The 57,671-nt window shown below is 40.3% G+C and carries 50 protein-coding genes and 2 other annotated features (2 of these 52 only partly in view); of the genes, 34 read left to right on the top strand and 16 right to left on the bottom strand.

The window, feature by feature from the left end; genetic code table 11:
- Nucleotides 1-8, bottom strand: partial view of a lipoteichoic acid synthase gene (ltaS, locus tag C9414_RS16680; protein ID WP_107164097.1) — the start only. The gene continues 1,978 nt to the left of window position 1, outside the view; 8 of the gene's 1,986 nt are visible here — the first part of the coding sequence; it begins with the start codon at nucleotides 6-8; the stop codon falls past the left edge of the window.
- 579 nt (nucleotides 9-587) lie between these two features.
- Between ltaS and C9414_RS16675 the strand changes: the two genes are divergently transcribed.
- The 7 genes from C9414_RS16675 to C9414_RS16645 all read left to right on the top strand — a co-directional run bounded on the left by C9414_RS16675 (nucleotide 588) and on the right by C9414_RS16645 (nucleotide 9,125).
- The gene (locus C9414_RS16675; protein ID WP_107164096.1) at nucleotides 588-2,246 is read left to right on the top strand and encodes a pyridoxal phosphate-dependent decarboxylase family protein; all 1,659 of its coding nucleotides are present in this window, start codon (nucleotides 588-590) and stop codon (nucleotides 2,244-2,246) included.
- 31 nt (nucleotides 2,247-2,277) lie between these two features.
- The gene (locus C9414_RS16670) at nucleotides 2,278-4,002 is read left to right on the top strand and encodes a methyl-accepting chemotaxis protein (protein ID WP_107164095.1); all 1,725 of its coding nucleotides are present in this window, start codon (nucleotides 2,278-2,280) and stop codon (nucleotides 4,000-4,002) included.
- A 160-nt stretch (nucleotides 4,003-4,162) separates the two neighbouring features.
- Nucleotides 4,163-4,549: a DnaJ family domain-containing protein gene (locus C9414_RS16665; RefSeq protein WP_024425857.1), complete on the top strand. Its 387-nt coding sequence runs from the start codon at nucleotides 4,163-4,165 to the stop codon at nucleotides 4,547-4,549.
- 168 nt (nucleotides 4,550-4,717) lie between these two features.
- Entirely contained in the window at nucleotides 4,718-6,154 is a 1,437-nt protein-coding gene (gene treP, locus C9414_RS16660; protein WP_107164094.1) for a PTS system trehalose-specific EIIBC component, read from the top strand.
- A 15-nt stretch (nucleotides 6,155-6,169) separates the two neighbouring features.
- Entirely contained in the window at nucleotides 6,170-7,870 is a 1,701-nt protein-coding gene (gene treC, locus C9414_RS16655) for an alpha,alpha-phosphotrehalase (protein ID WP_107164093.1), read from the top strand.
- Nucleotides 7,871-7,889: 19 nt separating this feature from the next.
- Nucleotides 7,890-8,618: a trehalose operon repressor gene (treR, locus tag C9414_RS16650; RefSeq protein ID WP_041087239.1), complete on the top strand. Its 729-nt coding sequence runs from the start codon at nucleotides 7,890-7,892 to the stop codon at nucleotides 8,616-8,618.
- Between the two features lie 72 nt (nucleotides 8,619-8,690).
- Nucleotides 8,691-9,125 (top strand): terpene synthase, encoded by a 435-nt coding sequence (locus C9414_RS16645; protein WP_107164092.1) that lies wholly within the window; start codon nucleotides 8,691-8,693, stop codon nucleotides 9,123-9,125.
- 239 nt (nucleotides 9,126-9,364) lie between these two features.
- Here C9414_RS16645 and C9414_RS16640 read toward each other — a convergent pair whose 3' ends face one another.
- On the bottom strand, nucleotides 9,365-13,657 hold the full coding sequence (locus C9414_RS16640) for a multifunctional 2',3'-cyclic-nucleotide 2'-phosphodiesterase/3'-nucleotidase/5'-nucleotidase (RefSeq protein WP_107164091.1): 4,293 nt from the start codon (nucleotides 13,655-13,657) through the stop codon (nucleotides 9,365-9,367).
- 254 nt (nucleotides 13,658-13,911) lie between these two features.
- On the opposite strand from C9414_RS16640, the gene C9414_RS16635 reads away from it, so the two are divergent.
- A complete protein-coding gene (locus C9414_RS16635) occupies nucleotides 13,912-14,430 on the top strand; it encodes a type 1 glutamine amidotransferase domain-containing protein (protein ID WP_107164090.1) in 519 nt (172 codons plus the stop codon).
- Between the two features lie 107 nt (nucleotides 14,431-14,537).
- Here C9414_RS16635 and C9414_RS16630 read toward each other — a convergent pair whose 3' ends face one another.
- Nucleotides 14,538-14,753, bottom strand: a complete 216-nt coding sequence (locus C9414_RS16630; protein ID WP_003214000.1) for a DUF1128 domain-containing protein — start codon at nucleotides 14,751-14,753, stop codon at nucleotides 14,538-14,540.
- Between the two features lie 74 nt (nucleotides 14,754-14,827).
- The gene (locus tag C9414_RS16625) at nucleotides 14,828-16,183 is read right to left on the bottom strand and encodes an alanine/glycine:cation symporter family protein (RefSeq protein WP_047203590.1); all 1,356 of its coding nucleotides are present in this window, start codon (nucleotides 16,181-16,183) and stop codon (nucleotides 14,828-14,830) included.
- Between the two features lie 173 nt (nucleotides 16,184-16,356).
- On the opposite strand from C9414_RS16625, the gene C9414_RS16620 reads away from it, so the two are divergent.
- From C9414_RS16620 to C9414_RS16610, 3 genes are read left to right on the top strand one after another with little or no spacing between them, the layout of a single operon-like run.
- Nucleotides 16,357-16,827, top strand: coding sequence for a low molecular weight protein-tyrosine-phosphatase (locus tag C9414_RS16620; protein WP_107164089.1), 471 nt, complete (start codon nucleotides 16,357-16,359; stop codon nucleotides 16,825-16,827).
- Nucleotides 16,828-16,847: 20 nt separating this feature from the next.
- Complete coding sequence (locus C9414_RS16615; protein WP_039177147.1) at nucleotides 16,848-17,171, top strand: YtxH domain-containing protein; 324 nt, start codon at nucleotides 16,848-16,850, stop codon at nucleotides 17,169-17,171.
- 27 nt (nucleotides 17,172-17,198) lie between these two features.
- Complete coding sequence (locus C9414_RS16610; protein WP_039177150.1) at nucleotides 17,199-18,017, top strand: YihY/virulence factor BrkB family protein; 819 nt, start codon at nucleotides 17,199-17,201, stop codon at nucleotides 18,015-18,017.
- A 205-nt stretch (nucleotides 18,018-18,222) separates the two neighbouring features.
- On the opposite strand, the gene C9414_RS16605 is transcribed toward C9414_RS16610, so the two are convergent.
- Both C9414_RS16605 and C9414_RS16600 read right to left on the bottom strand, forming a co-directional pair.
- Nucleotides 18,223-18,729 (bottom strand): GNAT family N-acetyltransferase, encoded by a 507-nt coding sequence (locus C9414_RS16605; RefSeq protein WP_107164088.1) that lies wholly within the window; start codon nucleotides 18,727-18,729, stop codon nucleotides 18,223-18,225.
- Nucleotides 18,730-18,744: 15 nt separating this feature from the next.
- Nucleotides 18,745-19,908, bottom strand: coding sequence for an MFS transporter (locus C9414_RS16600; RefSeq protein WP_041087254.1), 1,164 nt, complete (start codon nucleotides 19,906-19,908; stop codon nucleotides 18,745-18,747).
- 75 nt (nucleotides 19,909-19,983) lie between these two features.
- Here C9414_RS16600 and C9414_RS16595 point away from each other — a divergent pair, with 75 nt between their 5' ends.
- The 3 genes from C9414_RS16595 to C9414_RS16585 all read left to right on the top strand — a co-directional run bounded on the left by C9414_RS16595 (nucleotide 19,984) and on the right by C9414_RS16585 (nucleotide 22,344).
- Nucleotides 19,984-20,361 carry an OsmC family protein gene (locus C9414_RS16595; RefSeq protein ID WP_107164087.1) on the top strand — a complete coding sequence of 126 codons (378 nt, stop codon included), beginning with the start codon at nucleotides 19,984-19,986 and terminating at the stop codon, nucleotides 20,359-20,361.
- A 65-nt stretch (nucleotides 20,362-20,426) separates the two neighbouring features.
- Nucleotides 20,427-21,494: a calcium/proton exchanger gene (gene cax, locus C9414_RS16590; RefSeq protein WP_107164086.1), complete on the top strand. Its 1,068-nt coding sequence runs from the start codon at nucleotides 20,427-20,429 to the stop codon at nucleotides 21,492-21,494.
- A gap of 67 nt (nucleotides 21,495-21,561) precedes the next feature.
- Complete coding sequence (locus tag C9414_RS16585) at nucleotides 21,562-22,344, top strand: YfkD famly protein (RefSeq protein WP_039177159.1); 783 nt, start codon at nucleotides 21,562-21,564, stop codon at nucleotides 22,342-22,344.
- 378 nt (nucleotides 22,345-22,722) lie between these two features.
- Here the strand turns inward: C9414_RS16585 and C9414_RS16580 are convergent, their stop codons facing one another.
- The 4 genes from C9414_RS16580 to yfkAB form a co-directional block, all read right to left on the bottom strand.
- On the bottom strand, nucleotides 22,723-23,442 hold the full coding sequence (locus C9414_RS16580) for a YebC/PmpR family DNA-binding transcriptional regulator (protein WP_003218036.1): 720 nt from the start codon (nucleotides 23,440-23,442) through the stop codon (nucleotides 22,723-22,725).
- Nucleotides 23,443-23,573: 131 nt separating this feature from the next.
- On the bottom strand, nucleotides 23,574-23,975 hold the full coding sequence (locus tag C9414_RS16575; RefSeq protein WP_107164085.1) for a nuclear transport factor 2 family protein: 402 nt from the start codon (nucleotides 23,973-23,975) through the stop codon (nucleotides 23,574-23,576).
- A gap of 99 nt (nucleotides 23,976-24,074) precedes the next feature.
- Entirely contained in the window at nucleotides 24,075-24,911 is an 837-nt protein-coding gene (locus C9414_RS16570) for a mechanosensitive ion channel family protein (RefSeq protein WP_064497730.1), read from the bottom strand.
- A gap of 7 nt (nucleotides 24,912-24,918) precedes the next feature.
- Entirely contained in the window at nucleotides 24,919-26,040 is a 1,122-nt protein-coding gene (gene yfkAB / locus C9414_RS16565; protein ID WP_041106321.1) for a radical SAM/CxCxxxxC motif protein YfkAB, read from the bottom strand.
- 146 nt (nucleotides 26,041-26,186) lie between these two features.
- On the opposite strand from yfkAB, the gene C9414_RS16560 reads away from it, so the two are divergent.
- Nucleotides 26,187-26,378, top strand: coding sequence for an SE1561 family protein (locus tag C9414_RS16560; protein WP_012009274.1), 192 nt, complete (start codon nucleotides 26,187-26,189; stop codon nucleotides 26,376-26,378).
- Between the two features lie 112 nt (nucleotides 26,379-26,490).
- Nucleotides 26,491-27,270 (top strand): delta-lactam-biosynthetic de-N-acetylase, encoded by a 780-nt coding sequence (gene pdaA, locus C9414_RS16555; RefSeq protein WP_372556296.1) that lies wholly within the window; start codon nucleotides 26,491-26,493, stop codon nucleotides 27,268-27,270.
- A 34-nt stretch (nucleotides 27,271-27,304) separates the two neighbouring features.
- Here pdaA and C9414_RS16550 read toward each other — a convergent pair whose 3' ends face one another.
- From C9414_RS16550 to C9414_RS16540, 3 genes are all read right to left on the bottom strand, one after another.
- Nucleotides 27,305-27,799, bottom strand: coding sequence for a DUF2716 domain-containing protein (locus tag C9414_RS16550; protein ID WP_107164084.1), 495 nt, complete (start codon nucleotides 27,797-27,799; stop codon nucleotides 27,305-27,307).
- A 33-nt stretch (nucleotides 27,800-27,832) separates the two neighbouring features.
- Nucleotides 27,833-28,792 (bottom strand): magnesium/cobalt transporter CorA, encoded by a 960-nt coding sequence (gene corA, locus C9414_RS16545; RefSeq protein WP_048240108.1) that lies wholly within the window; start codon nucleotides 28,790-28,792, stop codon nucleotides 27,833-27,835.
- A gap of 131 nt (nucleotides 28,793-28,923) precedes the next feature.
- Nucleotides 28,924-29,436 (bottom strand): hypothetical protein, encoded by a 513-nt coding sequence (locus tag C9414_RS16540; protein ID WP_041087271.1) that lies wholly within the window; start codon nucleotides 29,434-29,436, stop codon nucleotides 28,924-28,926.
- Between the two features lie 434 nt (nucleotides 29,437-29,870).
- On the opposite strand from C9414_RS16540, the gene C9414_RS16535 reads away from it, so the two are divergent.
- The 4 genes from C9414_RS16535 (at nucleotide 29,871) to C9414_RS16520 (ending at nucleotide 33,993) form a co-directional block, all read left to right on the top strand.
- A complete protein-coding gene (locus C9414_RS16535; protein ID WP_107164083.1) occupies nucleotides 29,871-30,740 on the top strand; it encodes a DNA-3-methyladenine glycosylase family protein in 870 nt (289 codons plus the stop codon).
- Between the two features lie 102 nt (nucleotides 30,741-30,842).
- Nucleotides 30,843-32,228: a 23S rRNA (uracil(1939)-C(5))-methyltransferase RlmD gene (gene rlmD, locus C9414_RS16530; protein ID WP_107164082.1), complete on the top strand. Its 1,386-nt coding sequence runs from the start codon at nucleotides 30,843-30,845 to the stop codon at nucleotides 32,226-32,228.
- A 441-nt stretch (nucleotides 32,229-32,669) separates the two neighbouring features.
- Entirely contained in the window at nucleotides 32,670-33,431 is a 762-nt protein-coding gene (locus C9414_RS16525) for a methyltransferase domain-containing protein (RefSeq protein ID WP_483295693.1), read from the top strand.
- A 148-nt stretch (nucleotides 33,432-33,579) separates the two neighbouring features.
- Nucleotides 33,580-33,993 carry a DUF6508 domain-containing protein gene (locus tag C9414_RS16520; RefSeq protein WP_107164080.1) on the top strand — a complete coding sequence of 138 codons (414 nt, stop codon included), beginning with the start codon at nucleotides 33,580-33,582 and terminating at the stop codon, nucleotides 33,991-33,993.
- A 29-nt stretch (nucleotides 33,994-34,022) separates the two neighbouring features.
- On the opposite strand, the gene C9414_RS16515 is transcribed toward C9414_RS16520, so the two are convergent.
- Nucleotides 34,023-34,907, bottom strand: coding sequence for a LysR family transcriptional regulator (locus C9414_RS16515; RefSeq protein WP_107164079.1), 885 nt, complete (start codon nucleotides 34,905-34,907; stop codon nucleotides 34,023-34,025).
- 111 nt (nucleotides 34,908-35,018) lie between these two features.
- Here C9414_RS16515 and C9414_RS16510 point away from each other — a divergent pair, with 111 nt between their 5' ends.
- The 10 genes from C9414_RS16510 (at nucleotide 35,019) to C9414_RS16465 (ending at nucleotide 45,640) form a co-directional block, all read left to right on the top strand.
- Nucleotides 35,019-35,408: a tautomerase family protein gene (locus C9414_RS16510; protein ID WP_047203605.1), complete on the top strand. Its 390-nt coding sequence runs from the start codon at nucleotides 35,019-35,021 to the stop codon at nucleotides 35,406-35,408.
- Nucleotides 35,409-35,434: 26 nt separating this feature from the next.
- Nucleotides 35,435-35,758: a carboxymuconolactone decarboxylase family protein gene (locus tag C9414_RS16505; RefSeq protein ID WP_046526907.1), complete on the top strand. Its 324-nt coding sequence runs from the start codon at nucleotides 35,435-35,437 to the stop codon at nucleotides 35,756-35,758.
- Nucleotides 35,759-35,897: 139 nt separating this feature from the next.
- Nucleotides 35,898-36,725 (top strand): MerR family transcriptional regulator, encoded by an 828-nt coding sequence (locus C9414_RS16500; protein WP_107164078.1) that lies wholly within the window; start codon nucleotides 35,898-35,900, stop codon nucleotides 36,723-36,725.
- Between the two features lie 26 nt (nucleotides 36,726-36,751).
- Nucleotides 36,752-37,939 (top strand): MFS transporter, encoded by a 1,188-nt coding sequence (locus C9414_RS16495; protein WP_107164077.1) that lies wholly within the window; start codon nucleotides 36,752-36,754, stop codon nucleotides 37,937-37,939.
- 214 nt (nucleotides 37,940-38,153) lie between these two features.
- Nucleotides 38,154-38,984 (top strand): DNA alkylation repair protein, encoded by an 831-nt coding sequence (locus C9414_RS16490; protein ID WP_107164076.1) that lies wholly within the window; start codon nucleotides 38,154-38,156, stop codon nucleotides 38,982-38,984.
- Nucleotides 38,985-39,258: 274 nt separating this feature from the next.
- Nucleotides 39,259-40,443 carry a DUF1835 domain-containing protein gene (locus tag C9414_RS16485; RefSeq protein WP_107164075.1) on the top strand — a complete coding sequence of 395 codons (1,185 nt, stop codon included), beginning with the start codon at nucleotides 39,259-39,261 and terminating at the stop codon, nucleotides 40,441-40,443.
- A gap of 74 nt (nucleotides 40,444-40,517) precedes the next feature.
- Nucleotides 40,518-40,741: a binding site (T-box leader), on the top strand.
- Between the two features lie 37 nt (nucleotides 40,742-40,778).
- Nucleotides 40,779-41,003: a binding site (T-box leader), on the top strand.
- Nucleotides 41,004-41,055: 52 nt separating this feature from the next.
- Nucleotides 41,056-42,984, top strand: a complete 1,929-nt coding sequence (gene thrS, locus C9414_RS16480) for a threonine--tRNA ligase (RefSeq protein WP_107164074.1) — start codon at nucleotides 41,056-41,058, stop codon at nucleotides 42,982-42,984.
- Between the two features lie 152 nt (nucleotides 42,985-43,136).
- Nucleotides 43,137-43,706: a hypothetical protein gene (locus tag C9414_RS16475; protein ID WP_107164073.1), complete on the top strand. Its 570-nt coding sequence runs from the start codon at nucleotides 43,137-43,139 to the stop codon at nucleotides 43,704-43,706.
- A gap of 26 nt (nucleotides 43,707-43,732) precedes the next feature.
- The gene (locus C9414_RS16470) at nucleotides 43,733-45,016 is read left to right on the top strand and encodes a hypothetical protein (protein WP_107164072.1); all 1,284 of its coding nucleotides are present in this window, start codon (nucleotides 43,733-43,735) and stop codon (nucleotides 45,014-45,016) included.
- 342 nt (nucleotides 45,017-45,358) lie between these two features.
- A complete protein-coding gene (locus tag C9414_RS16465; RefSeq protein ID WP_039177194.1) occupies nucleotides 45,359-45,640 on the top strand; it encodes a hypothetical protein in 282 nt (93 codons plus the stop codon).
- Between the two features lie 56 nt (nucleotides 45,641-45,696).
- On the opposite strand, the gene C9414_RS16460 is transcribed toward C9414_RS16465, so the two are convergent.
- On the bottom strand, nucleotides 45,697-47,205 hold the full coding sequence (locus C9414_RS16460; RefSeq protein ID WP_047202036.1) for an AcpB/EbpR/MafR family transcriptional regulator: 1,509 nt from the start codon (nucleotides 47,203-47,205) through the stop codon (nucleotides 45,697-45,699).
- A 700-nt stretch (nucleotides 47,206-47,905) separates the two neighbouring features.
- Between C9414_RS16460 and C9414_RS16455 the strand changes: the two genes are divergently transcribed.
- The 4 genes from C9414_RS16455 (at nucleotide 47,906) to C9414_RS16440 (ending at nucleotide 56,091) form a co-directional block, all read left to right on the top strand.
- Nucleotides 47,906-54,049 carry a SpaA isopeptide-forming pilin-related protein gene (locus C9414_RS16455; RefSeq protein WP_107164071.1) on the top strand — a complete coding sequence of 2,048 codons (6,144 nt, stop codon included), beginning with the start codon at nucleotides 47,906-47,908 and terminating at the stop codon, nucleotides 54,047-54,049.
- A gap of 21 nt (nucleotides 54,050-54,070) precedes the next feature.
- On the top strand, nucleotides 54,071-54,673 hold the full coding sequence (locus tag C9414_RS16450) for a class D sortase (RefSeq protein ID WP_107164109.1): 603 nt from the start codon (nucleotides 54,071-54,073) through the stop codon (nucleotides 54,671-54,673).
- Entirely contained in the window at nucleotides 54,666-54,992 is a 327-nt protein-coding gene (locus C9414_RS16445; protein WP_107164070.1) for a hypothetical protein, read from the top strand. The genes C9414_RS16450 and C9414_RS16445 overlap by 8 nt, the downstream gene beginning before the upstream one ends.
- A gap of 286 nt (nucleotides 54,993-55,278) precedes the next feature.
- A complete protein-coding gene (locus tag C9414_RS16440) occupies nucleotides 55,279-56,091 on the top strand; it encodes a leucine-rich repeat domain-containing protein (protein ID WP_107164069.1) in 813 nt (270 codons plus the stop codon).
- Nucleotides 56,092-56,269: 178 nt separating this feature from the next.
- Here C9414_RS16440 and C9414_RS16435 read toward each other — a convergent pair whose 3' ends face one another.
- Nucleotides 56,270-57,671 carry the 3' portion of an AcpB/EbpR/MafR family transcriptional regulator gene (locus C9414_RS16435; protein ID WP_047202039.1) on the bottom strand. 101 nt of this gene lie beyond the right edge of the window, so the window shows 1,402 of its 1,503 coding nt (coding positions 102-1,503); the start codon falls outside the window, past its right edge — the gene reads right to left on this strand; the stop codon is at nucleotides 56,270-56,272.

The raw sequence follows: 57,671 nt of genomic DNA, 5'->3' as shown, positions 1-57,671 counted from the left end.
GTTTTCATATAAACACTCCTTTTCTCCGATACACGGAAGAGGCGGAACGAAAGAAAACGAACCATTAGAATATACCACGAAATGCACAAATAGAAAAGTCATAACCGGTGAGGCGCCTTTGCAAGCCTGTCCGAGCAATAAAAGGGGAGAAAATGAAAATATTCGACCGTCGAAAAACTTTTTATGAAAATTGACCCATTATTAACAGAAAATTCAGTAATTTTCCAGTTGCTATATCAATAAAACGGGTAAAAAGGCATAAGTCTAAAGAATTAATTTAGTTTCTACAATGGTAATTTAGAGAGTTTTTCCATTGTTTATTAATGTTTATGCAGGTTAAGCAAAAAAAATGAACAATGGAATGGAACAAGATGATGGATAAAAATTCCTCTCATACGATATATCAATATATTTTTGTGTTTCATCAACATAATGCTTTTAATGTGTTTTTTAAGGGTTTCATTTATTTTAATAAGTAAACAAATTATCTAGATATACTTAAGTGAACATATCGAGACTATAAACTTCTGAATTGGGGTCGATATAGACAGTGACAGGAAATCTTCCATTGAAAGGATTGATAGTATATGACTGTACGAGCAGAGAACCTCGTTCAGAACTGGTTTCCGAGTGAGGACGGAAATGCAGGAGAGCGTAAAGAACTCGTTAAATTGATGGAGCAGATCATTTCAGGGGTCGATGACCTGAAGGATCCCAACCGTGCACACCTTAAAGGTGAAAAGAATCGTGGGGAGGATTTTTACAAAAAGCTCACTGAAACAAGTCAAATTCCGATGAACGGCCAGCAAGCGGAACTTGTGAATGAAGAATTACTGAAGCTTTTACATAACCATCCATACCACACCAAGTATTTCTTCACGAACATTTTGCCAATGGCAAGTACACCAGGAATTTTAGGCATGCTGACAGCTATGCTGGTAAACGGAAACAACCTATGGGATGTTTATGGACCAGCAGGTGCGGAAGCTGAGGTCAGAGTGGTCTCAATGATGTCTAAGCTCATCGGATATGATCCAAACGTGAGCGGGGGATACACAACATGGGGAGGTCAAGGAGCGATTTTTTCAGGACTTCGTTTAGCGATTGCCAAAGCTGCGCCGGAGTCACTGCGAAAAGGAGTTCCGCAAAATCTTTATACGTTTTGTTCTGATGCCGCACATTACAGCTTATTTAAGTCAATGGAAGCAACAGGACTTGGCACAAACAACTTAATCAGAATTAAGACGAATAAAGATCATTCAATGGATATGGAAGATTTGCGTTGTCAAATGGAACGTGTTGCACAGGGTGGCGGGATTCCCGTTTATATTGTGGCAACAACCGGAACAACAGATGCCATTGCAATTGATGATGTAAAAGGGGTACGTGAAACAGCAGAAGCGATTGCTGAAAAGTATGATCTGAAGGTGCCGCATATTCATGCAGATTCGGCGCTGGGTGGATTCTTTGCTTTCTTTAATGAGTATGATGTATCAGAAAACCCGCTGCAATTCTCAGACGGTGTTCTTCGTATGCTAAAAGAAATCAAAGCGAAATTCCAGCATCTTTCTCTTGCAGACTCGATGTGCTTTGATTTTCAAAAGCTCGGCCAAACACCTTACACATCCAGTTTATTCTTAGTGAAAAACGCTGCTGACTTAAAGCGTTTGGATCTGGAAGAACAAGAGACTCCATATGTTGGCCATAGAGGCTACGGGGAATACCATACGGGTTATACACTAGAGTGCTCAAGAATGGGAAGCTCAATCAGCATGCTGAGTGTGCTGTTAACGTTTGGGATTGAAGGCTACCAGCGCTTGCTCGGTCAATTCTTAGAAGTAAACCTTGCCTTCAGAGAAGCACTTAGTAGGGAAATTCCGCAAGCAGAAGTCGTGAATGATGACAACGTCGGAATGGCTACATTATTTAGAATTTACCTAGACGGCTCACCGCGTTTTCAAGAAGAGATTTCTGGCGAAGCGACTTCAATGGAAATTGAGCGAAACAATGAATTGAACAAAATGCTGTTTGAAAAGCTTGGAGAGAAAAGAGACGAGATGTTCTTTGGCGATACAACGAAGTTTTTACTTGTTAACTCAAAAGAAGGTCAAGATTTCTATCTAAGTGTTAGTAAGTTTTTTGTCATCTCACCTTATACGTTACCAGAGCATATCCCTCATATCGTATCTTATTTAAAAGATGTGATTGCATCTGTTTGTGGACAATTTGAAAATGTACATGCTTAAACCAAATCTGAGAGTGGAGATGTAGGAAAAAATGGCGAAACAAAGGAAATTTGGAGGATACACGATATCCTCTAAAATCATGTCAGTCGTTACCGTAACATTACTCGCAACCGTTGCATTATTCGTTCTAACATTTTATCTAGTCAGCCAGGATTTATCATCCCAGTTATTAAAGCAATTTGATTATCGATTAACAACAGATATTGATACCGCCAAAAAAGAAATCGATAACATCGATGGAAACGTGCTCAGCATTAGCGGGAAGGATGATCCCATTTATGTCGATATCAAAAAGAAATTCACAGAGCTTCAAAAAGATCATACGCTTGAGAACTTATACGTGTTATCTAATAAAGGCGGTAAAGAAAGAATTATCGTATTAACTGGGGAAGACAATGATTTTGACCAGGATTATGCATTCTCAGATGAGATGAAGCAAGCTCTTTCTGAAGATAAAATGGTCAAAAGTGATATTTACCATGATTCATATGGCACACATAAATCAGTCTTTTTGCCAATCAAAGATTCAGGCGGTGAGCTGACAGGGATTTTAGGGATTGATTTAGATGCATCAATTGTTCCAGCCACAACGAAGAAGCTGACAATCTACATTACGGTTGCATCGGCTATTGTGCTTATCGGTGGATTGCTCTTCTCCTTTATCATGGGAAGAAGAATTGCGAAACCAGCACGTTCATTGATGGAATCAGCGAACCGAATTGCTGACGGTGATTTAACTGGAATGGTAGAAGTTGAGAGTAAAGATGAGATCGGCCAGCTTGCTGCATCCTTCCAAAAGATGCAGGGGCGGATCAAAGAGCTCATTTCGAAGATCTCGCACTCATCTAGTGAAGTATCAAAAATGTCTTCACAGCTTCGCACGGTGACGAACGAATCAAGTCAAAGTGCGCAGCAAGTGTCAGAAGCCATGACGAATATGAGTGAAGGAATCAATGATTCTGTCGCAAATATTACGGATTGTACGAGATCTGTTGCAGAGATCGATACTCAAATCGAAGGCGTCACAAAAGAAGTCGATGAAATGAAATCTGTTTCATCTGATGTACAGGAGCAGTCAGAATCTGGTCAAAAACTTGTGAACCATGTGCTTGATCATCTGAACTTGTTACATGACAAGATGACCAACTCGAAGCAGGCAGCAGAAGAATTACAATCCCATTCGACGGAGATTGAAAGTGTGATCTCGATTATTACGGACATTTCAGCACAAACGAATCTTCTTGCACTGAATGCTTCCATTGAAGCGGCACGTGTTGGGGAAGAAGGAAAAGGGTTTGCTGTTGTGGCAGATGAGGTACGTAAATTAGCAGAGCAATCAGCAGATGCAGCTAAAACCGTTTCAGATCTCGTTATCGGTACACAGGAAAACAGCCAGCGTGTTCTTGAAAGCGTAGAGGAAAGCAGTAAAGCAGTGGAAGAAGGACGTGAGCAAATGGAAGGCACGTCACAGAACTTCGCTGTGATTTACGACGGTGTATCTCAGTTTTCAAGAAGAACGAACAATTTGCTTGCTTCTATTAAGCAAGTTGAACGAGCATATCAAACGATTTCTACATCGATTGAGCAAATTTCTGTTGTATCGGAAGAACATGCAGCCAGCTCACAAGAAGTGGCGGCAGCAACAGAACAGCAAAGTGCAGGTATGCAGCAAATTTCAAGTGCGATTGAACAGCTCTCTGACATGTCAGAAGACTTAGCACAAATGGTCTCAACTTTCAAAATCGACAAGAAATAACGAGAAAGGGCTAAAATATTTTAGCCCTTTTTCTCTTTTCAGCGAAGAAGGGACGAGCACCGAATGCGAGGGTTTGTCTAGACGCTGATGCTGGCTCTTGTGAGAGAGCCAGCTTTTTTGCTATGCTTAATCACATACTTGCGGTGAAAGGAGAAACGCTATGGATTTTGCGCAGAGATTATCAGAAGAACGGATCAAAAAAGCGATGGATAACGGGGCTTTTGAAGGATTATCTGGCTTTGGGAAGCCTCTGCCAAAAGATGACGCTGCTCATGTACCAGAAGAACTTAGAATGGGCTACCGCATTATGAAAAATGCCGGATTTGCTGGGGAAGAAACAGCGCTGAAAAAAGAACTTATGACTGTCAAAGAATTGCTTCAATCGAGTATAGATGGAGAGGAAAGAAAGAAACTGTCTCTCATATGTGAAGAAAAACAAAAACGTCTGGATGAACTTACATCTAAGCGTCAAACTTTTGCCCGCCCAGCCTCCTCCTTTTACAAAAATAAGGTCTACGAGAAATTAACGGAGCATAAAAAAAGATAATGACACGCTGCCTCTCCCTGAGCACATTGAGGGAGCTTTTTTTATGTAAGCGCTACATTTTATTGTTGACTACATGTATATACAAATATAAAATATGAAGTAAACATGTATATACAAGTTTTTTGGTTCTTTTTTCTTATATAAAAAAACGATCTCGGAGGGGATAGTATGGCTGATTATCAGACAGCAGCAGATCAGATTGTGAAAGCCATCGGCGGCAAAGAAAATATCGATCAAGCGACACATTGTGTAACAAGGCTGCGCTTTGTGCTGAAAGATGAAGGCAAGGTGGATGAGAAAGCACTTGAACAAATTGATGAAGTGAAGGGATCTTTCTCAGCGAACGGTCAATACCAAGTTGTTATCGGCCAAGGGGTCGTCAACCGAGTATATGCCGAAATGGTCAAAAGGACGGGAATTGGGGAAGCCACAAAAGAGGACGTTAAGCGTGCCTCTGATCAAAAATTGAATCCATTGCAGCGTGCTGTGAAAACGCTTGCGGATATCTTTATACCGATTCTTCCTGCTATCGTCACAGCCGGTTTATTAATGGGGATTAATAATATTTTAACAGCTCCTGATATTTTCTTCGATCAAAAATCCATTGTGGATGTGTACCCGGCATGGGCTGATTTAGCAAATATGATCAACTTAATTGCTGGCACTGCCTTCACGTTCCTGCCAGCATTAATTGGCTGGTCAGCTGTGAAGCGGTTTGGGGGGAATCCACTTTTAGGGATGGTCCTCGGTCTGATGCTCGTGCATCCGGACTTGTTAAACGCATGGGGCTATGGAGCGGCAGAGAAGACAGGTGACATTCCTGTTTGGAACTTGTTTGGCCTTGAAGTGCAGAAGGTAGGCTATCAAGGACAGGTTCTTCCGATACTCGTTGCCTCCTATTTACTTGCAAAGCTCGAATTATTTATCACAAAACGGACACCTGAAAGTATTCAGCTGTTAGTTGTTGCACCGATTACGTTATTAGTCATTGGATTTTTATCATTCATCGTCATTGGACCTGTTACATTTGCAATCGGTAATGTTTTAACATCTGGACTTGTAGCGGTATTCCAGCAATTCGCAGCACTTGGCGGTCTATTATACGGCGGACTGTATGCAGCATTAGTCATTACGGGAATGCACCATACGTTCCTCGCTGTGGATATTCAATTGATTAACTCAAAGCTGCACGGCACGTTCCTATGGCCAATGCTTGCCTTATCCAACATTGCACAAGGATCAGCTGCCCTTGCGATGATGTTTGTCTTAAAAGATGAAAAGCAAAAAGGACTTTCGCTGACATCAAGTATTTCTGCTTATTTAGGAATTACTGAACCGGCCATGTTTGGGGTCAACCTGCGTTATCGATTCCCATTTATTTTTGCTCTGATCAGCTCAGGATTAGCCGGTATGTTTATCGCCTCTCAAGGGGTGCTGGCAAGCTCAGTTGGTGTTGGCGGCATTCCAGGAATCTTCTCCATTATCCCGAAATATTGGGGTGCATTTGCAATCGGAATGGTGATTGTACTCATCGTCCCATTCATCGGCACTCTTTTATATGCAAAACTAAAAAAGAAGAAGGATTTTTCAGACGAACTTAACTAGTGGTGGTGAAGGAAATTGAATCAGCAAACAAATGAACCGTGGTGGAAAAAAGCGGTGATCTATCAAATTTATCCGAAAAGCTTTTTAGATACAACCGGCTCTGGGACAGGTGATATCAATGGCGTGACGAAAAAGCTTGATTATATCAAAGAGCTTGGGGCGGATTGTATTTGGCTCACGCCAATGTATGAGTCCCCGCAGCATGACAACGGCTATGATATTAGTGATTATACAAAAATCCATGAGATGTACGGCACAATGACAGATTTTGAACGCATGCTGAAGGAAGCGCATGAGAGAGGAATACGAGTCATCATGGATCTAGCCGTTAACCATACATCCATTTTCCATGAGTGGTTTCAAGCCTCGCGTGAGTCAAAGGATAACCCTTATCGAGATTATTATATTTGGAAGGAGCCAAAAGCGGATGGATCTCCCCCGAATGATTGGCAGTCGAAATTTGGCGGTCCAGCCTGGGAACTGGACGAAGTAACAGGAGATTATTATCTTCATTTATATGATGTCACTCAGGCGGATCTCAATTGGGAGAAGGATGAGGTGCGCAGGAAAGTATATGACATCATGCACTTTTGGTTTGAAAAAGGAATTGATGGGTTCAGGCTGGATGTCATCAACAACATCTCAAAGGATCAGCGTTTCTTAGATGATGCCGGACAATCTGTGCAAGGCGACGGCCGTATGTACTATACCGATGGTCCGAGAATTCATGAATTTTTGCATGAAATGAACCAGGAGGTTTTTTCGAAATACGATAGCATGACAGTGGGAGAAATGTCTTCAACGAATATCGCAGACTGTATTCGGTATACAAGACCTGATCGGCAGGAGCTGGATATGACGTTTAACTTCCATCATTTAAAGGTGGATTATCCAAATGGTGAAAAGTGGGCGATCGCACCATTTGATTTTCAAGAATTGAAGTCGATTCTGTCTGAATGGCAAACGAAAATGCATGAGGGCGGCGGCTGGAATGCGCTGTTCTGGTGCAATCATGATCAGCCGCGTATCGTCTCAAGGTATGGTGATGATGACACGTATCATCAGCAATCAGCGAAGATGCTGGCGACCACGATTCATCTCATGCAGGGGACTCCTTATATTTATCAAGGTGAGGAAATAGGCATGAAGAATCCTCGCTTTGAGGACATTTCGTCTTATCGTGATATCGAATCACTCAATATGTACGAAGTCATGCTTGAAAAGGGGAAATCAAAGGAAGAAGCACTCGCCATTTTACAGGTCAAGTCAAGAGATAATGCGAGAACACCAATGCAGTGGAATTCAGAGAAGAATGCAGGTTTCTCAACAGGAACGCCTTGGATTGAGCCAGCCAATAACGACATTTCGGTCGAGGCTTCATTAAAAGATCAGACGTCCATTTTCTATCATTACCAAGCCCTTTGCAGACTGCGTAAAGAACTTGACGTGATCACATATGGCAGCTTCTCCTTACTCCTAGCAGAAGATCCAAAGATTTTTGCTTATGTTAGAGAAAGCAAGGATGAGAAGCTCCTCGTGATCAACCACTTTTATGCAGGTGAGGCGCACTTTACGCTTCCTGATGAGCTTGTGCAGGCTGCTGATGAGATGGAGTGTCAAGTGCTGTTATCCAATTATGAGGATGTGCCGGCACATATCAAGGGATTTACGTTGCGCCCATATGAGTCAATCGTTTATCATTTAACCAAACGCTAGAAAATGGGGCGGAGGGAAAATGAAAGAGAATAAGTTTCGAGTGATTTATGATCAGCTAGCAAGACGAATCGAACAAGGTGAATGGCAGGATAAAGGCATCCTCCCATCAGAGCATGAGCTTTCGATTATGTACGACACGTCCCGGGAGACGGTGAGAAAGGCATTAAATATTCTTGTGCAAAATGGCTATATCCAAAAAATCCGCGGGAAAGGCTCTGTATTGCTGAATCGGGAGAAAATGCAGTTCCCTGTATCAGGTCTTGTCAGCTTTAAAGAGCTTTCCAAAACGCTTGGCCGAAAGACAGTCACAACGGTTCATGAATTTGGTTTAATCAAACCGGATCAGTATATTCAGTCTCAGCTAAAAATTGACGAACAGACGGACGTCTGGAAAGTCATTCGCTCTCGCAATATTAGCGGGGAAGAAGTGATTTTAGACAAGGACTACTTTTTGCAAAAGCATGTTGAAGTATTGTCTAAAGACATATGCGAAGGATCAATCTACGAGTATATTGAAGGAGAACTCGGTGTATCAATCAGCTATGCTCAAAAGGAATTTGTGGTAGAGCCATGTACAGAAGAGGATGCGAAGTACCTTGATTTAAAGGGATTTGACCATGTCGTCGTGGTAAAGAATTATGTGTTCTTAGAGGATACGAGTCTATTTCAATACACAGAAAGCCGTCACAGGTTAGACCGCTTTAGATTCGTCGACTTTGCTAGAAGAGAAAAAATGGACAGAGCATAGGCTCTGTCCATTTCAGATTTTGGAGAAACGGGGATATACACAACGACAAAATTTTGATTTACAGGAGGAAAAATGATTAGACTGAATCGACCACTAAAATTACGGGATTTGGAAATTTTTAGCGTGATGAAAGATCATCGAATATTATGTTACGTCATCATTGAAGATACTCGAAAACCGTTTACTGAAGAAGATAGAAAACTAGATCCATTATGTTATATGGATGAAGAAGATATACAAGCGATTTTGAATGTGTTTCATATTTCAATTATTAATGATGAAAAGTTGAGTGAAGAGGATTTAACTCTTGTCCAATCGTATTTTGCTGATTTTGTAAATAATACGAACTTAACGAATTTTATTACGAGAGATTATGTTCAAGAGGATTTATATGCCATCGATGATGAAGATGACATCACGTTCTTCAATAGAATGCTGCGTCATATAGGATCAGATGATGTAAAACAATTTGATAAGCGCAATTGGATTTATTTATCCCAAGATTGAGATGAAAAAAGGACAGAGCATACGCTCTGTCCTTCAGCGTGTAGACAAACCCTCGCATTCGGTGTCAGGTCTGCGCTCCGGTGCTCACGAATGTCAAATTCGCTCCGCTCCAGTGCTCGTCTTTCCTAGACTGCAAAGGTTTTCTATCACGCTGAAAAGAAGACAAAGGGCTAAAATCAAGAGCATTTTAGCCCTTTGTCAACAATATGAGGACAGAGCATACGCTCTGTCCTTTTCTTTTAAGATGATACATTTTTTCTTGTACGCTTACGCTGGTAGTAATATAGGATACCGCCTGAGGCAAGCATGAGTACGCCAATCAATACAGCTGTATACATCATCGTTGCTGTATTCGGCAGTGTGCCACCTGGAAGTCCGGTTCCATCTTGGTTTGGATCTGTACCTGTACCTCCGTCTGGCGCTGAACTTCCGCCGTCTCCGCCAGTTTGATCTGGCGTTGTTCCAGCTGCCCCGCTTTGGTTGAGTACGGTGTATTCGCTGAAGTGCTCAGTTTGACCTGAAACGACCCCATTTTCGAATGATCCATTACTTGTTTTGGCATAACGATTTTTCTTGCGGTCTACATAATATACACCAGGTTTCTTTGCCTTTTGAGGCTCATCTAATGTAAAGGATAGTGTAACAGGATCTTTAAAGGTAGAAACCTTTTTCTGATCTTGTTTGATTTGGAAATCATACGTATTCGTTAATGCATTTTTCACTTTATTCGTCTTTTTCATCCATATATCTGCGGTTTTCTCGGACAAGTTAGAGAGCGGTAATGCGAGTCCCACTTTGTCATGATAGATAGTGACGTTCGGATCTTGCTCTCTTTTCTTCAGCTCGGCTACCTGTGCTTTTGATAGAGACAATTGAACGTTTTTCGCTTCGCTCGCTTTGTCTAAATAGAGCAATGCTTTGTTTGTATGTTGCACATACGTTTGGAATTTCTCATTATCTTGAATGTCATAGACGCCTTTTCCTTTCGCACGTGGAAGGAACACTTCTTTCACTCGATGATCGATGACAGGAGAAATATGCCCGCCGTCTGCCTGTTCAATTTGCTCCTTGAAGATTTCATAGTCAACATAGCCTAAGTCTTCGCCGTGAGAGGCTTCTGTAAAGACGCTGTAGCCATCGCCGCCTGTCCCGACAAATGCGTTTGTTGCCACGCGGTATGTTTTCTTATCATCAATGTCTGTTAGTTTGCCGTTTTTGTCTTTCAGTTTGACATCAATTAGTCTGCTGCCAGCTGGTTTACTCAGTGTAAACGTATATTCAATGCCGGCTACATGAGGGAATGCGCCGCCGCCTTCCTCAATGCCTGAAAGCCCTTGTTCGAGCGCTTTCTTAATTTGGCTGCCTTTTAAATCCGCGACATAGAGTGTGTTTCCGAATGGCATGACCGTTAAAATATCACCTAAAGTGATATCTCCTTTTTCAATGCTGCCTCGAATACCGCCGCCGTTTGTGATGGCAAGATCAGCACCAGCAGATTCCTGCGCTTTCTTCAGCATACCGTCAGCAATAAAGTTCCCAAGGTTCGTTTCCTTCGCCCGGACATGCTCTCGTTGTCCGTCTAAGAGGACATCAGTAGACCCGACTTTTTCCGTTTTTAAATCTTGAATATCTGCCTTGTACTGATCGAGGATCGCTTTTGCATCGGCATCTTCTTTGACAGAGTCATCGATGGTGATGAGGTCAAAAGAAGATTTCTTTGGCTGTACGACTCCTTTTTGATTAAAGGCCACATCTACTTTTCCTAAGAATTGTCCGTAGTCTTTTACTTGTGCGACAATCGTTGGTTCTTTCTTATTGACGACCTTTAATTTTTCTACAAGGGTGTGCGTGTGACCGCCAATGATTAAATCAATACCGTCTACTTTTTGAGCCAGCTCAAGGTCACGGTTATAGCCAATGTGTGTTAAAGCAATGATTTTGTTGATTTTTTCTTCTGTTTGAATGGTGTTGACTGTTTCTTTTGCTTTCTTATATGCATCCTTGAATTGAATGTTAGGACCGCTGCTGGATGTAATGGCCGTGTCTTCAGTGGTTAAGCCGAATACAGCCACCTTTTCACCGTTTACATCAAGCAGGATGTATGGGTAAATCCCAGCTTCTTTTTTCTCACCAGCTTTAAATGTGGCTGGCTTTTTCACTAAGCCGCTCAATTGTTTTTCCTTAGAGACATCAACGTTTGATGACACAATCGGGAATGCAGGCTTTTCAAATTGGTGACGGTTTTTCGCATCTACATCTGATGCATCACCTGTCAGGAATTGACGAAGAACAGAAGGACCTTTGTCAAATTCATGATTACCAAACGTCATGGCATCATATTTCATTAAGTTCATCAGTTTGAGGTCGGCAAGTCCTTGCCATTTTGTGAAATATAGGTCACCAGAGAAGACATCTCCAGCATCTAATAAAATGTTGTTCTTGCTTTCGGCTCGAACTTCTTTAATCTTTGTTGCACGTCTTGCCGCATCATCAAGGTGGGCATGTGTATCGTTTGTATGCATCACCGTTAAATTCCAGTTGTCTGATGCAGGCGGTTCTGTTGTGCCATCCTCTTTAAAGGCTAGCTTGTACACACCAAGACCATCTGTGCTGGCGTTACGAACAAAGTCTACATTGCTAGATTTTTCAGCAAACGGCTTAGCTAAAAGAGAAGATTCGAATGTGACTGTTGCGCCTTTGATTGGTGCAATGGACCAGTTTTGATCCGCACTTGGGTTGATGGTTTTTTGTTCGATAATATAATCCATCAGCACTTGGCGGTTCTCATCGGCTGAGGCAAGTACCACTTTATCTTGCGTTAGATGCGGGAAGCCACCGCCGCCAGAAGCTCGATAGTTGTTTGTCACGACTAAAAATTCTTGATTGTCAGAGACTGGTTTTCCGTTGTAGGACAGGTTTTTGATGCGGTTTGCATTCGCATTGACAAGAGTGCCTGTTGTGCTGTACTTAGCAGGCTGCGTCACATCAACTTGATAGGTGACACCATCGATCACATCAAAGTTATACGAGCGGTATTCTTCGTTTAAAATAGGCTGTTCATTTGAATCGTTTGGCTTGATCTGATTAAACTGTCCGGCAGACATCTCGAGCCAGTCTTTCACTTCACTGCCTTTCAGTTTGACAATCTGCACGGTGTTATCGTAAAGGTAGAGATCGCCGATGTTTTTAATCGCTAAATCACCTTTTGCGATATTTGTATAATAATTTACACCGTTTCGGCCGCCGGCTTTAAACGGGGCGCCTGCAGATAAAATCGGTAAGTTTTTGTATGACGTATCCTTCATTTTTTCTTGTGCATACCATTTTTGTGCATCTGTCACAATTTGAATAGAAGGGTCATCCATCACTTGAGCAAAAAAGCTGTTAATGTCTGCTTCTGTTTTACCGACAGGCTTTCTTACATAATCAAGTGTGTTTTGATGCGTCGTTTGAATAGCATCTTTTACAGTGCTGTTTTGAGAGGTGACTCCTGCAACAGATTCAATCTTTCCTGTTCCATCTGTGACTTTCCAGTTGTTGCCGTCTGGCTCTAATGTTAAATCAATGACGCCGAGGTAGCTTCCCCAGTTTTTAGACATGACGACTGGAATGCCGTTGATGGTTCCTTTTGAGACATCGAATTTGTCGATGCCGCTATATTCAGCGCTTGGGAATGTGCCGTGCTGGTGGCCGGACACGATCGCATCGATGCCTTTCGTTTTCGTGGCAAGGTCAAAGATCATATTTTCTGATCCTTTAGGCGAAGCGGTTTTTTCAATTCCTGTATGGGCAAGAGCGACGATGATATCTGCTCCTTTTTCCTTCATTTCAGGAATGGTTTCATTGGCAGATTCGACGATATCCTGCACTTGAACTTGTCCATCTAAATGCTTCTTATCCCACGTCATAATTTGTGGTGGAACGAATCCTATGTAACCGACTTTCACAGTTTGTGAGGCTCCGTTTGCGTCTTTAAATGTTTTTTCTTGAATCACATAAGGCGTAAAACGGTGTTCTCCATTTAACTTTTTGACGTTCGCATTGACAATTGGGAAGTTAGCCCCGGAAATGGTACCGTCAAGAAATGATAATCCGTAGTTAAATTCATGATTGCCAAGTGTTCCTGCATCGTACTTTAGTTTGTTGAGTGTATGAATAATGGGGTGAACCTTTGTTTGATTGATGATGCCGTCTTTCTCATTTTTGTAAACGTATTCTCCAAGAGGGGTTCCTTGAATCAGGTCTCCGTTATCAACAAGGAGTGTATTTGGATTTTGTGAACGGTGCTTTTCAATTAGCTCGGCTGTTTTTGCCAAACCAAATTCATTTGTTTCTTTGTCGCTGTAATAATCATAGTTCATCATGTTCGCATGAACATCCGTTGTGGCTAAGATGCTGACTTTTACGGCATCGCCGTTTTCTATTGCTGCATGAGTAGGTACTGCTGGGAGAATGAGACTAATCATCATAATGGAAGTGAGCAGAATAGACAGGTTTTTCCTTCGTTTAGACCTATGTGTTTGCTTCTTCACCTGATCTCCGCCTTTCTAATTTTTTTGACCACAATACCTATTGTAGAAATGTTTCGTTAACTTTTGTAGTTATTTTTTGCAGATTATTGTAAAGATAACATAAATCATACGAATTACCTTGTTGAGGAAATATAAATAAGTCTAAATGCTTATTTTTATCATAAGGGGTTTTCTGATCGGGAAAGGATGTTTGATTTCAATGTACCCGGGTATAGTGTGTAGTGTAAACGATAATCAAGCAGGAGGGTTTCTACATGGGTAAGAAAATTGCAGTTGTATTAACAGATTACTTTGAGGATGTTGAATTCACCGAGCCTGCAAAAGCCTTTAAAGATGCAGGCCATGAGATCACAGTCATTGAAAACGAAAAAGGAAAAACAGTGAAAGGGAAGCAAGGAGAAGCAGAAGTGAGAGTGGATGCGTCCATTGATAACGTGAAGCCTGAAGACTTCGATGCACTGCTAATTCCTGGCGGGTTCTCACCAGACATTCTGCGTGCAGATGTTCGCTATGTCCAATTCACAAGAGCATTTATGGACGAGAAAAAACCAGTATTTGCGATCTGTCACGGACCGCAATTGCTCATTACAGCGAAGACGCTGGAAGGCAGAGGCGCGACTGGCTATACATCCATTCAAGTAGATATGGAAAACGCAGGCGCCAAATTCAAAGATGAAGAAGTTGTTGTTTGTCAGGATCAGCTTGTGACAAGCCGTACACCTGATGACATTCCAGCATTTAACCGTGAATCATTAAAACTGCTCGCAAAATAAGCAGTTTTGACAGGATAAATAAAGCCAGCACCTTGCGGGGTGCTGGCTTTTTCTGTGCATGGATGTAAGAAAGCGGCGTAAACCGCAATCTGGTTTCCTTTGCACGTTTATTTTCTTAAGTTTTTTAGCTCGCTTGCGATGGCTTGCATTTCACTTGGGCTGAATGAAGATTTTTTCATCACCATTTGGTGTAGAAATTCAATATCTTCGTACTTGTCTGGACTGAAGTCCTCGGCTTTGATGACTCCAATGTTCAGCATATTTAACTTTTGCGAAATGTCTTCAATCAGCTGATTGACTTCAGCCGCTTTTTGCTCTGACAAGGGCGGCACGTCCTTTCCTGCATATGTGAATAACATGTCTATTTTAACAGAAATGCAAAAGAATAAAAGGGCTATTAAGACGACACGGAGATGTTTTTCTCCTTTTTCTCCTGCTTAATCTTATCAATGATTCGTTTAGATTCAAACACGACAACTCCTGATAAACCGATGAGGCCGATTAAGTTTGGAACAGCCATCAGTCCGTTTAGCATATCCGCCACGCCCCAGACGAAATCATTCTTAAACACGGCACCGAAAAAGACAGCAATAACAAACACAACACGATAATACATCACATACGAATCTTTTGCCAAATATGTAAAGCATTTTTCACCATAATAGGACCAGCCAATAATGGTGGAATAAGCGAATAAAAGTAAGCCGATTGCAACAATGATTGAGCCGATTGGTCCAAGGAAATGAGCAAAGGATAACGAGGTGAGTGCATCACTTTTTTCTGTGACGTACATATCGGCCATGACAATTGTGATCCCGGTTATAGAACAAACAATCATCGTATCAATAAATACTTGCGTCATTGACACAAGCGCTTGACGAGCAGGCATATCTGTTTTGGCAGCAGCAGCAGCGATTGGTGCAGAACCAAGACCTGCTTCATTGGAAAATACCCCTCTCGCCACACCCCAGCGGATTACGGTACCGATCGCGCCGCCTGCAACGGCTTGACCTGTAAATGCATCCGTAAAAATGAGCCCGACTGCACTTGGGACAAGATCCGCATTCATGACAAGAATGATCAGCCCGCAAATGACGTAGAATAAAGCCATGACTGGTACAAAAATAGCCGTCACCCGGCCAATGCTTTTAATTCCGCCTAAAATCACAAGCGCAGTAAAGGCCGTAATAATAATGCCTGTGATCCATGTTGGAATCTGAAAGGTTGAATTCATGACACCAGAAATCGAATTTGACTGCACGAGATTCCCAATTCCAAAGGCAGCCGTAGCACCAAAAATAGCAAACAGCACCCCTAGCCATTTTTGCTTCAAGCCATGCTCCAAATAGTACATCGGCCCGCCGGACATTTCACCTTTTTCATTTTTGACACGGTATTTCACTGCGAGAACAGCTTCAGCATATTTTGTCGCCATTCCAAAGAACGCTGCAAACCACATCCAAAACACAGCGCCTGGTCCGCCAGCAATGACAGCAGAGGCGACCCCTACAATATTTCCCGTTCCAACCGTTGCAGCAAGAGCTGTCATTAATGCTTGGAAGTGAGAAATATCACCTTCTGATGTCTTGTCTTGCTTTGAAAATGCAAGCTTCAGCGAATAGGGGAGCAGCCTAATTTGAATGAAGAGTACTCGAAAGGTAAGGTAAATCCCAGTCCCCACGATCAAAAACAAAAGCGGCGGTCCCCATAATACATCATTGATATTGCTGACAATCTGTTCTACCCATCCCATATGTATCCCCCTTTATTTGTGCAATTCTCCTAAAGTGTCACCTTTTTTTGTATAATGTGTCAATGCCGATGGGAGTTTTTCTTGCAAAGTTTTCAAAAGAAAAAGGGCTTGATATGATAGAGAAAAGGTTTTCGAAAGCAGTTCTTAGGGAAAAGATAGGAGGAGAATGAAGGATGATTCATGTATTATTCGTATGTCTTGGCAATATTTGTAGGTCACCGATGGCAGAGGCCATGTTTAGAAAACGAGTAGAAGATGAAGGACTAAGCGAGCACTTTGTCATTGATTCAGCAGGCATTGGCGGCTGGCATCAAGGCAGTACTCCGCATGAAGGAACACGAAAGCTGCTTGATGAAAAAGGGATCAGCTATGAAGGGATGTCCGCAAGACAAATCATAGATGAGGACATCACAGCATACGACTATATCATTGCGATGGATGCTGAAAATGTAGGGGCACTTCGCAGTATAGCCGGTTATGGGAAACATCACTTTATTGGCCGTCTTCTTGACTTTGTTGAAGACGATGATCGAGATGATGTGCCAGACCCTTATTACACTGGAAACTTTGAGGAAGTACATGATTTAATTGAAACAGGAATCGATCGTTTTTTGACGTATGTAAAGAAAGAGAAACACCTTTAACTGAAAGGAGATCAGACGAGATGGAAGAGAAAAATCAAATCATGCTTCGAGGAGCTGTGATAGGAGCAGCTTGCGGCGCACTGCTGACATTATTTCATCGGCCAACGAGAATTGCGCTTAAAGACAAATGGGATGACTGTCAGGAAAAGCTGGCGGAATACCGTCAGGAGCCAGCCAGAATTTCTGCTTGCGTGAAAGAAAAAATGGAAGAAACGAAGCAGCTGATGCGAACAGTCTCAGATGATTTGTCATTTTTAAATGAACAAGTCAATCAGTTAAAGGAAACAACCCCAAAAGTATTAGAGATTATTGAAGAAACAAAGGATCACTTTCGATCGAAATAGAAAGATTGATCATTGGAGATGAGGCGTATGGGTTTTATTAAAGCGTTAATTGAACGCTTTTTGCTGCATGAAGGACCAGCAAAATCTGCTGAGCTTGCTTACTTCTTTTTGCTTTCATTATTTCCGTTTCTCATCTTCGTGCTGACACTCGTTGGATATTTGCCGCTGACGTCGAAGGATGTCCTGAGCGTCATTTCTGGTTATGCGCCAGAAGGAGCGCTTTCGATGATTGAATCCATCGCCGAAGAGACACTGAACAGTCGCAACGGCGGATTGCTGTCATTCGGGATTATTGCCGCCCTTTGGTCTGCATCTAACGGGATTAATGCCGTCGTCAGAGCATTTAACCATGCTTACGAAGTTGAGGAAAATCGTTCCTTCATTCTCGTACGTTTAACATCAATCATCTTAACTATAGCGATGGTTCTTACGATTATTTTTGCCTTAATGCTGCCTGTCTTTGGAAAAGAACTTGGCTTATTTGTCGCAAAATTAGTTGGGCAGTCAGATGCCTTTCTCACCATTTGGACGGCCATGAGGTGGATCATTAGCCCGCTGATTTTATTGATTGTGTTTACAGCCTTGTACTATTTCGCCCCAAACATCAGACTGAAATTGAAATTTGTTCTGCCAGGCGCCATTTTTGCATCGATTGGATGGATTTTGGTGAGCATGCTGTTCTCATTTTACGTAGGCGAGTTTGCTAATTACAGCGCGATGTACGGAAGTATTGGGGGAATCATTATTTTAATGATCTGGTTCTATTTAACCGGCATCATGATTATCCTTGGCGGCGAGCTTAATGCGCTTTTACATAAGCGTAAAATCGTACCAGGCAAGGTGTGAAGAAATCCGGGCATCCTAAAGAAGAACGAACATGTTCAATCTTGATGGATGGGGGAATCACATATGTCCAAACAATCGAAAAAAGGCGGAAGCAACACGAAACAAAACAAAGGCCATCAGCCAAAGCACAAAACAAGCGGCAGTGCGAACGGGCAAAATGGTTATCATTAAATGAAAAAAACTCCTCTGCGATGCGGGGGAGTTTTTATTTCGACAATCGTATATACCGCTTAAGGATAAAAGCTGTATCAGGTTTTGACTGGTAATGAGGATCAAGCTGAAACCCTGCGTTTATCGCTACACGTTCACTTCTGACATGGCCAACAGGACAAAAAATTTCAAATCCATCGACTTTAGGAGCAAAGGTATCTGTCATATATTTCACGATGGTTGTCACAATGCCTTGTCCTTGCGCGTCTTCATCAATCCAATAACCGATATTGCCTACTTGTTGATCAAACGTCAGACGGAACACACCGATTAATTGCTCGTTCAGCTGAATGCCAGCTTCCAACCCTTTTTGTTCATTGTAGGTGGTTTGAGTTGATTGAATAAACGTTTTTACCGCTTCTATGCTTTTGCAGTGATGAACCCAAGGCAGCCACTCCCCTAAATGAGCCTTATTTTTTTGAATAAGGCTAAATAGTGTGTCCGCATCATCTATTTGTAGAGATGCCAAAGTCAACTCATTTGTGATGTTATAGGTAAACAACGATTGACCCTCCATTTAGTGACTTTCCACCACTGCCGTCGTTCTCCCAAACCGAACGCAGCAAAAGACAAATAATATCACGATACTGACAAGATAAAGTAAATTCATTCCTTCAAACGTTTGCACAAAGAATCCTCCGAGTACCGGCCCGAGAATACTGCCGGCACTAAACGCCATCCCGCACATCAAATTCCCGGCGGGAAGCAGATGCTTTGGCAATAAGTCAGTCATATAACTGATGCCAAGTGAGAAGGTAGAGCCTACAGCCATTCCGGCGATAAAGAAACAGATAGCGACAGCCAAAACGGATTGAATGAAGATCCCTGCTAAAAGGAAAAAGAATGATCCAGCGAGTGTCACACATAAAATGATGCGGCGTCTGCCAAACCGGTCACTGAGCATTCCAAGAGGAAGCTGAAAGACAATGCTCCCAATGGCAAACGCAGGTAAAATAAACGCAACCGCATCTACTGTCACCCCGCTTCTTAGCGCATATACAGGGAAGTTACTATTAAGTGTCGTTTCTAAAAATCCATAGCAAAATGGCATCATAAAGGCGACCCAGCCAAATTGAAAGGCCTTTTTGAAGCGCTTCAAACTGTTTGTCTGCTCTGACGTTTGCACTTCGCCCGTATCTGGATATGTATTTTTTAAAACAAACACAAGCAGCCAAATACATAAACTAACGGCACCAGAAACAATAAAAGGCAAAGCTGGATTGATCTCAATGAGCGGCGTTAAAAAAGGGCCGGCGGCAAAACCGAGTCCAAACGATAATCCATACAGTGAAATGTTTCTTCCGCGATTTCTCGAGGATGAAGCATAGGTCACCCACGTCTGTGTAGAGAAATGCAGCATATGGTCACCAATCCCGATCATAAGCCGGAGGAAGAACCAGACGACATAAGATTCAAAAAACACAAAGCTAAACAAGCTTAAAAAAACAGCGGCGCCTCCAATGACGATTAACGGCTTAAATCCAAACCGGCGAAGCGGTGCTTCCATAAAAGGAGACGCAAGCAGCACACCGAGATATAAGCCTGTGGCATGCAGTCCGTTTAACGTAGGAGAAGTACCGGCATGTTCAAAAATAATGGAAATGACAGGAAGTAATGCACCTTGTGAAAAACCAGACACGGATACAAGTAAAATTAAAATCATAAAGTGAATTCTCGACATAAGAAGCTCCTTACAAGTTCATGCTTTCATCGTACAATGGAACCATAGGGGTTTCAATAGAAAGGTGGAAAAGGAATGAAGCTGACATACGAAAAGGATCATTGGATCGCACATAATGAGGACAGGCAGCTGCCTATTTCAGGAACAGAAGAAATGGGGTACCGTCCATCTCAATTGTTCACCTCAGCCATCGCAGGCTGCTTTGGAGAAATGCTCATTCATGTGTGCCGTAAAAAGCGAATATCCTATGAAGGGCTGACGATCACACCTGAAACGACAAGGGCAGGAGCTGTAAACAAGATTTCCTGCATTCATTTACATATCTTATTTGAAGATATTAATACATCTGATGAACAAATCGATAAAGTGATCACCCTTGCATTGAAGCATTGCTCTATGGTGCAGTCCGTGAAAGGAAGTATTGATATCACCTTCTCACACGCGCGAATCTAAAATGTATATGATGCCGGCACTCACGAAAGAATAACAGTCAGACATATGTAAAGGAGAATGGCTGTATGAATCGTTTATTTCTTGTAATTGTCGCAATCGGTGTTCCGCTATCGGTACTTGGCAGTTTTCTTCATTTCCCGCAGGTCGTCATGTTTGCCGTTTATTGTATCGCCATTATTGGTCTTGCTAGTTTTATGGGAAGAGCCACAGAAAGTCTTGCCATCATTGCGGGGCCCAGAATTGGCGGACTTTTAAACGCTACATTTGGAAATGCGGTGGAGTTAATCATTTCGTTTTTTGCTTTAAAGCAAGGATTGACGGCCATCGTACTTGCATCATTAACAGGATCGGTTATCGGAAATTTACTGCTTGTGGCTGGCTTGTCTTTTTTCGTTGGCGGATTAAAATATAAGCGTCAAGTATTTAATGTCCATGATGCAAGGCACAATTCAGGCTTGCTCATGTTTGCCATTATTGTAGCGTTTGTCATTCCAGAAGTGTTTTCGATGGAGATGGCAGAGAATAAACAGTTTGTTTTAAGCATTGGGATCAGCATTGTGATGATTTTGCTTTATGTCGCGGCGCTCTATTTCAAACTGGTCAGCCACCGCGGGGTGTATGTTGCCAAGCAGGAGAGCATGGAAGGCGAAGCAGAGACGGAAGAAGAAACACCTGAATGGTCTGGAAAGTTTGCCACTGTCATTTTGATGCTTTCGACAATCGCAGTTGCGTACATTTCAGAGCGTCTTGTTCATACATTTGATACGGTAGGAGAACAATTTGGCTGGAGTGAGCTGTTTATCGGTGTCATTATTGTGGCCATCGTCGGCAACGCAGCAGAACATGCTTCAGCTGTCATCATGGCGTATAAAAACAAAATGGATGTAGCAGTAGAAATCGCCTTTGGCTCCACACTTCAGGTTGCCATGATGGTTGCGCCGATTCTTGTCATCAGCTCGCTATTTTTTGATAAGCAGATGCCGCTCATTTTCTCCTTGCCAGAGCTCATTGCGATGGCATCCTCTGTGCTGCTAACGGTCATTTTATCAAATGATGGTGATACAAATTGGTTTGAAGGCGCCACATTACTCGCTGCCTATTTTATTATGGCGATTGGATTTTTCCTTTTATAATCTTTTGTGGATAAGGGACGTCTTTCGGGAAAATACTATGGAAAAATGAATGAGAAAGAGTGATGATATGAAAAAGATGCCCCGCATCATGTTTGTTGTTCTCTTATCCTTAAGTTTTCTATACAGCTTTCCAGCGGAGGCGGCAAAGCCATTTAAAGTGCCATCCTCTGTCGCAAGTATTTCAAAGGAGAATACGTATCCGAACGCGTCACAGGATCAGCCGCTGCTCCAGCCGAGCGAGCTGACGGCTGAATTGTTCAAAACAACAAGTGTCCCGATTGAGAATACTCATTTGATTAAAATGCTGAATGAATCCAGCATCTCAGGGACGCCATTAGCAGTTGGATACCGCGCGACCATTTTCCTCGGGAGATGGGCGCTGAGCTATGATTCAAACGAAACAGTCGCCAATTGGGAATACAAAAAAGTGAACACGAATCACATTGATAATAGAGGCGGAAACAAAACAGCCATCGGCAAATACGTTCAAAAGCAGCAAGTGAAAGTAAGCGGCGGACTCACAGCAAAAGTGCCAAGCCCAGAAGATGTGAAAACATTGATGATGCAAAAAGCGATTCAAAAAACAAAGCTGCCCCTCGCGTTTGACACCGTGATTGGTGCAGGAACAAAACGAGATCAGTCTTACCATGTCTCTCCAAAAAAAGCAGCATCGCTTCATGCCTATGCACCAGCGATTAACGAAAAAGGTAAGGTTACTTACGGAGAAGTGTACCTTGTGCTAAAAGGAAATAAACGAAAACTCGTCGTGAAAAACGTGACCTCACAAGGAATCGGCGCTTGGATTCCAGTTCAGGATCACCTAACGTTTGGGTTTCAAGGGATGAATTAAAACAGTCATCTCCTCTACTGATAAGAGGAGATGACTGTTTTTTGCTAATACGTTTTCTCTTTTTTTCTTTTCACTTCACTCATGAAAAAGTCAAAGACATTATATAAATACCATACAATGAACAAATAGAAGATGATTTTAGTCAATATCGTCAGGTGAGTGAAACTAAAGTATAGGGAAATAAAAGGGATGATCATAAATCCTTGATATGAAAACCACCATGTTTTAAAAATGAAACTCAGCCCCTTAAAGGTTTGTATAAATTGACATTTTATTCATATGTTACATTTTATTGAGTGAATCGTAAACCTTTATTGAAAAATAAAAAAGCCATCATAGAAGTTGATTCGATACAACGACTATCATGGCTTACTTTTTTTATTCCCCTAAATCCACATTATGATAAACCTGCTGCACGTCTTCAAGCTCTTCTAAAACATCGATCAGCTTTTCAAATTGTGCCTTAGATTCATCATCTAATGTCACTTCGTTTTGCGGGAGCATTGTGATTTCAGCGACAGTGAATTCTTCAACACCCGCTTGTTTGAATGCTTCTTGTACTTGATGGAATTGATCTGGTTCAGCGTACACAATCACCGTTTCATCTTCTTCCATGATGTCACGTACATCAACATCTGCTTCCATTAGAAGCTCAAGTGTTTCTTCTTCACTTTTTCCTTCGACACCGATGACAGCTGTTTGGTCAAACATGTAAGCAACAGAGCCGCTTACGCCCATGTTTCCGCCGTTTTTCCCAAATGCTGCTCTAACATCTGACGCTGTGCGGTTGACGTTATTGGTGAGGGCATCAACGATCACCATTGATCCGTTTGGACCAAATCCTTCGTAGCGCAGCTCATCGAAGTTCTCTTCCGCACCGCCTTTGGCTTTTTCAATGGCACGGTCCACAATATGTTTTGGGACACTATATGTTTTTGCACGTTCTAGGACAAAACGAAGTGCTTGGTTTGATTCTGGGTTTGGCTCACCTTGTTTGGCAGCCACATAGATTTCACGCCCGAATTTTGCGTAAATACGACTTGTACTGGCATCCTTTGATGCTTTCTTTTCTTTAATGTTGTTCCACTTACGACCCATCTTATTCACTCTCTTTCACTTAGAAAATACACAGTATGAGGGTCCCCATGCTGCATGAAATCATTCTGCTATCTATTATACATGAATCAGTCAAGAGGATAGAAGTAAGAGGGCTGAAATGAAGAGAATTGTTAGCTAATGTGCCCCAGCTGTTCAAGCATTTCATGTTTTTCGTGAGCCCGAGTCAGCTCGTCGCACCGAATGATCCTGCCATCTGATAAAGTGAAAAGAGCTGTGACATCTATTAAACCACCGTCTCCGCTTGCGAGGTCAACATGTACCGTGTAACGAAAACACGCTTGCTGCATTTCTTCATCAAATAACACATCATGAAAGGCGGGGATCGCAAGCTGTGTTGTCATTTCTTTTAATGTGGATAGATGCTTTTTAAACTCATTAAGCGTGGAAACCTTCCCATCGGTCACTTGCTGATAGTCAGGAGAAAAATAAGCCTCCACCTTTTTTACATCGAACTTGGTTAACACCTCTTGATACATCTCCTTGATGAAAGAAATTGCTTCTGTTTTTGTCATTCCATACATCCTCTCTATTATTAACTGGTTAACTAAATAACATTATAATTAACCGGTTAACAAAATACAAATAAAAAAATAACCCCATATAGAATGAGGTTATTTTGCAGGCTGGGGATAAGCGAGATCCTCAAGCAATTTGACATCATGATGATGAAGTTGCTTGATCATTTCTTTTCGCACAGCAAGAGCGGCTTCGAAGTATTTTTCGTCTTCGACCATTCCCTTAACTGTAATTTCAATCCCGCGATTCAGCTTATTCAAGCCCATAATTCCATGAACTTGAAAGGGTTCAATGGCGTTTTGGAATTCATCTTTTTTAAGTAAATCATGATGCATTTGATTTAAATTGTCACATGCTGATTCAAGTGCTTGGAAGGCGATATCTGGGTTTTGATTCGCGCTAATTAACACAGATTCCGTAATCCGCATATATTGCATGTTATAGTTTTGGATTTGCCTGATATCCCCGTTAGAAATGGTTAACAGCTTGCCGCTCCATTCTCTAATTTGCAGAGAGCGGAGACCAATCTCTTCAATGGTTCCATTAAAGAGGTTATTCACCGTCACATAATCCCCTTTATGAATCTGGCGTTCATAGATGAGAAAAATGCCTGCTAAAATATCACGAATGAGCGTCTGGGCGCCAAAACCGATGACGATCCCAGCGACACCAGCACCCGCAAGAATTTTCCCAAAGTCATGAAAGAAAAGAGAAATGACATAGAGCACAAAGCAAATCGAAGCGGTGTATTTCGTGACCGATTTGACCAAGCTCTCGATCGTTTTCTTCTTTTTATCCTCTATAAACTCAGTTCGTTTAAAGAAAATTTGAAGGGCTTTGTTGATCATAAAGACAGCAAGCCAAAGAACGAGCCCAACAAGGAGAATTTCAATGTATTTATTTTTGACCACTGTCAGAAATGTATCGTCCATCTATCGATTACCCCCTGGCTGTTCGAGAAGTAAAATCAACATCTTGATAATAGCTGTTTTTCACTAGAACATTCGGACCGAGGCACTGCACGCTTGGGCAATGACAATTCAGCTCTTTTGCTAATTTCGTGTCCATCCAGCGTGTATAGGCTGATTGCAATGTATCAGTTGCAATGTTTCCAAGCGGCGGTGTATCGCCAAAGTCTGTCACAATAATATTCCCATCAAAAATATTCACATTCAACCGCGAACGGCCGTCAGGGTCATTTCGTACTGTGACATTTTTCTCCTGGCGCAATCGATTAAGGAGACGCTGGTCTTCTTCATCTGTGCTGCATGAATAAAATGGCAGGGTGCCAAACAGCATCCATGTGTTTTGATCACGAATATCAAGCAGCTGATGAATCGCATCCCGCATTTGCGGAAGCGTCAATGATTCAAGGGCGCTGGCGAAATCACTTGGGTACATCGGGTGAACTTCGTGGCGCTGGCATTTCATTTCCTCGACGATCTGCCGGTGGATGTGCTCAATATATGGAAGCGTGCGCTTATTCAGCATGGTCTCAGCGGATACGGTTACGCCCGCTTTGACAAGTGCCTGACTATTTTCAATCATGCGGTTAAATAATTTCTCGCGCTGCTCAAAGGTTGGTTTACGGTCCATCATGGCAAAACCGACTGTTGCAAACTCTTCAACAGTGCCCCAGTTATGTGAAATGTGAAGGACATCTAAGTATGGAATAATTTCTTCATAGCGCGCCAAATCAAGGGTTAAATTTGAATTGATCTGTGTACGCACGCCGCGTTCGTGGGCATACTTTAATAAAGGGACGACATATTCCCGTACAGATTTAAGAGAAAGCATAGGCTCACCGCCTGTAATACTGAGTGAGCGCAGGAGCGGAACTTCATCTAAACGGCGAAGTAACAAATCTATCGGCAGTGCATTCGGGTCTTTAGGCTGTAAGGTATAGCCGACCGCACAATGCTCACATCTCATGTTACAGAGCGTTGTTGTCGTAAATTCAATATTTGTCAGCTTCATTTCTCCGTAATCCTGCACATCGAGATAGGCTTCCCAAGGGTCGTATGCAGGTGTGATCGGACGAAGTGCTGTTTTTTGGTTCATGGTATCTATCTCCTTTTCATTCGGGCAAACGTAGACCCGCCAACAGTTAATTTTAAGCCTCATCACGGTTATACGCAAGAGGGACACAATTGATTTACAAGGGAAAAAAAGATAAGCTATAAACAAACGCTAAAGGGAGTGTATCGATGGGCAAGGCAGCAGACAGCAAAGAGCAGCAGGTTGATTATTTAAAGAACCGATTAGATATGTTTATGAATGTGATTGATTCATTAGATCCTGAATCAACAGACGTTGAAGATATAGACAGACTGATCCAAATGATTGACGACCTAGAAGCGAAATATGAACGGTTTAAAAATGATTGGAAGGAAGAATAGCTCGCGCAGTGCGGGCTTTTTTCTTTAAATTGGCAGGTGAATCGGTGTATGAGTCTCGGTCTTATTCTGCACAATAGAAGAAAAACCGGGAAGTGACGTAATGAAAAAATTCATGCTGATCTGTTTATGTGCGCTTTTTGTTTCCATACCTTTTTCAGAAGTAGGAGCCGTGTCTAATAAGCCCATCCACTGGGGATTTGCAAAAAGCAAAGAGCACAGGCCGCCGGATGCGGGCAAAGAATTGACGGCACTCTTAAAAAAGTATGATGCCTTCTATTTAGGTAACACGAAAAAGAAAGAGATTTATTTCACCTTCGACAACGGCTATGAAAATGGGTACACACCCAAGATCTTAGACGTGCTGAAAAAACATCAAGTACCAGGCACCTTTTTTGTGACAGGTCATTTTGTAAAGGACCAGCCCGGGCTTGTCAAACGTATGGCAGAAGAAGGTCATATCATTGGCAACCATTCCTATCATCATCCAGATTTAACAACCAAAAGTACGAAAGAAATCAAAGAAGAACTGGACCGTGTCAATGAAGCTGTGTACAAAATCACAGGAAAACAAGATAACCTCTACCTTCGTCCGCCGCGCGGTGTGTTCAGTGAAAGGGTACTAAAAGAAACAAAACAGCTCGGCTACCAAACTGTTTTCTGGTCAGTAGCGTTTGTAGACTGGCATATCCATCATCAAAAAGGAAAACAGTATGCTTATGATCAAATGATGAAGCAGGCGCACCCAGGTGCCATTTACTTACTTCATACCGTCTCAAGAGACAATGCAGAAGCGCTGGATGATGCTATCACCGCTCTGAAAAAACAAGGATATTCCTTTAAAAGCCTAGACGATCTCATGCTTGAAAAAGTATGGCATCTGCCTCAGCTATAGAAAAAAGCCTGCAGAAGATCTGCAGGCTTTTTGATTATCCTTCTCTGATTTTACGCTGAAACAAAAGAGGGTGATGACGTGAAAAAGAGTCAATCAGGCCCTCGCCGAAAATTGTGATGCTTTGCTCCCAAGGATGTCCTAGCAGGCCCCAATCCATTTCTTTTGATAAAAAGAAATAGTAATCCCCATTAGGGAGAACAGGAACTTTCCATTCTCCAAATTCATCTTTTTCAAACAAGCCATATGGTGTGATCCAGTAGCATTCGTGCTGCCAATCAAGTGCCAGCATATACTCGTCTGTTCCGGTGATATTCTCTTGAAAAGAGAGCAGTGCCTTTTTTTCAAGATCTTCATCTGCATGTAGAAGAGAAGAGTCCTCAAAATACGCAGAGATGTCATATGTGATGTAAGGAGAGGGTGCTTGAAAAGCGGGTAAGCGAGAGATGCTTGGTTTAAATTTGAACTCTCGCGCAAAAGTCTTCCAGGCGAATTTTAATTCATTGTCTTTCAGTGGAATCCAGTTTTCCATATGATCTTCCTCCCAAGCACTTGTCTCAAAACATTATTTAAAAATCCTAAACCACCCTTTATGTTTAAACCACAAAAGCATACCTGAGACGAGCAGACCCATGAAAATCAGCACGCCAAAATAGCCGTATTTCCAATGTAATTCAGGCATGTTGTCAAAGTTCATTCCGTACACCCCAACAATAAAGGTCAGTGGAATAAAAATGGTCGACACAATGGTTAGTGTCATCATAATGGCATTCATCCGGTTGGAATTCAGCGTCTGATAGCTGTCTCGTAAATCCGCTGTCATGTCCCGGTTCGACTCAACGATCTCTGTGAGCTTCAAAAGATGATCGTAAATATCATTAAAATACGCTTGGCGGTTTGTATCGCTTTTCATCGTATTTGTGTTCACAATACGATATAAAAGGTCCCTCATTGGGATAATCGTTCTTCGCAGTTTGAGCAAATCGGATCGGATTCCGAATACTTCGTTCATCAACGTGCCATACGTTTTATGACCTTCTTCATCCTCAATTTCATTCAGCCTGTCCTCTATTTGATAAATAATAGGGAAATAATCATCAACAAGCTGATCAATCAGCATGTAGGCAATATGCTCAGGTCCGCTGTTTCTTTCTTTATCAGACCCCTTGAGCTTTCGAATGACACGATCAATGTATGGCGCTTCCTTTAAATGAAAGGTCACGATATAGTTTTCACCAACAAACAGATCAACTTCCTCAGAACGCAGCGTTTTTTGATTAAGGGCATGTAGCACGAAAAATAAATATCCTTCATAAAAATCAAGCTTCGGCCGCTGCAAATAATGGAAGCAATCCTCAATCGCAAGCGGATGGAACTGAAAATATTCCTTCAAAAGCGCTGCTTCCTTTTCCGTTGGTGCATGAAAATCAATCCAATACCAGGCGATTTCGGGGCTTGAAAGCTGCTGCATTGTTGCATGTTCAATCAAGTCGCCGTTTTTTGTCACTGCAAGTTTTCTCAGCATGTGCACCCCTCCAGACTTGCATTATATCATGAAGCAGCACCGGTGAACTTATACGTTTTCTACATAAAAAAGCCGATCTCAGAAAGAGATCGGTTAAATGTGCGTGTATGATTGATGGATAAAACCGAGAATTAAGGACGATGGAACGTAACGAATTTATCTTGACGGTCAAACCAGCCTCTAAACGCCCAGTTATCCCAGCCGCCATCGCCGTTGTTTTTAAATGTACCGCTTTCAAATACCCAAATTCCGTAAACAACATTACCAAGATTAGCAGTAGCGAAAGTTTTGACGCCGTTAAAACGGTCTTCGTAGTTCTGGCTTAGGTTAAAGACCATGACATTATATCTGCCGCCAGCAGCGTAGAATGTGCTTTCCATGACGCTTTTCACGAATCCAGAACGGTTTGCATTTGCATTTACTGCGTTTACAATGGCATTGGCAATCCCAAGAACATCAAAGTTTACGTTAACATTAGGGCTAGCCGTAGTGCCAGCTTTACCTTCAGCAGCTTTATTTAATACAGTTTGCTGAAGTGTAGTAGAAACAGGTGCTGAAGTTTTTGGCTCAGCAGCGTCAGCGAATAATGGCAGTGTCGAAGAAACAGCAGTGGCAAGTGCAACAGAAAGAATGGTTTTTTTCATTGGTCGGATCTCCTTTGTTTTTTAATTTTGGGTCTTCTTTTTTGTAAAATGTGAAACTAGGTGAAGCCGGTTATCAATGAGGTAAATATGTTCCTGCAAGATAAAACAAATGATTGCCTAATCCGCTAATTCCTTTGTTCACCTCCTTGATATGTCATAATTATACAAATATATTCAGGGAGGAAGATATCACCCAGAGGTTCTATTTCTAATTTAAGGAAAATGATCCTAAAATGTTGAAGATTGCTGTCGAATGTTAGCTGAATTCGACTAAAAACTTTCGTCTATCCAAAAGGAGAATGACCACAAATAAGGAAGATATAACTGATAAATTCTTGTACTCTTTATGTTTAAAAGTATTCAATCTAGAGAATCATTCATGCAAAATGAAACAATCACATCTGCGTATATTGGCAGAAAGGAAGAGGACATGTATGTGGGAAAAACAGCTGGTGGTAGAGCCGCCGTATCATTTCGATCAAGTGCTTAGACGCTTATCAAGTGATCCATTAAAAGCAGTCGATTTGAGTCAAAGAGAAATCAAAGTGCCGATCAGATTAGAGCAAAAACCGTACGTGGTCATCGTTCAAGCTACTGGAACAAAAGATGCGCCTATGTTCCGGGTGCGATCAAACGGTCCAGAGGAACCCCTTCTTTCTGAGGTGAAACGGATATTTGGCATGGAGCATCAATTACACATGATTCAAGACCACTTTTCTCAAACCAATCTAGCACCCATTTTTGAGCAGCATATCGGAACGCCGCTCATGCTGGATTTTCATTTATATCATTGTTTCATGAAATGCATCATTCATCAGCAGCTGAATCTTTCGTTTGCTTACGAGCTCACGAAACGATTTGTCCATACGTACGGTGAGCAAATAGAAGGTGTATGGTTTGATCCTTTACCAGAAACCATTGCCTCTCTTGAAACAGATGATTTGAGAAAGCTTCAATTTAGTCAGCGAAAAGCAGAATATGTCATCGATGTATCGAAACGAATTGTGAGCGGCTCACTTTGTTTAGAAGAATTACACGACTTATCTGATCTGGAGGTAGAAGAGCGTCTGCTTCCGATTAGAGGGATTGGACCTTGGACGGTTCAAAATGTGCTCATGAATGGGCTTGGAAGACCAAATCTTTTTCCAATGGCAGATATCGGCATTCAAAATGCAATCAAACGACACTTCGATCTGCCTGAAAAGCCGACAAAAGAAGAGATGGTAGCGCTAAGCAAGGAATGGACCCCATATTTAAGCTACGCTTCTTTATATTTATGGAGAAGCATTGAGACAGATAAATAAATGAAAGGCATTTTCTCTCTTTGTCCAAGACGTGATATACTAAGGAGATGGAATAAAATGAAGACAACCTATCAAGGGTTTAAATAGAACGGAGAGAATAAAGTGAAAGAAAAACAGCAAGGTGCCCTTTTGCAAAAGGGACAGCAGTTCCCGCTTACCATTAAACGCCTTGGCATTAATGGTGAAGGGGTCGGTTATTTTAAAAAGCAAGTGGTCTTTGTCCCAGGCGCGCTTCCAGGTGAGGAAGTGGTGGTTGAAGCAACGAATGTCCAAGCAAAATATGCAGAAGGTACAGTGAGGAAAGTGCGAAAGCGCTCCGAGCATCGAGTCAAACCGCCATGCCCAGTATACGAAGAGTGCGGCGGCTGTCAGCTTCAGCATTTGGCGTATGAGCAGCAGCTAAATGAAAAGCGTGATATTGTCATTCAATCAATGGAGCGCCATACAAAGCTATCGGTTGAAAAGCTTGATATTAGGCCAACGATCGGCATGGAAGACCCGTGGCATTACCGAAACAAAAGTCAGTTCCAAGTAGGACGTTCTCACAGCGGAGACATCATTGCAGGTCTTTACGGACTGAATTCTCATAAGCTTGTACCGATCAAGGAATGTATCGTGCAGCATCCAAAAACAAACAAAACAACGGGCGTTGTCCGCAAAATTTTAGAGAAATTCGGCGTATCGGTCTACAATGAACGAACAAGAAAAGGCGACGTACGCTCGATTGTTGTGCGTGTCGGCTTTGAAACAGGGGAAGTACAGGTCGTTCTTGTCACATCAAAACCTGAATTTCCAAAGAAAAAAGAAATTGCCGAAGCCATTCAAAAACGTCTGCCTGAAGTGACGTCCATTATGCATAATATCAATGGCGAAAAAACATCAGTCATCTTCGGCCATAAAACATCTCACCTAGCTGGCAATATGGTCATCCAAGAATTTTTAGGAGACGTCTCTTTCGAACTAAGTGCACGTGCTTTCTTCCAATTGAATCCGAAGCAGACGCTAAAGCTTTATGATGAAGCGAAAAAAGCGGCCAAACTGACTGGCAAAGAAAAGGTTGTCGATGCGTATTGCGGCGTTGGAACCATTGGGATGTGGCTCTCAGATGGCGCCAAAGAAGTAAGAGGAATGGATGTCATCAAAGAATCAATTGATGATGCGAAGAAAAATGCCAAAAAACACGGCATGAAAAACGCGACCTATGTGACAGGAACAGCTGAACATTGGCTGCCAAAATGGGTCAAAGAAGGCTTCCGTCCTGACGTCATCGTCGTCGACCCGCCAAGAACAGGCTGCGAGCGCACCTTCTTAGACACCGTCAAACAAGTCAAACCAAAACGCTTTGTCTACGTCTCTTGCAACCCATCCACCCTAGCAAAAGACCTTGAATACATGTCAAAAGACTACAAAATCGAATACATGCAGCCAGTTGATATGTTTCCGCATACGGCTCATGTGGAGTGTGTAGTGTCTTTATCTCTTAAATAAAAAGGGAATGACAGCTATGATAGACCAAAATGCATTCAAACGATTCCAACTATATATGAACCCACAGCAGACGAAATTGGTGGACCGAAAACAGCAATAGAAAAGGCAGTAACTAAATGAAAAAACCCTTCCAACAGGAGGGGTTTTACTTTAACTAACAATCTATTTTTTCCTAAGCTCTTTTTTCGTATTCTCTTCTATCATTGTACTTAGACCTCTATAATGAGACATCCATCATGAACTCTCGATTCTCAAACAAAATCATGTCTTACTCAAATATCAGTTGAATGAATTTTGAAATGAATGTCAAAAATCAAGATTCTTACAGGGAGTTATTGAATATGAGACTAAAAGAACATGAAATATAACAACTTTATACATTCGTAAGAGGCCCGCCAAATATTTAATCATTCAAACTGCAAAATGATTATTGGAGGGATTATGATGAATGACAAACAGTTTTCTTCATTTTTAAAACAAGCAGATGAACCTTTTGGTGGGTGGGATTTCTCATTCATATCTGAAACTGGAAGAATGAAAAGTGAGTTGCTTTCATGGTCATATGGTAGTATAGCTACTTCTCTTGTTCAAAGTGCAAAATCAATGCTGGACATGGGAACAGGTGGTGGAGAGTTTTTATCAAAATTAAGACCTTTTCCAACATCAGTTTATGCTACAGAAGGTTACTTACCTAATGTACCTGTCGCAAAAGAACGATTAACCCCTTTAGGAGTGAAGGTAGTTCAAATTTCTAATGATGAAAATTTGCCGTTTGAGACTGGAAAATTTAATCTTATCATCAATCAACATGAGTCATTTTCATCTCAAGAGGTGAGAAGAATTATCTCGAAAGAAGGTATTTTTCTAACTCAACAAGTCGGTGGACTCGATTGCATAGAGATTAATGAGAATCTAAGGGTACCAATAAATAAAGAATTTATTGATTGGAACTTAAAGCTAGCTTTAAAAGAGATACAGGAGAATCATTTTGAGGTGTTGAAAAGTGCTGAAGAGTTCCCCATTCTAAGATTTTATGATATCGGAGCATTGGTGTATTATCTAAAAGCAATTCCTTGGCAAGTGCCATGTTTTGAAATAAGTAATTTCAAGGATGAATTATACACCATTCATAAAACCATTGAACAAAAGGGTTATTTTGACGCAAAACAACACCGATTTATGATTTTAGCTAAAGCAATTTAGTTGGAAATGGAGCCTTCGATCTATTTGAAGGCTCCAGCTTAATTCTGAACTAATGTCACTCCTGTATGCACGATACATGGCCTGAAAATGTTTCCTTTTATTATTGTCGGGCTTGAAAGCATTCTAAAAAAAATAGAGGAGGATAACGATGAGTCAATTTGAGATTTTGACAAAATACATACCGATGCTTCAGGAGGATCATATCGGAGAATGGGTGATCGATCAGGAAAATGATGGAACAGCTGAACGCCCAATCCAGATGCCCTTTGTGAATTATTCCGAAACGGTCCAACGCTTTATTGAAGATGTCAATACCTTTGCAGAACAGCATCAAGAAATGGAACTTACCCGCTATAGTGAAATCCTCTCAGAAAATGGAATTGAATGGGGAACGAACGATATGGAGCATGTGGACATTTCAAATTTAAATGCGCAGTGTGTACTTGCTCTCATCATGGGGGTTGTAAGGGCTGAGCGATTTAGTGAGGGAGCCATATTCAATTTCTTTAAAAGTGGAGCGATCTTGAAATGGCTTGAAAGATTAAAAAACCTAGATGTATGAAATCTAGGTTTTTTGTTTTTGATACGAGATCACGAGCATGTGAATTGCTCCGCTTCTTGACGAAATAGATTAAGCAGCAGCTGCTTCGTGTTTTCCAGAGAGAGATGGGGGTCCTTATGAGTTAAAATTCCTATCGGGATAAAAGGGTCCTCCATTTCAATTGGAACTTTCACAAACTCGTCTGACAATGGGGTAGAGGATAGGACGACGCCGACAGAGGGAAATCCCTTTAGAAATGATGGAATGGCTGAAATCTGGCTGACGGTATAAGTGAAGGGCTCCACATTTATTCTTGAAAGTTCCTTTTGTAACTTCATGTGATATAAACAACTTTCCCCGCCTATGATCAGAGGCTGTTCATAAAGTTCCTTGATCAATGAAATCGTTCCAACTTGATCTGCCTGCTGTTTTGCAATAATAAAAGACATTTCCTCCTTGTACAACTCCTCAAACGGAAGTGTGTTCATCACAGGTTCCCCTGCAATAGCAAAATCGATCTCCCCCTTGAGGAGCTGCTTGTGAAGGAAATCTGTATTACCAATGATAAAGTGGCATGTGATATTCGGTTTTTGCTTTCTGAATGTTTGAAGGATGGAAGGAAGAATAGAGACAGCAATTGGTTCTATGACGCCTATATTCAAGGTTCCGATTTCTTCTTTTTGGAGTTTTTGTGATTGCTCTAATACAAAATGCCAATGGAGTATCAACTGATCAATCTCTTTGGCAAACAATTGTCCTGAAGGGGTTAATTCAGCCTCCCATCCTCTTACAAACAATTGAAATCCTAATTCCTTTTCTAATCGTTTAATCTGATTCGTTATGGTCGACTGTGCATAATTCAATTTTTGAGCGGCTTTTGAGAAGGTCCCTTCCTGAATCACGGCTTGAAATGCTTTTAACTCTTTTAGGTCCATTTCTAATATTCTCCATTCGATATATGAATACATTTTTATATATTATTCAATTATATAAAATGAGTATTGGGATGTAAAATGAAGTGAGACAGAAAAAGGGAGATGACATACATGCCATTTGTAAAAGTCAGTTATATGGAAGATGAGTACGATAAAGAAAGCTTAACTTCTATTAGCCAAACGATCATGAAGGCTCTGATAAAAGAATTTCAAGTTCCTAAAAAAGACTACTTTCAGGTATTCAGTTCACATAAGAAAGAAGAATTTTTTTATGATCCCCATTATCTTGTTCGTCATGAAAGAGATCATCGTCTTTTATATATCCAAATTACATGTGGTTCAGGAAGAACCGAGGGACAGAAGCAATCTTTATATAAGGAAATAGCTGACCAGTTGTATAACAAACTCCATATATCAAAAGAAAATGTATTCATTATGCTGATTGAGACAGGCTTGGAAAATTGGTCCTTTGGAGAAGGGCTTGCGCAGATGATCAAGTAACGGAACGATTGAAAGGGGAAATAGCTATGCATCAACCAATCAAGCAAACTGTAAAATTCACTCTCGGAGATTTTGCTCCAGCATTTGTTGAGTACTCAGAAAAAGTTCTCTTTGGAGATTTGTGGAGAAGGGAGGAACTTTCTCTTAGAGATCGCAGTATGATTACAGTCTCAGCTTTAGTAAGTACGGGCAGTCTGAATCAGCTGGAATACCATTTACATCTTGCCAAAGAAAATGGTGTCACGAAGAACGAATTGATTGAAGTCATCACTCATCTTAGTTTTTATATCGGATGGCCTAAAGCAGCTTCAGCACTAGAAGCGGCTAAACATATTTTGGAGGACAAATAAAATTCATCAAACAACGAGCCCTATTTGAGATAGGGCTTTTTTATATGCGAATAAATTGTATTTTAAAATCTTCTATTGACTTTCCCCTTTACTGAAAGGTTTATACTTTGATCAGATCAACAAAACGGAGGAGATCAGGATGTTCAAGATTGGCGATTTTTCTATGTTAAGTAAAGTCCCTGTCAAAACCTTAAGGTATTATGACCAAATCGATTTATTAAAGCCTAAACAGATCGATCAAGATTCTGGATACCGGTATTACTCAGCTGAGCAGCTGCTTGAGGTTAATCGAATTTTTCTGTACAAGGAATTAGGCTTTACGTTAAAGCAAATGAGTCAGCTTCTTCGTGAAGATATTTCTGTCGAGCAGATTCAGGGCATGTTTCTCTTAAAAGAAAGTGAGATTCAGCAATTGATCGAGAGAGAACAGCAGAAATTAGCGCGTATTAAGGAGCGGATGCACCTCATCAAACGAGAGGGGTGTGTTGAAAAAGAGCAGGAGGTCATCATCAAATCGGTTGAAAGCAAACGCATCATGTCTTTTCAATCCAACGGAACTGTTGACGAAATCCCATTATTCTTTGAAACATTTCATCATTTGTTACATAAACATCCGCAAGAATTGAACTCTGAGCCACAAATCGTACTGTGGAGGGAATCACTTGCTAAAGAAAGTGAGTTCGAATTTGAGGTTGGGTATTCCGCTAAAGCGTTAAGGGGCTCTCTTCCTCAGGGAATTGCGATGCGCACGTTACCAGCTGAAGAAACCATGGCGACGCTCCTATTTCATTCAGATTCTCCATTTGCACAATCTGCTTGTGTTGACCTGGCGACATGGATCGAAAATAACGGATACCGCGTGAAAGAAGATCAGCCGGGCAGAGAGATTTATTACCCATTGTCTGAAAATGAAGAAGGAAGACTCATTGAAATACAAATTCCTATAAAAAATGAAGTCAAATCGTAAACATTGCCCAAAGGAGAAACGTCACGATGAAAAATAAAGCCGTTGTTTATTTACTTGCTTTAGCAGCCTTTTTAATCGGAACGATCGAATATATCATTACAGGGATTATTCAAATGGTCGCAGATGATTTACAGGTCACGACATCAGCTGCTGGTTTATTGGTCACATCCTTAGCGCTCTCAGCAGCAATCGGCGCACCGATTGTCATTGCACTGACCATCAATATCGACCGCAGAAAAATATTATCATGTATGCTGATCATTTTTACTTTAAGTAATATCATCACAAGTGTCAGCCATTCGTTTGAAATGGTGCTGATGACAAGGGTTTTACAAGGAATTAGTGGAGGGACGGCCATTGTGGTGGCAATGGCTGTGGCCACTCGGCTTGTAGAACGAGAAAAAAGAGGAACAGCGATTGGAATCGTCTTAATGGGATTAAGCAGTTCCTTAGTTTTAGGTGTGCCAATCGGGACATTTCTAAGCAGCATGATTGGATGGAAAGCATTATTTGCAGCCATTGGATTGATCACGCTCATTCCGCTGATTGTTGTGTATAGACGCATCCCTTCTATGAAAGAACAAGAACCGGTGACGCTAGGTATGCAGTTATCAATATTAAAAGATAAGCGAATTTTGCTTGCGGTGGCAGTGACACTCTTTTATGTAGGCGGATATTCCACTTTATTTACCTATTTAACGCCCTTCCTGCAAGAATCAGCAAATCTTAGCATCACAGAAATCAGCGGCATTTTATTGCTAGCGGGAATATGCAGCTTTTTGGGCTCCAGTCTTGGAGGGATAGCAGCAGATAAAAAAGGCCCAACATTCACGATTTTCTCCGGAATTATTCTACAAATCATCATGCTTATGCTGCTAGCATTTGTGACAGGGAACCTCGTGGTCATGGTGGCGGTGATCATGATATGGATGATTGCTACATGGAGCACATCTCCAGCTCAGCAGCTGTATCTCGTGACACTTGTACCCAAATCTCCTGATATCGCATTAAGTGTCAATACATCGTTTATTCAATTCGGATTTGCTTTAGGCTCGGGGTTAGGAGGAGTTGTGTTAAGCAAAACATCTATATTAAACCTAAGCTGGATCAGTGCGGGAACGGTTCTTCTCGCTTTACTCATGACCATTCTGATGGTGGCGTTTGACCGATTTTCTCAGAGTAAGAGTTTGAAGGTGATGGAGCAAGGAAGGTAACATAGATTCACTAGTATTGTGGGAACTACTTATTTCGGTAGTTCCTTTTTTGATTTGAAGAATGCACCAGTTGAGGAAGTTTATTTGTTACAATAGGAGTAAATATCCAAAGAATGAAGGGATCAATTTCACACTAGCTTTTTAAGGGTGAATAATAAATTATTTTAAAAATGTATGTCAAACATAAGTACTACTAGACGGGAGAGAATACATAATGCCAATAAGCGAGGACATCATCAATCGTAAAGGCGCTCGAAAGGGGAGTGACATTCCTCATGACGTCTTGATTCTTTTGAATCAGGGAGAGTTAGAGAGTGTCAATTTAACTGAATGGTTGGCTGTCAATCACGTGACTCTATTACAGCATGTTTTGCCGTCTATTGGTTTAGACAAACATTTAATCGATCTTTCAGCTGAAATCGCGAAACAAAAAGCGGAGTCAGGCATGAAAGCGATTCGTCTTATCGGTCATTTGTTAGATGAAGTGCTGCAGGAAGAAAATGAGGAAAAAAGAGTGGAAGTCATACAGGCATGCAGCCGTCACATATCTGATAGCGTCCGCTGCTGGGCTGCTTATATGAACAAGCAGCGTTCATCCTCTTTGGAAGAGAAACTAGCGTACATTCAGCCATTTGCAGCTGATCATCATTTTGGTGTACGCGAAATTGCTTGGATGTCAGTGAGAGAAAGTCTAAGTCAACAGCTCGATCAAAGTATAGAATATTTAACCGAATGGGCAAAAAGCGAGGATGAACATATTCGCAGGTTCTCTGTAGAGGCGATCCGTCCAAGAGGTGTATGGACAAAGCATATTGAGTTATTAAAGCAGGAACCAGAGAGGGCACTGCCTATTCTAGATGACCTCAAATCTGATCCATCAACATATGTTCAAGATTCTGTAGGAAACTGGCTGAATGACGCTAGCAAAACACAGCCAGATTGGGTACGAAACCTGTGCGAACAGTGGTCAATGGATTCTGATACAAAAGCGACTAGCAGAATTGTTAAGAAAGCCAAGAGAACGATTGTGAAGGGGAATTTGTGAATTAGAGCATGATCTACATTCCTTTTACGAGGAGATTTCTATCGATAAATCAATCGGAAAGAAAGTCTCAGAGAGTTGTACGCAAATGGCCCCATTTCATGGGGCTTTTTGTTTTTCGTAAAAGTCTAGCTTCCACTGTTCTGCCATGATTACTTCTGTAAAGATCTAATCATCTCCTTGTCATACTTTTGAATGAAATTGACTCAATAGAATTGACGAAAGAACCATGAATAGGTGAAGATGAAATAAAATGTAAGATAAAGGGAGACGAATGATGATACATATCATATTTGGGGCGGCAGCTGCCGGTAGTTTAAAACAAGCAATACGTGAAATGAAGCAAAAACAAATAGATGATGTCATCGCTTTTGATGATATCTATTCAATTGGACCACTTCTACATTTACACGAACATGAAGGACAAGCGAACCGTATAGAGTGGCTGCGTAATGTGATGTCAAATGAATTTGGCTATTTTGATGACATGGTCAACGATCAGCATAGAATGCTTCAGCAAATAAAAGAAATAAAAGCTGGCAGTCGTATACTCATCTGGACAGGCAGTAATGCCCATGAGCAAATTGGCTTGCGATATGCCGTCTATTTATTAAAAGAGAAAAGCATTGAATTGTCTGTAATCAATATAACGACAGCATTTGATCAGCTGTTCAATACGAATACAAGAAGAATGATCCTTCGACATTCCGGAGAAATCGCATCTGAAAAATTTAAAATTTTGTATGAGAGTAAAGAGCATATTCACCCAGTGACAAAAGAAGAGAGAGAAAGATTACAAAACGAATGGCTTTCACTTGCTAAAGAAAATCATACGCTGCGGATATGGCAAAAAGGACAAGTGATCAGCGTACCAGAAGATGAATTTGATGCTTATTTAGTGAAAATGGCTAAGCGGCTTCATCAGTCCGCGCCAGAAGAGGAGTATATCGTCACTCCACGCTTAATAGGAGAAGTCATTGGTCATTTAGATCAGTATATCGGTGATGATTTTATTGAATATCGATTGAAGACATTAATTGATCAAGGGATGTTTGACATGAGAGGAAAACGAACTTCCATGCGTTATTACTCGATTAAACTGACAGAGTTCGGTCAGAACTTCAAAAAATGGGTGTGCTGTCGAGAGTTTGAGGATCATCCTTTTGTGAAAATTGAAGGAGATTACGGTGGTGAACCTTTTCATTGCGGGCATTGTCAATGTCATTTAGAAAGAGATGATGTACCAATGAGTGATACCCTTTTCTCAAAGTTATGGAATTGGAATATACAGTATGGCCGCTGGTTTGACGAAGAAACCGATGATTTGCTGCCAAATGGTGTAGACATGGAAAGAAAGTTCAATCAAGAAGGAGAGCGAATCACTGAAGAAGTGAAACGAGCCTTATCTCCTGCGTTTCAAATTGAATACAGCCCAAGTGAATACACACGATATTCCATTTAAAGAATGAATTTCGTTATCACTGCACAAAATAATCCTTTACATCATCCATCATCATCATGTAAGATATGGAGAAATTAAAAGCGAAGAAAAGGACATGAGCCATTTTTACTGGTTATCAGAGAGGGAAGTCACGCTGAAATCTTCCTAACACAGAAAAGTTGTCTTACCACCTTTGAGCTGTATTGGGGAAATTACAGTATCCAATATCGTTTACGCCACGTTACGGCACCAGAGCCATAAAGCGAATACGCGTTATGGGAATTTGGGTGGAACCACGGATCACACATTCGTCCCTCTATGAGGGATGGGTGTGTTTTTTTGTACACTCATATAGGATCATTGCTTTGAAAAGGACATGAGCAGCTTTTATCGGTTACCAGAGAGGGAAGTCACGCTGAAATCTTCCTAACGCAGAAAAGCTGTCTTACCACCTTTGAGCTGTATTGGGGAAAATTGCAGTATCCAATACCGTCAATGCCGCGTTACGGCACCAGAGCCATAAAGCGAATACGCGTTATGGGAATTTGGGTGGAACCACGGATTACACATTCGTCCCTCTATGAGGGATGGGTGTGTTTTTTTATTTCAAAAAATAGGAAAGGTGTGTCAGTTATGAGAGAAAACATGGTGAAGATTCAATTTCCAGATGGAAAGATAAAGGAGTTTCCCGCAGGTACGACTGTTGCAGATGTTGCCTCCCATATTAGTCCGAGCTTAAGAAAAAAAGCGGTGGCGGGAAAGATCAACGATCAAATGGTTGATTTAAGTGAAAAGCTAAACAGCGATGTTCGGCTGTCTATTGTCACACTTGATTCAAAAGAAGGGGTTGAAGTGCTGCGCCATACATCAGCACACGTATTAGCCCAGGCTGTGAAAAGGTTATATGACAATGTCAAACTGGGGATCGGACCTGTCATTGAAAATGGATTTTACTATGATATGAAGCTCGATCAAACATTAAGCGTAGAGGATTTGGAAGAAATTGAAAAAGAGATGAAAAACATCATAAATGAGAATCATCCCATTCAAAGAAAAGAGGTCTCTTACAAAGAAGCAGAAGCGCTGTTTGCACATGATCCATATAAGCTGGATATTTTAAAAGATCTGCCCTCTCAAGAAGCCATCACAGTTTATCAGCAAGGAGAATTTGTAGATTTATGCCGCGGGCCGCATGTACCTTCTACAGGGTACTTAAAGGCATTTAAACTAACACGTGTTGCAGGGGCTTATTGGCGGGGAGATAGCAATCAGGATGTCTTGCAGCGAGTGTATGGTGTAGCGTTTCAGTATCCAAATCATCTAGCTGATTATCTTCATTTCATGGAAGAAGCAAATAAACGTGATCACCGGAAATTAGGGAAACAGTTATCCCTCTTTATGTTTTCAGAAGAAGCGCCAGGCATGCCGTTTTATTTACCAAAAGGTCAGATTGTCAGAAATGAATTAATGGCCTTTTCAAGAGAAGTGCGAGGAAAAGCGCAATACGAAGAAGTGAGTACACCGTTTATGATGAACCAAGAGCTTTGGGAAAAGTCAGGGCACTGGGATCATTATCATGAAAATATGTATTTCTCAGAAGTAGACCATACAAGCTTTGCTTTAAAACCGATGAACTGTCCAGGGCATATGCTCATGTTCAAAAACAGCTTATATTCATACAGAGACCTTCCAATCAGAATGGCTGAGTTTGGTCAGGTGCATCGTCATGAATTTAGCGGAGCGTTAAATGGATTGTTCAGGGTCAGGACATTTTGCCAAGATGATGCTCACATTTTTTTAAGAGAAGATCAAATCGAAGCTGAAATCAAACGGATTTTCCAATTAGTTGATCATGTGTATCGGACATTTGGGTTTGAGTATTCCGTCGAGCTATCCACTCGTCCAGAAAAAGCCTTAGGGGATGATGCCATTTGGGAAATATCCGAAACAGCACTAAAAAATGTGCTTGATCGTCTAATGGTCGACTACCAGCTAAATGAAGGAGATGGAGCATTTTATGGCCCGAAGATCGATTTTCATATTAAAGATGCCCTGCAGCGGAGCCATCAGTGCGCCACAATTCAGCTGGATTTTCAAATGCCTGAGAAATTTGATTTAACATATATCAACGAAAAAAATGAAAAGGTACGGCCAGTTGTGATTCACAGCGCCATTTTTGGTTCTCTAGATCGTTTCCTTGGCATTCTAATTGAGCATTTTGCGGGTGTCTTTCCATTATGGCTAGCACCAGTACAAGTACAAATCATCCCAGTCTCAACTATTCACCTTGATCACTGCTTAAAGGTGCAGCAGCAATTAAGAAGTATCGGAATAAGAGCAACAATCGATGAACGGGATGAAAAACTTGGCTATAAAATGAGAGAAGCACAAATGCAAAAAATCCCTTATATCGCTGTCATTGGCGATACAGAAATGCAAGACAACACACTAAATATGAGACAGCACGGAGAAAAGACTTCAAAGCAAATGTCTGTTGAGGATTTTAAACGTTTGGCAGCTGAGCAAATAAAAGACAGAACAGCTGCTCAAGAAATGATGTGATGATTTCATTACGAAGAATGAGACGTCCATTGAATGATGGGCGTCTTTCCATTTCTGCAATGGAAAGGGGAAATATTGAAACATTTTTTCAATAAAATCGTAATAGAGATAGAGCGCTTAACAGAAACATTTGAAACGAGGAGGAGTATTGTATGGAACAAGCTGCATTAAAAAAGATGAGGTCAAAGCAAATAGTCGTTTCTAATTTAATAGCCGGCATCATAATCGTCGCTTTTTTTATCTTGATTCAAATGTCTGACATTCGATTTACACATTTCTTTCTTTGTTTAGGAATTATTATGCTCTTTCTAAGTATTTATGGTTTTATTAAAAAAGGATCAACAAAGTCTTTCATTCCCCTTTTCGAGCAGATAGCCATTTATGAAAAAGAAAAATTGGGGGAAGAGTGGGAGAAAGAAAAGAAGGCAGAAAATATTTCAAGAGTAGTATTAAGTGGTCTGATGTTCCTTCAGTCATTCAGCTTCCAAGATGTAACAAATCCATTCTTAAACATACAACCTATGCTTTTAATTTTCTTATTATTTGTAACTCTAGCCCTTATTAATTTAAGCATGCTTTTTCGCTTTAGAAAAATCGACCGGTCGACTGATGAGCATGAATTAAAAGGCTTTACAAAGAAAACAAACATGGTGTCAATGGTTTTAGGATTATTAACAGCGATCGTTATCTTCGGCTTTATCGTCATCTTTGTTCTTCCATAAGACTGAATCATTTTGAGGTGAAACAAATGAATGCAAACATACAACAACTGATCGATCAGACAAAGACGAAATTTGGATTAGATCTTTACTATCTAAAAAGGCACAGTTTTCATCGTTACGTCAATATGTTCAATGAAACGGTGTATACATTGAATATGGAATGGTTTCCCTCTCATGAAGCTGAACCCGAGGACGATGAGCTAAACCCGGACGGCACTGCTGTGATTGACGTGAATTTGAATACAGGGCAGGTTGAAACGGTTATTTTTGTCATGGATAAAACCTTCGCGAAGAATGGTGTCACATTTAAGAGGCCTTATCCAGCTCATGCCATTCAATGGATTGAACAAGAAACAGAGTTGATTGATGGTGAGCATTTTCACTTGCATCAAAAGAAGAAAGGGGAACTTTTTTTCGAAGAAGCAATAGATGGTGTGAAAGTGACGCCTTCAGGCAGAATCGAGGTGAAATGGAATGAACATGGGCAGCTCATTCACTTTATACATCGAGGGCCATTTATGGCAAAAAAAAGACTAAGAGCTGAAGAATATGTGCTTTCCATTGATAGGGTCGAGAATTTAGCTCAGCAGCAAGTGCAGCGGTTTGATTGGCCAGCCTTCGAGCAGAATCGAATCCGCCCTATATATGCGTTAGAAGAAATTTATGTCAAGAACGATGGGACAGGAACGATACCATTTGAAATTGGGCGTGAAGAAACACATTGTATACACATGAATCAGGTCATGGAGTGGAATGAACCGTTAAACAAAGCCTTTGAAAAAAAGGAAATCGATATAAACGAGGACATTACTGCTGAACAAGCCTTCTCACTGGAGCCTTCACCAGATACATTCCCGATCTCAAAAGAAGAGCAAGCTGAGTGTATCAAAGCGGTTCGCACCTTTTTGGCGCAAAAATATTCAAAGGATACAGGGAAGTGGGTGCTAAAAACACTCCACCGTGACCATGGCTACATCGAAGCGATATTAAAAACGAATGAGCAAGAAGGCTGTGGATTTATGGATAAGATCAAGATCTTCATTGATGCCAGCACTTTTGAAGCCATTAATTACATAGATAAAAAAGAGATGTTTCAAGTATGCGGGATACTCAATCCATCTCAATCAGCTAGTGAAATCACCATATCTCAGAATGAAGCCTTTGAAACATTGAGAGAACGCCTCGAACTTACACCCATCTACGTGTATGACGATGTGCAAAAACAATATCTATTATGCGGCAAGCTTGACTGTCATGATGGCGTTGATGCAGTGAGCGGCGAAGTATTCTCTTTGACAGACCTTTCATAACTTCTAAAAGAACAGTGAGCAGCTGTTCTTTTTTGTCCCATTTTCCTCTTTTTAGAATAAAAATGGAATTTTGTAGAAGGAAGTTGTCGTTTCATCACGAAAGAAACAGATAAGAATATGATCATAGGTCCATCGGTGGGAATTCGTATTTCATATAGTAAACGTCATACATATGGAAAACTCATGACAGTAAAGTTGATCTACAAATCTTTTAGAAGAAAAAATGACATTGTGTCTCTAGTAGTATGCGAAAATAGGCGGACTGAGATCATAGGGTGAGTTGAACATGTTTGTTTTAGGTAAGCTTAAAGCTATAAATAGAAGAAAGTGAGGATATCTAACTTGAGTACATTGGAAGTGTTTCGTCAGTTTTTGGTTGACCATTATCCTGCGTTACAAGATGAGCTTTGGTTGCAAGATGTTGATACCCTTCGAATCTCTCCTATTCTTCATCCTTTTCTGAAAAGCAAGCTGCCAGAAGGAATCGAAAAATTCACTTGTGTCCTATTCACGCAGCAGACAGATCAAACTGCTGCACCGCTCAAAGTCTACCTTCTATTAGATGAATATGAGCAATCTCTTTATGCCATTGATTTGATGAATGAACAAATAGCGCTTCATTAATACAGAAGCAAAAAGCTGCTTGAGAGAGCTCCTCAGCAGCTTTTTTTTGGTGAATCTTAGTTTGTCATATCAACCAATCTTGAGTGCAAGTTGTCCACTTCTTTCTTTGTTGGAAAAGAGCTGATCAGCAGCGTAGACCGTCCTAATTGATTAGGAAGTTCAGTATCGGTCACAATCATATCAATCCCAAGTCGATCCATTGTCAGTTCATTTAATGTATTTTCTGGACTTGTGAAAATATGAATGAGAGGAGGCAATCTTAATTTAATTAAATCCGCAATAAACAAACTATGATTATAACCTAATGTTGAAATGACAAAAATGTTCAACACGTTTCTCCGATCCATTTCCAAATGAACAAGCCCCCTCCAGTTAGAAGTAATGATACGAATCAATTCTCGTTCATTTTTCACAAAAGAAGCAAGTATATCGTCTGTTTTTAACTCTTGGATGATATGAGTAATCCTCGAATAGAAGTAAGGAAGCTGTTTTTTTACCTCTGATAAATACCTCGATTTCTTTTTGAAAAGGAATCCATCTCTTACGGTAATTTCCCTAGAATACACATAATATTGGAGAAGAATCAGTGTCATCACCTTGCGATTAGCCACCTCTTGATGAAAAATCAACTCCAATTGATTGATAAAGAAATGAATGGCTTCGAAGAGGTGTGGTGTATGCGATTGAAAGAACGTCAATTTTTCTTCGACAGTTTCAATTGATTTATAATGGCCAATAGCTGGTTCAATCAATAGTAAAAAGACAAATTCGTGACGATCCAACGTAACACCAAAAGTGTCCTTTGTCATTTGGCAAACGTGCTCTTCCAAGTTTTTGATTTGATTATAGATACCTTTAGCTGTAGATGTTTGTTTTTCCTTATCCATTGAGTACGTATAATTGCGTCGTATGGTAAAATTTTTCCTCACTCGGTGTATGGAAACGGCGAGCCATAGGCAAAATTTATCTATCGCCACATCAGGTAGATTGACTTCGAGCACCTGAAATAGCTTTTGTAAAAAATCAACTGCATCTTGCTTTTGAATATCATCGAATGGCCAAAGCCTGCTTCCATAGACTTCAAACAAAAATTCCACAAAAAATTGGCGAATCTCCTTCTCATTTCCATGGAACTGCATACTATCTGGTCGTAACTCAATGTCATACGAGATAAGAAGCGAATTGATTTTATGAATGGTGTTATACAATGTGGATCTACTGATATTCAGCGTGTCCATCCATTCATAGAAAGACCTGTTTTGTTCAAAGAAAACGCCGTCAATCAATCGAATTTCAATCGTATCTTTTAGAATTTCTTTGATATAGTAGTCGACTCGTATCGTCTGTGTATAACAAATGGATATGCCTTGTCTTGGCTTTATGTGGATTAACGGCTCTCCGTTCTCTGTTTGGAACGACTTCATTTGTTCTAAATCGCTTTGAATCGCACGAACCGAACCGATTTGTTCATTCGATATCTCTTGAAGGCTCCACCACTTATCTTTTGATACAAGCAGTTTTAAAATTTTTATCCATCTCTTTGATTTATTATCAATGAGCTCCATTAAACAACTAACTCCTTCCCTTGGCTTGCCTCTATATTATGAAGTTCACTTAAAGAACATTTGATTTTCTAAATAGGCATAAAATGATTTTAATGTTTAGGCTAAATCGTTTTGTCTTCACTTTTCATGATAAAAGAGAAAAAAATTAGACGAAAACAAATATTATTCGTTAATTCTCCATATTTTTCTTTTAAAAGGTGATAATTATGCCATGAATCCTATAAAAATGGATCATTTTAGATATTTTGTTTATTTTTTTGCTGTTGAAACGGTAAATGAAAGAATAAAATGCAGCAGATTTTTGATTACCATATGAAAGGGAGTAGAAAGGAATGCGGTCTATATGATGCTGAACTGTCTAACCATACATACCATATGATACATGCTTGTTTCATATGAACGAACTATATGTGAATACATGCTTATATATGCATGTACACATTATTTATTGTTCATTCAAGTATCAATAGAAAAATTCATATTTATTCTTTCATGATCCCTCACACTATTCCCCATTTCTATAGACCCCCAATCCAGTTATTGAATCCACTACTCATGATTGATCAACTCATTTTATACATAGGGTCTTAAGGTGCAGTTTTTAGAAAATATTTGATCAGAAGCGGAGTGATTGATCGGACAGTATACAAATGATTTTTTTATCGTTGTTGAAAATTAATTTAAGAAAAGGGTGGATGTATTGAAAAGAATATTGTCGCTGGCACTCATTACAGTGCTAGTCATACAATCTAGTATATTAGGAGTCTTGCCTTTAGCAGGGGCACAAGCAAAAGAAATTCAAGAAAACATTTATGGGGATATTGAGTTTGCTGATAGCGAAGGCAACAAGTTATCAAACATGGAAGATCAGCAAGTAAGAAAGGCCACTGTGCATTGGTCTATAAAAGGAATTGATCTAAAAAGGCAATATCCGTATGTATTCTCTCTTCCTTCAGCCATCCAGGTAGAGAAGGAGCAGAAGGAACCGATTACTGTGGGTGACATACCTGTTGGTGAGTATACTGTTTCAAAACAAAATGAAGTGACGGTGAAATTTAAAGAAGATGTTGAGATTGATCCAAATTTAGCGGGATCAATTGACATCGATGTTACCAGTATAGCTGAGCAAGAAGAGAAAACAAAGCAAAATGAGGGTGAAGAAAGCCTTCCAAAAGATGACTCAACCTCATCTGAGAAAGATAAAGCTTCTAACAATCAAGAAGCCGCTCAAACGAAACAAAACGATGAAGATGAATTACTAAAAAACAAAGTGAGCGTGTCTAAGCGTGCAGGGCTGCAAAGTGTTACAAAACAAACGCTGATACAAGAAAATCTCCTCACTGATGCGAAATTAATATTTGAAGATCAGGAAGGAAATTCAGTTGAGAAACCAGATATCAACTCGCTGATTTCCATTAACTATGAGTGGGCCATCCCGAACGGTCATAGCTATAATGGCGGGGATGAATTCCATTTCAAGGTTCCAGAGGAATTAGTGATTTATGAAAAAATCGATCGTCTTGAGATGAAATTTAATCAGGCAACCATTGGTTATTTTTCTGTAGATGAAAGCGGAAATGCCTCCATCGAGTTCACAGATTTTATTAAACAATATTCAAATATTCATGGAACACTTCAAGTGTGGACGCAATTAGATCAACAAACAGTCATTACTGAAGAAAAAGAAGTGGTCATTACCCCGATTGAAGGCAAAGATACGATATCGATCCCGATACAATACATTCCAAATGGTCCAAACGTCTCTAAAAAGGGAGAACCAAATCGATCTTACAATGCTGAAACCATTCAATGGACAGTAGATTTTAATATGGACTTAGAAGATATCAAACAAGCGAAGCTATTAGATCCGATTCAAGAAGGTCAGGCATTGAAAAAAGATTCAATCAAGCTTTATCGTATCGATACAAAGCTAAATGGTGAAACATCGATTGGTCAGCTGCTTGACGAAAACCACTACACAATCGGTCAAACAGCAGATGGTCAAGATTTCACGATTGAATTTAAAGATGACGTGCATCTAGCTTACCGTTTAATGTATGAAACGGACATTACAAATCAAGATCAGTCTGCGTTTCGTAATAAAGCGTCCCTTGTTTCCGGTGATAAAGTGATCAGTTCAGCAGAAGGCACAGTGAATGTGACAAGAGGCAGTCCTTTAAATAAAAAAGCCGCGCACTACGATCCAGTCACACAAACGATTACTTGGGAAATTCGATATAACTATAACGAAAAAAAGCTGGCTCAAAAGGATGCTTTGTTAGAAGACTACTTTAATGGCACACAGGCGCTGATTTCTGATTCATTTCAAGTCAAAGAAGTCACAATTGATCAAAATGGCAACGAAGCAGGGACAAAAGCGTTTGAAAATTATGTAGTTCAACCTCAAAAAAAGGATGAACAAAACGGGTTTACCTTGCAATTCAATCAAGATATTCAATCGGCTTATCTCATCACCTATCAAACAAAAGCAACCGAGCGGGTTTTTGAAGCTGAAGAGATCATCAATACCGTAACAGCTGGCAAAGAGAGCAAACAAGGGAAGCAAAGAATTGACCAGCAAATCCTAACGAAAAATCATGGAACACCGAATTACAAGACCAAGACCATTCCATGGCGTATCACCTTCAACAAAGATCAACAAACGATGAACAATCTAATATTAAAAGATACGTTTACAAACGAAGGATTGACGCTGCAAAAAGATAGTTTAAAAGTGACGACAGGCAATTCAGTGCTTGAAGAAGGCACAGATTACCTAATAATTGAACATGAAAATGGATTTGATATTCAATTTACGAAAGAGATTAAGACAGAACATATCGTCACATATACAACGTCTTTTGATTATGAAAAAAGAGCAGATAAAGACCAAAAGAATCTGCGTAATCATGTAAAGCTTGAATGGGTAAATGAAGATGGCAAGGATTTGACGAAGGAAAATCAATCTGTCTTCACACCTGACACATACACGCAGTCAAATGGTTTTAAGAACGGAACTTATGATGCAAAGAAAAAAGAGATCACATGGAATATCGGTGTGAACTATAATTTGAAACATCTAGAAGAGGCGAGAATCGAGGATTTCATTCAAGGAAATCAGCGTTTGCTTAAAGATTCAATCACCGTCTATTCGCTTGATTTACAAGGCGGGGAAAATGGAGCAGAAGAAAAAGAGGTATTAGCGAAAGAACATTATGACATCAAATTCCTTGAAAATGAAAAGGGAGAATCAGGCTTCGAAGTCATTTTCAAAAAAGCCATTGATTCCCCATACAAAATCACGTATCAAACAAGTGTTGAAGGAATGGATTTAGTACAGAAAACCTACGAAAATAAAGCGACCCTTTATGATGGACAGACAAAAGAATCAGATGTGAATGCTGTGGTGTCCATTCCAAATGGAGGGAAATACACGAGCAAATCAGGAAATCAACAAGGGAAAGTTATTGATTGGAAACTGAATATCAATTTTGGTCAATCTACAGTCCAAGATGCGACGATTATAGACCATCCGAGCAGTAACCAAGCCATAATAGAAAACTCATTTCATCTCTATTCGACGACAATAGATGAAAAGGGGCAAGTGACAAAAGCAGAAGAACTGGAAAAAGGGAAGGATTATGAACTAGACCTTGAATTCGACCCAGATTCTTTTCAAATCAAATTTAAAGAAGAAATCACAAGACCATATATTTTAGAATACCAATCTCTCATTTTAGATAAGGTGGGAAGTACACTTCAAAACGAAGTAACGTTTAGAGGTGAAAATGTAAAAGAAATCAAAAAGGAATCCGAAGCCTCAATTGTGGTCAAACGCACCGCTGGCATGGGGGACGGCACAGGAGCGATTGGTGCTTTAACCGTTAAAAAGGTAGATGCGAGTACTGGAAAAGCACTAAAAGGAGCAAGCTTCTCTCTGACAGATGCTGCGAGCGGCATCGTCATTGGTACAAAGACAACAGATGAAGAAGGATCTCTTCGATTTGATCGTCTTCTGTATGGTGATTATATCGTGACAGAAGAGAAAGCACCTGATGGCTATATTAAAACCAAGGATCCGATCCATGTAACGATTGATCAGCCTTACGAATCGGGAGATCAAGCGAAATCAGGAAATAGCATGACGGTGCAGAACCAAGAAATCCGCCAGCATGTCAAGTTAACGAAAAAAGACAAAGAGACGGGTGCAGCATTAGAGAATGCAGAATTTGAACTAAAAAATGAATCTGGAGATACCGTCCAAACCGATTTGAAAACGGACGAAAAAGGAGAAATCTTTTTCAAACATCTTGAGCCAGGTTCCTATTATTTTGTTGAGACAAACGCACCTAAAGGCTATCAATTAAATCAGCAAAAATGGCCGTTCACCATTAAAGAAAATCAAACAGAAACAACAATTGTAACTGCAGTAAATGACATCATCAAAGGCTCAGCAGAATTGAGCAAAATAGGTGAAGGCGGAGAGCGACTAGAAGGTGCACAGTTCAAGCTTTTAGATCAAGATGGGCATGAGCTAAAAGATTCGCTTGTCACAGGAGAAAATGGCAAGATCACGATAAACGAACTAAGGCCGGGTACGTATCAGCTCATTGAAACAAAAGCACCCGATGGCTATGTATTAGATGAAACGCCAATCAAATTTGAAGTACCACTTGATCCAAAGGAACCAGTCGTCATTTCGCAAAAGAACTTCTATGAAACAAGTGCATTAGAAGTGATAAAAGAAGGGGAGGATGGCAAGAAGCTTCAAGGTGTTCGATTTGAAGTGTTGGATCAAAATGGCAAAGTCGTGCGTAAAGATTTGACAACAGATGGAGATGGGAAGCTTTTGGTTGATAACCTCAAACCGGGCAAATATCAGCTCGTGGAGACAGAGAGTATTGATGGTTACCAAAAGAAAAATAAATCTTATCCTTTTACCATCGAAATCGCACAAAAAACACCGGCAGAAATCAAAGTGATCAATGATCTCAAAACTGGATCTGTCCAGCTCACGAAGCTCGGTGAAAAGGATGATGTGCTTGAAGGAGCAGAATTCAAGCTTGTAGATGCAAATGGAAAAGAGATGAAAACAGGTCTCGTCACTGATCAGAACGGGAAGATCATCGTCAACGATCTGAAGCCTGGAACCTATCAGTTTGTTGAAACGAAGGCGCCATTCGGTCATGAGCTTGACGAAACACCTGTCACTTTTGCTATTCCATTTAACCCTGAGAAGCTGGTCAGTGTGACGAAAGAAAATAACCGCACTACAGGCGGAGTGCTGCTGCACAAAAAAGGTGAAGATGGGAAATCATTAGAAGGGGTTGTCTTTGATCTATCTGATGATAAAGGAAAGATAGTGGCAGGAGGAGAAGGAATTACAACCAATCAGGATGGAAAGATCACCTTCACAGGTCTAAAACCTGGAACCTATCAATTTGTTGAAAGAAAGAGTCTTGAAGGCTATGAATTGAGTACGAAACCACTTGTCTTTCAAGTTGAATTAGGTCAAAAAGAATTGATTCAAGTGGAGGCAATCAATCAGCTTAAGAAAGGTTCTGTAGAACTCACAAAAATAGGGGAAGAAAAAGAAAGATTGAAAGGCGCAGAATTTACACTTTTCAATGACGATGGCAAAGAATTGATGTCAGGTTTAACAACAAACGAGAAAGGCATCATCACTGTCAACGATTTGAAACCAGGCGCTTACCAATTGGTTGAAACGAAGGCTCCGTTTGGACATAAACTAGATGCAGAACCAGTAGAATTTAAAATTGATTTCAACCCAAATCAACAGGTGAAAGTGACAAAAGAAAATATTCGGACGACAAGTGCTGTGAATCTTCAGAAAAAAGGAGAGGATGGTCAGTTGCTCGCTGGGGTGACCTTCGATCTGATGGATGAGCATGATCAGCGTATTCAGAAAAACTTAAAGACAGACAAAAACGGTCAACTGACAGTCGATCAACTGAAGCCAGGAACCTATCGATTTGTCGAAATAGCAAGCATTGCCGGCTATGAATTGGATCAGACACCTGTCTCATTTACGATTCGTTTAGGTCAAGACAAACCAGCAAAAGTAGAAATGATCAACAAACTGACGCCGGGAGCAGTGGAACTGACCAAAATCGATGATGAGGGACATCCGCTGGAAAATGCAGAGTTTGCTCTTCTAAGTAAAGAAGGAAAAACGTTGAAGAAATCACTTGTAACGGACCAAAAAGGAAAGCTTCACATCAACGATTTAAAACCGGGAGAATATCAATTCGTTGAAACGAAAGCACCTCATGGCTATCAATTGGATAAACAGCCGATCCTGTTCACAATTGAGAAAAATCAGCAGAAGCCGCTTCAATTAACAGCGAAGAATCACTTGATCTTAGGAAGTCTGCGTATCATAAAGGTAGACCAGCAGACAGATAGAACCTTAAAAGGGGCAGCCTTTGACATTCGTACAAAAGCCGGGAAAACGATAAAATCTGTGACAACAGGAAAAGACGGAGAAGCGATTGCAAAAGGTCTTAAACCTGGTGAATATATACTCACAGAGACGAAAGCTCCAGATGGTTATGTAGCTTTAAAGAAACCGCTCGCTTTTACAATTCAAATGGGCGAAGTGGAGATCAAGACAATGATTGTAAAAAATGCACCAGTGAAGAATGAAGAGGACCACACGAATCCTCCAGCTTCAGATAAAGGGGATCAACATCCGCCTCATGACTCAAACGGAGAGCTGCCAAAGACTGGAGAAGAATGGCTGCGTTACTTGATGTATGCAGGGATTTTACTAGTAGCTTCTGGAACTGTTCTTCTTGTTCTTAGAAGAAGAACCATTCAGTAAGAGGAAGGAACGAGTGTATTGATGAAAAAAAGAACCTTATTAGGGAGCTTTTTGGTGGTCACTGGGCTGATGCTCATCTCCGTTCCTTTTCTATATGAGTGGCGGACTTCTCAGGAGACAGCAGCGATGGAACAGGCATTAAAGATGATTGAAGAAAATGAAAGTGATGCCCTTTCTTCAATTCCACATTTAACTGTGTCAGAAGAAGACCTGCGAGATGTGATGGAACTAGAGATCCCGTCAATTGATTTAAACGAAAAAGTGCTTCCTGTTACAACAAAAGAAAATTTAGGCATTGCACTGACTCAAATTAAATCTCATCAAATGCCAGGTGAAGGAAATTTCACGATTGCAGGCCATAGAGGGTATAGAGGCGACCGGCTTTTCCGGCAGCTACCAGAGGTACCTAAAGGAGAAAAAGTCATCTTACATCATCAAGCTGAAACATACGAATATAAAATTGTCAGCTCTGCTACGATAGAACCGACGGATGTGGATGTATTAAAGGATCGCGGGAAAAATGAACTGACATTGATCACTTGTACACTTGATGGTCAGAAACGCTTTGTCTTAAAAGGAATACGAATCAACGCTTCAAAGGGTGAACAGCTGTCGGATGTATAACACCAACATAATAAATGATGGATGCGATGGAAAAGCAGCGCTCACGACCGATATGTTACACCAATTGTTATCAAAGCAATATCCAACTTTAAAAAACGAACGTTGGGATGTTGATGTAGATACAATTCGGGCTTCACCTATTCTTCACCCTTTATTAAGAAGAAAGCTGCCAGTTGGTATTGAAAAATTCACATGTATTTTGTTCACGCAGCAGACAGCAGCTTTTGGAGAACCTTTGATTGTGTACTTTCTATTGGATGAGAAAGGCGAATCGATTTACGCAATGGATCTATTGCTTGAGCAGCAAGATACCCATTAAACGAGAAAGATTTTAAGGTAGAAAAATAAAATCAGTCATATCATGAGGACTCTAATTCGTATACGAATTAGAGTTCTTTTATTTGTTTATATATAGGCGTTTTACTAACATTATTATCTACTAAAATTAGCATATCAATTGGTAGAAGTCCGCTGCCTAGCAGATAGTCTCCAATGACTGCTTCATAAGAAATATTTGAAAATGCTAAAGATCATAATGTGTTGACTCCAAAATACTGATAAAATTTATTTGGATATTCCTTAATTATAGGTGTGGAGGTAAAAGCATGCGAAAAGAAGACCCCCAATGTATTTTTCATCATGATAAACGACCAGAAGTTGTTCATGATTTAGCCGATGTAGATGAAAATTCTACTGACTTGTTAATTACAGGGAAAACAATAAACATTGAAAGGTTGAAATCTTTTTCTAACCTGACGAAATTGTGGATTTACAAAGTGGACCAAAAGGAATTCAATACGATCTTGAGTTTAGTTAATCCGAAAATGCTCTTTGTGCATGAACTGAGAGTAGAAGATTTATCAATGATAAGTTCTCTTAAAGATGTTGAGGTATTGGCACTTGAATGGAATACAAAGGCACAAAGTTTATGGGATTTATCAAAAAACACGTTTTTAAAATCTTTATCCATAACAGATTTTTCAAAGTTGAATGATCTAGCCCCTTTGCAAAAAAACACTGGTTTAGAATTGCTAGAATTGTCAGGTGGGGTTTGGAATTCATTAAATTTAAATACGCTTCAACCTTTAAGATACCTCAAGAATTTAAAATATCTGTGCTTATCAAATATCAAAGTGAAGGACGAGTCTTTAGAGCCAATATCGGAATTAGAGGGACTCAAGGAACTTGAAATCTCGAACCAATTCCCGACAGAAGAATATGCTAGATTATCCGTAACCCTCCCAAATACGAAGTGTGATCGTTTTGCACCATACATCTTTTTATCAAGTCCTATTGTAGATAAAGATGTGATGGTGATTGGAAAGCGAAAACCGAAATTAAATTCAAAAGTGGATGGGGCAAAGTTGCAAAAATACGAAAAACAATTTAAAGCGTACCAAGAAAAGTATATAAATTAACTTAAAAAGCAATGGAAAATCAATTCCATTGCTTTTTTTATAGCTCATTTAATGGCTGATACCATAATAAACTTAATGCTAAATGGTGTTCTAATTGATACAAAACCGAACCCGTTAGGCTTTGATTCCTTCCTTTTTTGTTATTCAATCAAGCAAACAACTTCAGCCATTGTCATGATCAGAACAGTTCCATGATTAAATTGTTGATACATTCAAATTCTTTTTGTGTAGGGAAAGCACTGATCTTGATGATCGGTAAATTCACGTCTTTAGGTAATCCAATATCGGTGATAATCAAATCAATTTGCTGATCTAATAAAAACTGTTCATCTAATGATTGGTCGTAATTCGTAATGATTTGAAGGTGATGTGGTATATTTTCTCTCATTAAATCGGCGATCAACAATGTATGGTTATTTCCTAATGAAGAAGTGATTAACATATTGATAGCAGGTTTTCTCTGTAATTCTAATGAGTATAGTCCTCTCCAGTTAGAGGTAATAAGGCTTATGAGACCATCTTGATTATGTATAAGAGATGCTAGAAGATCATCTGCATTCAATAGCTGTATCAATTGAGTCATTCGTTTATAAAAATAGGGGAGGCGGAGCTTAACCTGTTCCAAAAAGTTTCTTGTTGTTTTAAAGATGAATTCACCATCACCTTTTAATTCCTTTGTGTTTAAGTAAAATTGCATTAATTGGACTGTAAGCTCTTGGCGATTGCCAATTTTTTGAGAATAAAAGTTATCTAATTGTTGGATAAAACATTGAATTCTATCATAAAGATCAGGAAAATAAAGGTGCAATAAATTAACTTTTTCTTGGATAGAGTAAAAGGATTTGAAGTTTCCTACCATGGGAATAACGATTAGAAAATAAGTTAATTCAGGTTGGGGAATTGTTATTTTAAATTGTTTGAAGGATTCTTCATATAAAGCTTGGTAGCAGTTCTGAAGAAATTCCCATAATCGCTTAAATTCAGATGATATTGGTTTCAAATGAACTGAATAGGTATCAGGCTGTATCGTTTGATTTTCTTTCAAACGTTGAACAATAACGGCTACCCAGAAATAATATTTATTGATCGTGATTTCTGGTAAATTGATGTGAAAAAGTTCACAAAGTTTTGAAAGAAAAGCAGAGACAGATTGTTTTTCAATTTGCAAAAACGGCCAGTAATGATTTCCATATATTTCAAATGAGAATTCGACGAAAAAACGTCGAATCTCTTTTTCGTTTCCATGAAATTTCATTGTATCGGATCTCAACTCTATATCATACTCTTTTAATTCCTCATTAATCTTTTTAATCGTTGAATATAAAGTAGAGCGGCTCACATTTAGATCATTTACCCAATCTAAAAATGGCTTCGGGGATTCAAAAATAATGCCGGTCATTAATTGAATCGTTGTATTTTCAAGCAAAATTTCCCTGATGTAGTAATCAACTCGAAGTCGCTGAGAAAATCTAATGCTGATTCCTTTCTTTAACTGAAATTGTAAAAGCGGTTCATGATCATCAGTTAGAAAACTTTTCATGATGTTCAAATCATGTTGTATGGCACGAAAGGATCCAATA

Origin of the sequence: Bacillus sp. Nf3 (assembly GCF_003028545.1) — a bacterium.
Classification (GTDB): Bacteria; Bacillota; Bacilli; order Bacillales; family Bacillaceae; genus Bacillus; species Bacillus safensis.
Note: the sequence above shows the minus strand (reverse complement) of the source record. Positions and strands in the feature narration are given on the sequence as shown.

Bases quoted from the DNA above. Each gene is read 5' to 3' on its own strand.
- C9414_RS16460 (WP_047202036.1), bottom strand. From the start codon at position 47,205: ATGGAGCTCATTGATAATAAATCAAAGAGATGGATAAAAATTTTAAAA.
- C9414_RS16665 (WP_024425857.1), top strand. From the start codon at position 4,163: ATGGATTTTGCGCAGAGATTATCAGAAGAACGGATCAAAAAAGCGATG.
- C9414_RS16560 (WP_012009274.1), top strand. From the start codon at position 26,187: ATGGGCAAGGCAGCAGACAGCAAAGAGCAGCAGGTTGATTATTTAAAG.
- C9414_RS16450 (WP_107164109.1), top strand. From the start codon at position 54,071: ATGAAAAAAAGAACCTTATTAGGGAGCTTTTTGGTGGTCACTGGGCTG.
- corA (WP_048240108.1), bottom strand. From the start codon at position 28,792: ATGCTGAGAAAACTTGCAGTGACAAAAAACGGCGACTTGATTGAACAT.
- C9414_RS16625 (WP_047203590.1), bottom strand. From the start codon at position 16,183: ATGGGATGGGTAGAACAGATTGTCAGCAATATCAATGATGTATTATGG.
- C9414_RS16445 (WP_107164070.1), top strand. From the start codon at position 54,666: ATGTATAACACCAACATAATAAATGATGGATGCGATGGAAAAGCAGCG.
- C9414_RS16615 (WP_039177147.1), top strand. From the start codon at position 16,848: ATGGAAGAGAAAAATCAAATCATGCTTCGAGGAGCTGTGATAGGAGCA.
- C9414_RS16570 (WP_064497730.1), bottom strand. From the start codon at position 24,911: ATGGACGATACATTTCTGACAGTGGTCAAAAATAAATACATTGAAATT.
- C9414_RS16525 (WP_483295693.1), top strand. From the start codon at position 32,670: ATGATGAATGACAAACAGTTTTCTTCATTTTTAAAACAAGCAGATGAA.
- C9414_RS16600 (WP_041087254.1), bottom strand. From the start codon at position 19,908: ATGTCGAGAATTCACTTTATGATTTTAATTTTACTTGTATCCGTGTCT.
- yfkAB (WP_041106321.1), bottom strand. From the start codon at position 26,040: ATGAACCAAAAAACAGCACTTCGTCCGATCACACCTGCATACGACCCT.
- thrS (WP_107164074.1), top strand. From the start codon at position 41,056: ATGAGAGAAAACATGGTGAAGATTCAATTTCCAGATGGAAAGATAAAG.
- C9414_RS16515 (WP_107164079.1), bottom strand. From the start codon at position 34,907: ATGGACCTAAAAGAGTTAAAAGCATTTCAAGCCGTGATTCAGGAAGGG.
- C9414_RS16495 (WP_107164077.1), top strand. From the start codon at position 36,752: ATGAAAAATAAAGCCGTTGTTTATTTACTTGCTTTAGCAGCCTTTTTA.
- C9414_RS16440 (WP_107164069.1), top strand. From the start codon at position 55,279: ATGCGAAAAGAAGACCCCCAATGTATTTTTCATCATGATAAACGACCA.
- C9414_RS16485 (WP_107164075.1), top strand. From the start codon at position 39,259: ATGATACATATCATATTTGGGGCGGCAGCTGCCGGTAGTTTAAAACAA.
- C9414_RS16505 (WP_046526907.1), top strand. From the start codon at position 35,435: ATGCATCAACCAATCAAGCAAACTGTAAAATTCACTCTCGGAGATTTT.
- C9414_RS16510 (WP_047203605.1), top strand. From the start codon at position 35,019: ATGCCATTTGTAAAAGTCAGTTATATGGAAGATGAGTACGATAAAGAA.
- C9414_RS16595 (WP_107164087.1), top strand. From the start codon at position 19,984: ATGAAGCTGACATACGAAAAGGATCATTGGATCGCACATAATGAGGAC.
- C9414_RS16520 (WP_107164080.1), top strand. From the start codon at position 33,580: ATGAGTCAATTTGAGATTTTGACAAAATACATACCGATGCTTCAGGAG.
- C9414_RS16670 (WP_107164095.1), top strand. From the start codon at position 2,278: ATGGCGAAACAAAGGAAATTTGGAGGATACACGATATCCTCTAAAATC.
- C9414_RS16550 (WP_107164084.1), bottom strand. From the start codon at position 27,799: ATGGAAAACTGGATTCCACTGAAAGACAATGAATTAAAATTCGCCTGG.
- C9414_RS16500 (WP_107164078.1), top strand. From the start codon at position 35,898: ATGTTCAAGATTGGCGATTTTTCTATGTTAAGTAAAGTCCCTGTCAAA.
- C9414_RS16535 (WP_107164083.1), top strand. From the start codon at position 29,871: ATGTGGGAAAAACAGCTGGTGGTAGAGCCGCCGTATCATTTCGATCAA.
- C9414_RS16635 (WP_107164090.1), top strand. From the start codon at position 13,912: ATGGGTAAGAAAATTGCAGTTGTATTAACAGATTACTTTGAGGATGTT.
- C9414_RS16675 (WP_107164096.1), top strand. From the start codon at position 588: ATGACTGTACGAGCAGAGAACCTCGTTCAGAACTGGTTTCCGAGTGAG.
- treR (WP_041087239.1), top strand. From the start codon at position 7,890: ATGAAAGAGAATAAGTTTCGAGTGATTTATGATCAGCTAGCAAGACGA.
- cax (WP_107164086.1), top strand. From the start codon at position 20,427: ATGAATCGTTTATTTCTTGTAATTGTCGCAATCGGTGTTCCGCTATCG.
- treP (WP_107164094.1), top strand. From the start codon at position 4,718: ATGGCTGATTATCAGACAGCAGCAGATCAGATTGTGAAAGCCATCGGC.
- C9414_RS16490 (WP_107164076.1), top strand. From the start codon at position 38,154: ATGCCAATAAGCGAGGACATCATCAATCGTAAAGGCGCTCGAAAGGGG.
- C9414_RS16580 (WP_003218036.1), bottom strand. From the start codon at position 23,442: ATGGGTCGTAAGTGGAACAACATTAAAGAAAAGAAAGCATCAAAGGAT.
- pdaA (WP_372556296.1), top strand. From the start codon at position 26,491: ATGCTGATCTGTTTATGTGCGCTTTTTGTTTCCATACCTTTTTCAGAA.
- C9414_RS16575 (WP_107164085.1), bottom strand. From the start codon at position 23,975: ATGACAAAAACAGAAGCAATTTCTTTCATCAAGGAGATGTATCAAGAG.
- C9414_RS16475 (WP_107164073.1), top strand. From the start codon at position 43,137: ATGGAACAAGCTGCATTAAAAAAGATGAGGTCAAAGCAAATAGTCGTT.
- C9414_RS16645 (WP_107164092.1), top strand. From the start codon at position 8,691: ATGATTAGACTGAATCGACCACTAAAATTACGGGATTTGGAAATTTTT.
- C9414_RS16610 (WP_039177150.1), top strand. From the start codon at position 17,199: ATGGGTTTTATTAAAGCGTTAATTGAACGCTTTTTGCTGCATGAAGGA.
- C9414_RS16540 (WP_041087271.1), bottom strand. From the start codon at position 29,436: ATGAAAAAAACCATTCTTTCTGTTGCACTTGCCACTGCTGTTTCTTCG.
- C9414_RS16585 (WP_039177159.1), top strand. From the start codon at position 21,562: ATGAAAAAGATGCCCCGCATCATGTTTGTTGTTCTCTTATCCTTAAGT.
- C9414_RS16620 (WP_107164089.1), top strand. From the start codon at position 16,357: ATGATTCATGTATTATTCGTATGTCTTGGCAATATTTGTAGGTCACCG.
- C9414_RS16470 (WP_107164072.1), top strand. From the start codon at position 43,733: ATGAATGCAAACATACAACAACTGATCGATCAGACAAAGACGAAATTT.